Below are 57,671 nucleotides of genomic sequence, written 5' to 3'. Positions count from 1 at the left end.
CGCACGAGCAATACCAACTCGCTGCTGCTGGCCACCAGATAGCTGAAACGGGTAAAGATCCGCTTTGTCCGATAGACCAACCTTCTCCAATAAAACTAAAGCCTGCTCACGGGCTTGTGCTTTACTTTGCCCTTGTACCACCGTCGGCCCAAGCATTAAATTTTCAATCGCTGTCTTATGCGGAAACAAATTATAAGACTGAAACACCATGCCTGATTTACGTTGCAGTGCCAGCAAGGTTTTTTTCTTAGGCTTAGTGCCAAAGTCGACCGTCAAGCTGCCATCATCAAACGCAATGACACCTTGATCAGGAATCTCCAGCGCATTAAGACAACGTAAAAAAGTGGTTTTACCCGATCCTGACGGCCCTAATATCACGACTACTTGGCCTTTGTGAATGGTCAAATCAATGCCTTTGAGCACTTGATTGCTACCAAAGGCTTTGTGAATATTGGTGACTTGAATCATAAAGGTTCCTGTTGTGCGGATAATACTAGCAATATTATACGGCGTATTTATAAATTATTTAGCGATATAGCGATCAAGACGAATCTCAAGCTTGCCTTGAATAAAGGTCAAGAACAGACAAATACCCCAATATATAACCGCCGCTTCAGTATAAACCAGCATAAACTCATAATTACGCGCCGTAATAATCTGAGCTTGTTTAAACAGCTCAGTGACGAGTACCAATGAGGCCAAAGACGTGTCTTTTACCAAGCTGATAAAAGTATTGGATAACGGTGGCACTGAAACCCGTAGCGCTTGTGGCAAAATTACATGGCGAAAGGTTTGTAGGTACGTTAACCCTACGGTTGAGCCTGCTTCCCACTGGCCTTTTGGAATAGATAAAATAGAGGCACGCACCGTCTCAGACGCATACGCACCGATATTCAGTGAAAAGGCAATAATCGCAGAAGGGAATGGATCAAGCTTCAATCCAACACTGGGCAAACCATAGAAGATGATAAATAGCTGCACCAGCATCGGTGTTCCGCGAATGGCAGACACGTAAATACGGGCAAGTCTATAGATAATCTCATGGAACCAGCCAGCACGCGGCACGATACGAATTAGTGCTACCGTCAGCGCAATTGCCATACCAATTGCAAACGAGATCAATGCCAGCGGTATCGAATAATAGATACCGCCTTTCAGCATTGGCCAAAATGAATTGATAACAATTTGCGCCCGATCAGGGTCCATAAATGGCAATAATGCCAGTAGTTCAGCTAGCACTGACGTGATAGAAGCTAGCATTATTTTTGTTGACTTATATCAGCACCAAAGAACTCTTCGCTAAGTTTGGTTAGCGTCCCATCGGCTGCTAATGCTGCCATTGCTTCGTCTAATTTTGCGACGACGGCTTCATCGCCTTTAATCAAGACTAATCCTGAACCAGTTTGCTCACTGGCCGGTGCAACCAATTTAATCTCAAGCGCGCTGTCTGGGAATTTTTTTAGATAGTCTAATATTGCAAGGTTATCGTTCATTGTAAAGTCAGCACGATCTTGTTTAACCAATTGAATCGCTTGTGCCATGCCATCAACAGGAACGACTTCTGCGCCATAGCGTTCTGCTAGCTCACCATAGTTACTGCTGAGCGACTGTGCTGAACGTAGACCTTTTAACGCTTCCCATGAGCTATAGCGATTGTCATCAGTTGGCGCTAAAACCACAGCGCCTGACCAGCTGTAAGCTTGAGATTTGTCATATTTTGCTAAACGCTCAGGGGTAGTTAGACTGACTTGGTTGGCGACCATATCAAAACGTTTTGAGTCCAGACCTGCCAGCATAGCGTCCCACTGAGTTTCTTTAAATTCAACATCAACGCCTAATTTATCAGCGACTGCACGCGTTACTTCGACATCATAACCCGTCAGCTTTCCACTCTCATCATGATAAGTGAATGGTGGGTAGGTGCCTTCGGTACCGACGTTAATAGTGCCGCCATTATTGATACGTTGTAGCAAGTCAGAACCGGCAGTCTCAGCACTGTCGGTTGCATTGGTTTCAGCTTCATTAGTAGTAGACTGACCACAAGCGGCAAGCAATACAGTACTGGCGGCAAGGGCTAAAAGATTACGACGTTTCATAAGGCGTCCTTATAAGATGAATGGATAATGCAAAAATGTATAAGGCAAACAAAGTTAAATAAAACTATATAATATGAATATCACAATAAAACATGTGCACTGCAATATTTGCTTTGGTTGCCCGATTTGAGGATATTGTTTGTGTCTTTCAATACTATTTTATATTATTTTTCTTTTATGGACTTTTAACAAAAGAATTCGATGTAGTAGAATCAAAGTTAATCCATACTATTTAAACGGCGTCTAGCTCATATACTATCGCAATTTGGCAAGAATAACCGTACAAAAACAGTGAGCACGCGTAAGATTGTTAAAGTTTGCCAGAGAATTGATAGCGATCGCCTGCATGCCACATCTTGACAAAGGTCAGTACCTTCCCTGCCGAATAAGTCTGACGACGTAGAACTAACGTCGGTGACTGCGGTGCAATCTGTAGGGCATCAGCGATCTCATCAGGTGCTGCTAAGGCTCGAATGGTATAGTTACCGCGCTCAAGTGGGCTTTCAGCAATGAGATAGTCGCTGGTATTCACCACGCTAAAATCTTGCTCAATGAACTCTGGTACTTTTGTCGCATCCACCCAACGCTCTTCAAACTGTATAGGCTGACCGTCAGCGAAATGAATGATTTTTACTTCATATAAAACAACCGGCTCAGTGCTATTAGTATTGCTATCAGTGTCCTTTGAATCATCACCTTTAGAATTAGAAGATACAACTGCTTCATCAATACCAAATTTACGGCGCATCTCATCATCTAACATACTCGCGGTAATAGCGCGTTTGCTCACCACTTGTGCCTGATAATCGCGATTGGCTGATTTTAAATCTTGAGCGATATTGCGCACTTCTACAAAGGTATGATTGAACTGCTGCTGTGCGACAAATGTCCCCGACCCTTGCCGACGCTCTAATACCCGCTCTTCGCTTAATTCTTTTAAGGCGCGGTTTACTGTCATTCGCGATACGCCAAACTCTTCCGCCAACGCCATTTCGGTAGAGATAGCTTCGCCCGCCTGCCATTTTCCAGAATGGATATTATCCAATATTGCGTTTTTAATCCGCTGATATGCTGGAACTGTTTTTGTCATGTCACTCTTCACCTTTGTCATGCTCATCTTTAACCGTCGACTTCAACTATACAGGTATGCAGCTATAAAAGTGCTGACATAATATCATGACAGTTATCATAATCACCATGAGAACAGCCTATCTAACAAAGCAACTTCATAAATAATTTAACTATTTATAAAAAAATGCTTGCATGAAAAAATAATCTTTGATAATTTGTATATACAACTTATTAACAGCACCAAATAATGTTAATAGTAAATCGTATAGATAATCACAAGGACATGATCATGACTACCGATAATGGAATGAGCAACAACGGAACCAGCAACAATAATGAATTTACGCGTCGTGATGAGAGTCGTAATATTGCTGCGCCGACTGGCAGTACGCTCAATTGCAAAAGCTGGCTGACCGAAGCGCCTTATCGCATGCTGCAAAACAACCTACACCCTGATGTGGCCGAAAACCCAAAAAGCTTGGTTGTGTATGGCGGTATCGGACGTGCAGCCCGTAACTGGGAAAGCTATGATCAAATACTCGCGTCACTCAAAGAATTAGAAGACGATGAGACCTTATTAGTGCAATCAGGCAAACCAGTTGGCGTCTTTCAAACTCATGAAAATGCGCCACGTGTGTTGATTGCCAACTCCAACCTTGTCCCGCGCTGGGCAACGTGGGAGCATTTCAATGAGCTTGATCGCAAAGACCTATTTATGTACGGCCAAATGACTGCCGGTAGCTGGATTTATATCGGCACTCAAGGCATCGTCCAAGGCACTTATGAAACTTTTGTCGAAGCCGGTCGCCAGCATTATGATGGCAGCTGGGAAGGACGTTGGATTTTGACCGCTGGTCTTGGTGGTATGGGCGGCGCACAGCCATTAGCCGCGACCTTTGCCGGCGCAACTTCTTTAAACATCGAATGCCAACAGTCTAGTATTGATTTCCGTTTGCGTACTGGTTACGTCGATAAGCAAGCAGACGATCTTGACCATGCTTATGAGCTGATTAAACAACATACGGACGCGGGTGAAGCCGTCTCAATCGCGCTACTTGGTAATGCGGCGGATATCTTGCCTGAGATGGTTAAGCGTGCCAATGCAGGCGAGATAAAACCTGATTTGGTCACTGACCAAACCTCCGCTCATGACTTAATCAATGGCTATCTGCCAAGTGGCTGGACAGTTGAAGAATGGAAAGCGGCACAAGAAAATCCGGACCAACATGCCGCATTAACCAAAGATGCCGCCGCGTCTTGTGCCGTACACGTGCAGGCCATGCTAGATCTACAAGAAATGGGTATCCCAACGACTGATTATGGTAATAACATTCGTCAAGTTGCCTTTGATGAAGGGGTGAAAAATGCCTTTAATTTCCCGGGTTTTGTCCCTGCTTATATTCGCCCGCTGTTTTGCCAAGGCAAAGGCCCATTCCGCTGGGTAGCATTATCAGGTGATCCAGAAGATATCTACAAAACCGATCAAAAAATTAAAGAGCTGTTCCCTGAAAATCAGCATATTCATCGCTGGCTAGACATGGCAAAAGAACGCATTCAGTTTCAAGGCTTGCCAGCGCGTATCTGCTGGTTAGGTCTTGGTGAACGTGATAAAGCAGGCTTAGCCTTTAATGAGATGGTTAAAAATGGTGAATTAAAAGGTCCTATCGTTATCGGTCGTGACCATTTGGATACTGGCTCTGTTGCCAGCCCAAACCGCGAAACAGAAAGTATGAAAGATGGTTCAGATGCGGTATCTGACTGGGCGTTATTAAACGGCATGCTCAATGTCGCAGGCGGCGCCACTTGGGTGTCATTACATCATGGCGGCGGTGTTGGTATGGGTTACTCGCAGCACTCTGGCATGGTCATCGTCGCTGATGGCACAGATAGCGCCGCCAAGCGCTTGGCGCGAGTACTGGTCAATGATTGCGGCTCAGGTGTGATGCGTCATGCGGATGCAGGCTATGAGCTGGCCATCAAAACAGCAAAAGACTATGGCTTAAATCTGCCGATGATTAAATAGCTTGCCCTTGTCCTTATATGCTCAAATGATATAAGGACATCATCAACACTTTATCAAGGACGATAATATGTCTGAACGTGATATTTTGCCCCCAGGTAGCTCCGTGCCTAGAACGCCTCTAGACAGTCCAGCACCTGCTAGCCCGCCGCCTGAAAAGCTGCTGTCCAAACCTGTAGCGCTAATACAGCTAATCGTATTTAGTGCTATTGGTCTGGTGATGTTCTTTGTGCCCTTCACTATTGGTGAAAAGAGTACCATTTTATTTGATCACGGGGCAACTTATCTAGTCACTCAGCAGCACACCCTTGCGGTATTTTTACTGTTTTTACTGATGATTTATGGTGTTGGCAAGCCCATTTACGATGGTTCATGGCGTAAAAATATCACTAATATGATATTAACCGCCTTTAAGATTATCGGGCTGGTACTCGCCATCATGTATATCACTGATATGGCGCCTGCTATCATCATGGAAAAGGACATGCTGCCGTTTTTGTTTGAAAAACTGGCATTACCAGTCGGTATGATTGTCCCTATTGGTGCATTAATTCTCGCTTTTTTGCTCGGTTTTGGCTTGCTGGAGATGTTTGGAGTACTCATGCAGCCTATTATGAAGCCAATTTGGAAAACACCCGGCTCATCAGCGATTGATGCGGTCGCCTCTTTTGTTGGCAGTTACTCTATTGGGCTGCTCATTACCAATCGGGTCTTTCTGCAAAATCAATATTCAGTTCGTGAAGCTATCATTATTGCTACTGGTTTTTCTACGGTGTCGGCAGCGTTTATGGTCATCGTTGCTAAGACCCTTGGTCTAATGGAATTTTGGAATCTGTTTTTTTGGTCGACACTGATTATTACCTTTATCGTCACCGCCATTAGTGCACGTATTCCACCTATTCGAGGTTTTGATGATAGCGTCGAGCGTCCAGACTTAGAAAACCAACAAGGCAATCGCTTAGCAGCAGCTTATCATTTAGGACTGGCTACTTCGCGCCGTGCGACTGACCTCAAACAAATTATGTGGTCGAACTTTCGCGATGGGGTGACGATGGCGGCAGCGATTGTACCTTCGATTATTGCGGTAGGGTTGACAGGCCTTTTATTAGCCAAATATACGCCAGTGTTTGATGCCTTGGGCTTGCTCTTGTATCCATTCACTTGGGTAACCGGTATGCCCGAGCCACTAGTTGCTGCCAAAGGCATGTCAGCGGGACTGGCTGAAATGTTTTTGCCTGCCCTCTTGCTAACGGAAGCTGAGGTCTTGACCCGCTATGTAGCAGGAGTTGTTTCGATTAGTAGCGTGCTGTTTTTTTCAGCGATGATTCCTTGTGTATTGGCAACTGAAATTCCGCTGTCAGTACCTAAGATGGTCATTATTTGGTTTGAGCGAGTGGTACTTAGCATTCTAATCGCTGCGCCTTTTGGACATTTAGCGATATATTTGGGCTGGATCAGTTAGACCGACTGAAACAAGCAGGATTGGTTAAGAAAATTTAAACAGCATAGCTTTTAACTGTTTATAAACAACAACGCATAAACTAAAATGTATAGACAACAAAAAATACAATTAATATAGCTTATAAAATTAGGATGAATCGCATGACTGATATCAAAAAACTAACCCTACACCCACGCCAATTAAGCTTCGAGATGTTGCGCGATATTTATGAGCGACCTGTCATATTGACACTACCTGAAAGCGCTTATGAAGCGATAGATGCCTCACATGAAGATGTACGCACCATCATTGCGCGTGATAAGAGCGCTTATGGTATCAATACCGGTTTTGGCCTATTAGCAAAAACCCGTATCAGTGATGATCAGCTTGAGCTACTCCAGCGTAACCTTATCGTTTCTCACTCGGTGGGTACGGGTGAAGCGCTGCCAGACAATGTAGTTCGGCTAATTATGGTGATGAAAGTTGCAAGCCTCGCGCAAGGCGTTTCTGGCGTCCGCCGCGTCGTGGTCGATAGCCTACTCGGTTTGATTAACAATCAAATTACGCCAAATATTCCGGCTAAAGGCTCAGTTGGCGCCTCTGGTGACTTAGCACCTTTATCGCATATGACACTGGCTATGATGGGCGAAGGCGATGTCTATGTTGGCGGCAAAAAAGTACCCGCTGCCGATGCGTTAGCGCAGCATGGTCTTGAGCCCATTACCCTTGCGGCAAAAGAAGGGCTTGCCCTGATTAATGGCACCCAAGTATCCACCGCACTGGCATTGCGCGGTTATTTCTTAGCGCGAGATTTACTTGAGACAGCAACCATCGTTGGCTCCATGTCTATTGATGCCGCCAAAGGCTCGGATGCCCCATTTGACGCACGTATTCATGAAGTGCGTGGTCATCATGGTCAAATTGAAATCGCTAAAGCGCATCGTCAGCTCATTAAAGGCAGTGCTATTCGCGCCTCCCATGATGGTGAACAAGACGATAGGGTACAAGACCCTTATTGCTTACGCTGCCAGCCACAAGTCATGGGTGCTTGCCTTGATATCATCAATCAAGCAGGAAAAACCTTATTAATTGAATCTAATGCGGTAACCGATAACCCACTTATTTTTAACAATGATGACGGCCCAGTGGCTATCTCAGGTGGTAACTTCCATGCCGAGCCAGTTGCCTTTGCCGCAGACATTTTAGCCTTGGCAATTGCTGAGATTGGTTCTATGTCTGAGCGCCGTGTGGCTTTATTGATTGATGCAACCTTGTCAGGCGGCTTACCACCATTCTTGGTGGATAATGCGGGAGTGAACTCAGGCTTTATGATTGCCCATGTCACCGCAGCGGCACTCGCCTCAGAGAACAAATCTATCGCCCATCCTGGCAGTGTCGATAGCATTCCAACTTCTGCCAATCAAGAAGATCATGTGTCGATGGCCACTTATTGTGCACGACGCCTATATGAGATGGCGCAAAATACCGCTACTATTATCGGCATTGAGCTATTGGCTGCTGGTCAAGGTATCGACTTCCATCGTGGACTAGATACCTCAGAGGCGTTACAGACAGCGCATCAGAAACTACGCGAGCAAGTGACTTTTTATGATAAAGATCGTTACCTAGCCCCTGATATTGAAGCAGCAAAACAACTTGTATTAGATGGCACGCTCACCAAGTATTGGCAGTCATTGCGCAGCGATTGGTACGAGTCTAAATAGGAAAGTTTTATATATTTAAAATCCACTCTCAATTATCTAATTTTATTGGCGTAGGCCATCCTGAATTGAGAGTCAGGTTTTATATTATGAAAGGAGGTCAACAATGACAATAGCCGTTAGCCATACCGCAGCTGATATGAGTCGGTGGACAGGCCGTGCAGAGCCGTTTGAGTCTGCGCGCGCCCGCTACTGGTATCAAATAGCTCAGCCTTATGCTTTTGATAGCACCAGTCAGCAAAACGGTCAGCGCATTGGACTGGTCGGTTTCGCTTGTGACCAAGGCGTCAGACGTAATCAAGGACGCGTGGGTGCACGAGCTGCGCCGCCCTTGATTCGTCAGGCATTTGCGGCGCTGCCGGTCATCGCTGAGTTACAACAACGCTTTGATGGTCAATTGCCAACCCTGCTGGGTGATGCTGGCGATATCCATTGTCATGATAATGATGATTTTGCCGAGCGTACTCTGGAGCAAGCTCAAGTAAAATATGCCGATAAGATAAGTGATATTATCCGGGGAGGCGGTCTACCTATCGGGCTTGGTGGTGGTCATGCCATCGCTTATGGCAGCTTTTTAGGATTATGGCAGGCGCTGTCATCAAAAACCAATAAGCCTACTAATGACGTTAGCAATGTCGAAAGTAATGTTAAAAATGATGTAAAAAGCCATGCGAGCGCAATACCTACTATCGGGGTGATTAACTTTGATGCGCATCTAGATATTCGCCAATCTGATGTGGCCACGTCTGGTACGCCATTTCGTCAAATTGCCGAGCACCTTGACGCACAAGGTCAACCATTTCACTATTGCTGTATCGGCGTCAGTCGGTTTTCCAACACTGCCGCGCTCTTCGACCGTGCTGAGCAGTTGGGCGTACACATTATCAGTGACGAAGATTGCACCAATAAGAAATGGAAAAAAATTGCTGCTCAAATAGAGGATTTTATCAATGAAGTTGATGTGGTCTATCTAACTATCGATATGGATTGCTTGCCATCGAGCGTCGTTCCTGGTGTCAGTGCACCAGCGGCCTATGGTATCGAGCTACCCTTCGTTGAGCGCGCGGTCAAACTTGTTATGGCATCAAACAAAGTAAGAATAGCTGATATTGCCGAGATTAACCCGACCTTTGATGTTGATGGACGCAGCTGTAAAGTCGCCGCTCGCCTCTTGGCGACTATTATCGAGCAGCATCTACTATTAACATAGACGAAATACAGTCAGTTCATTATAAACAAGTTACAGTGCTACTAGAGTACATTTTTCGCAGCCTCTGTCTGCGTAGGCACAGCAAGCAAGGAAAATTTACTCTAGTAGCACATTATAATAGTTATAACGCTATTATTTGAACTGACTGTAGCTTCTTACTCAAAATTGCTAGCTCTAAACTAAAATAAGCAGGAGCACATCATGACTAATACTACAAATCCTACAGACCAAACGCCTATAAACAATTCCACCCTGACATCATTTGACCACATCATCATTAATGCCAATCTTGCCACCTTTTCAGAGCAATACGGGTTTGATATTTATAGCGACAACCAAGAAAAAAGCACCCCTTACGGTCAGTTAGAAAACGCCGCTATCGGTATCAAAGACGGTAAAATTGCATGGATTGGCACGCATGAGCAAATAAAGCCGCACCTCACTCATTATAAAAGCGATCAAATCAAAGATGTTGATGGCAACTGGGTCACGCCTGGACTCATCGATTGTCATACCCATATCGTTTATGGCGGTAACCGCAGCAACGAGTTCGAAGCGCGATTGCAAGGTGCCAGTTATCAAGATATCGCGGCACAAGGTGGCGGCATTGTCTCAACCGTTAGCGCCACCCGCGCAGCGAATGAGGAAGAATTGTTTGCACAAAGTGAAAAACGTCTGCTCGCGCTCATCAAAGAAGGCGTGACCAGTGTCGAAATCAAATCTGGCTATGGACTGGATTTAGAAACTGAACGTAAAATGCTAAAAGTCGCCCGCGCGCTCGGTGATAAACACAACATTCATGTCAGCACCACTTATCTGGCCGCCCATGCGCTACCTCCGGAGTATAAAGACCGTGCCGATGACTATATTGAGCAAGTTTGTCAGTGGTTGCCAATCTTGCATAGCGAGGGTTTGGTCGATGCGGTCGATGGCTTCTGCGAAAACATCGCCTTTACTGCTGAGCAAATTAAGCGCGTCTTTGAAGTTGCTCGTTCGTTAGGCTTGCCAGTTAAGTTGCATTCTGAGCAGCTCTCAAACATAGGCGCTAGTGCTTTGGTAGCAGAATACCAAGGACTATCAAGCGACCATCTTGAGCACTTAGTAGAAGACGATATTAAAAAAATGGCCGCAAGCAACACGGTAGCGGTGCTACTGCCGGGTGCTTTTTATACGCTACGTGATACCAAACTGCCACCGATTGAAGCATTGCGTAAACACCAAGTTCCGATTGCCGTTTCAACAGATTGTAACCCCGGTACTTCCCCATTAACGTCGCTGTTATTAGCGATGAATATGGGCTGTACACTATTTTATTTAACCCCTGAAGAAGTGTTGGCAGGCGCAACGGTTCATGCGGCACAAGCGTTAGGTCTCGCCAAAAAAGGCAAAATAGAAGTGGGTTACGATGCTGATTTAGCATTATGGGATATCGCGCGCCCTGCTGACCTTGCTTATCAAATGGGGTTAAATCCTATTGCGGGTGTTATGGTTCAAGGTAAATGGCGTGAGACGGTATAGCGAATTTATATAAACATTTACCATTAAAAAAGCCCCAATGATTGATTGGGGCTTTTGATGGGAGCTGCTAAATTGCTATCACATATCAGTCTATTCGTTATTGACTAAAAATGAATAACTAAATTTTATTGTCGAAATTATAACTCTACTGCGGTCATATCTGGCACAGCGTCTATATCTTCGATTGAATTTTCAAATACAGTACCTGTTTCGGCATCGATATTTAGTTCAACAATTTGATCAGCCTTTAGTACTTTGACTTCGTAGTAGGTCTGATGATCAGCATAATCATTATCATTTTCGAATTCAATTTCTAAGACACGACCACTGGTTTGTTTTTCCGCAGTATTGATAGCATCCATAATCTTGATTTTTGCTTGCTGCTGAACTTCATAAATATCGACATCATCTTTATCTAAATTTTCGGTTTCAGACTTTACGACTTTGCCAGTTATAGCATCAACTTTGATTTCATAACCAGTGGTATTAGTACTGAATTCCAGCTCATAGACACCGCCATCACCCTCAGCATCGCTATCATCGTCATCAAACTCTGCGCTAATCAAAGTACCGGAAGCTTCTTTGCTCGCGGTAGTAATCGCCTGCTTTAGGCTAATTTTCGCTGCTTGAGCGGCACTCACTTCGTCAGAATGATTGGCAGCACTAACAGCTGTACTCACTACACCTGTGCTCAATGCTAAAGTTAAACAAGCGCCCAATGTAGTAAGTTGAAATTTTTTAATAATATTACTCATATCTCTTTATCCTTGTAGCTATTATGGAATTGCTTTTATGATACGGATATATAAGGATAAGCATGAGACAAAAAGGTAGCGTAATGTAGCACTAATGTACTGTAAAACATTGTCTAATAATTACCTTTTTTCTATGACTATCATACACTTAGGTAATGCTATTGCAGTAGAAATAAGGTATAATATTATTCCGTTTTTTATAATGTTACTTAACCTTTTTAGGTCATTTAAGCCTCTATGCTAAATACGTCCCACCTAACAGACTCACTATACGATAATACTTATCACTCTTTAACGGGCGTTGATTTTGACATTATTGCTGATTTTGATACTTCTAGTTTTGATACTGAGTCGGCCTTGGCTTTTGCAAGCTTACCGCTTATCATTCAAGAGCAAATGTTGCAGAGTAAACGAATTGTGTTAATAGCAAATAACCCTTCAATAGATACAGCGAGCTTAGAGGCGCTGTTGCAGCCGACAGATATGCTGGTTTTGTTTAACGACTTTATTCATGCTGATTTTTTTGCCCACCATCCTAGCGCTAAAGATCTACCAAAACTATTATTTTTTAGAAAAATCGGCGACAGTTTATTGCATTTTGGCATGCCACCGCGTAGTAATAATTTGACGGCGATGCTCGATATGGCAAAGCATGCACCACTTGGCATCTTGTTTGGGAATACTAACTACCAGTTTCCATTACCAGCTGACGACCCCAGCCCTAATGATGACCCGATAACAGCCAGCCGAGTACTAGAGATTCCAGAACTGCTAAATGATTTATTGCATAGCGATGAGCATTGTCGCGTGTTATCAGAGCAGCATAGCGTGGTGGCAGATTATCCTATTTTTACTGATATCCATTCATCTGCGCCGACCTCAGGGTTTCTGTTATATCGGCTATTATTAGCAGCGCGCTTACATGTGCAGCAGCGACAAAATGCTGCGACTCCGCTATCGATAGTCATGTTGGGCTTTAACAATGATGATAAAACAGCGCACTTTTGGGATGGGCATAATTGGGCGTTTGAGAGACAAGAGCTTGCGATGCCGCCTAATAGTGTCGAGATTATTCGTCAGTATTAATACATCAGCACTAATGAATCAGTGTTAATAAAACAGAGCCTCTACATCATTTGGATATACAGCACACTAAACATAAGGCGCATCCGGATGATGAGCCGCTCTAATCTCAACTTCACTTGGCTGTCGATTAATACTAATCGGTACTGTTTGCTCGTCTTGCCAGCGAATCAACTGCAACTGCGCAAACTCTGCTAACCATCCTGACATCGGCCAATGTTGCCATTTTTCATAAAAGCGATTGGCATTGATAACGATACTATCTAAATGATTAAGCGGCGGTCTATAGACACTATGCTGTTGATGGTAAATAACATCGTTAGTTAAGTAAAAATCGATATTCAACGCACGCGCCATAAAAGCAAAATCCGTATCTTCAGCGCCATAGCCGACATAATCCGTATCAAAGCCACCGATCCGCTCAAATTGACGGCGCATTATCGCAAAACAAAGGCTCCAAAACGCACCGTAATCTTGCGTCTGTTTAATAAACGTACCCTGATGTTGTAACTCAAAGTTATCCCGATAAGGGTTAAATACAGACAGCTTGTCTAAAAAATCGGCTGCTAATTTACCTTGTTGTAGCTGACTACCCTCATCGTCTGTTAAAGGACGCGTCAGATAACGCGGTTGACCCATTAATAAGGCTTTGGAATGTGCTTGGAGTTTATAATGTAGCTGCTCAATAAAGGTTGGGGCGACGATACAATCTACATCCAAGAAAGCCATGGCGTCATACGTGGCGCGCGCGGCTCCAAGGTTACGGTTACGACCAATATCAAATGATGCGCTACTTGCTAATCCATCCTCAGTCGCTGTAGTCGTTGCTATCTTAATAATATTTAAATCGTACTCTGCTAGACGTTCATGCTCAGCATCGTCATTAACGATAATAATTTCTGCTGGTTTGACACTACCCTGCGCCAAACTACTGAGTAGATTGTAGAGGTGTCGATTGCGTCCATAGCAGGTAGTAATTACACTCATGGGAATGGCGTCTTGCGCTTTGGTTATCGTTGTCATAGAAATATTTGCTCTTATTATCTTTCAGGTTTTATACCTAGCTGCGGCAATAGCCATTCCTCAAACCAGGTTTTAACAGAAACATAGTCAGCGACACTATCCATAAATTTTTGCGCTGGCGTATTAGCTTGGTTACCCGTCAAAGCAGTCTTATCAGTGTTGATTGATTCATTGATAATTGATTCGTTGTTAATTGACTTATTGTTAACTGATAAAAAAGACGGTATATCCTGACTACCCAAACTTGAAGTTTGAGCGATAAACTGCGGCCAACTTAAAGCACGGCCTTGCTCAATCAGAGCCTCTGCCATGACTTCTTGCTCACGATGCGGACGCTCATCTGGCAACACGACGAGCGGCGTCGCATAGTCATACGCTTGCGCAATACCGTTCAAACCACAAGCCATCAAAAGCAGATCACTATAGGCAATAAATGGGGTCACATCATCTACGTGAGCAGCAATATCGACATAATCACGTGCCTCATCATTAATAGGCCCAAGCGATATAATCAATGCGTTCGGTAATGCACGGCGTAGCTCTGGCAGCTTGGCATCAATAGCATCATGCCCACCATAGCCCTTGATGACAGTAACAATGTTGCCTTCGTTAGCATTGTCTTCAGCTGATTTATTGACAGCGTCTAAACGCGAGTAAAGTCGCTCATGAATAGTATTATCAGTAGTGAGCGTCATGAGCTTATTTGTAAAGGCGGTAAACGTTAACAGCTCATCCGTCTTATTGGGCATGAAATCAAGATATAGCGTTTTTTGGCGTACCCAGTCCGGCGTTGCTGGCGCTTCAAGCGCCTTTGGATAAGGGGCTAATAATCCCAGCGCGCCAGCAAAGGCATTCAAATGTGGCTCATCATCGCGCTCGCCTGCCAGCCTTACGTATAAGTAAGGCACGCTAGCTGTACGGCATAGCATGGCAACTTCGGCGCTGACATCAATAATCATCAGGTCAATCCGGCGCTGACGAATCTCATTGAGCAGCTGCCAACTGCGCGTCTGCACATGACGATTACCTACTGGCGAGTAATGCAAGCTACTCGGCTGCCAATATTTTCCAGCTCGTCCTGGCAGTACATCTTCTGGCAGCTGATCCTCAGCGCTTAAACGTACGATTTGCTCATCAGCTATCGCGCTAAAGCGATAACCATCATTAGGCAAACTGGTAAACACTGTTATCTGCGAGCGTAATGTAGGCGGCAGTAGAACAACCAATTTATCTGCTTGGCGGCAGTGACCTGAACCATGATGATGGGCATAATAGCCAATACGCATAAAAGATGTCCTAGAACTTACTTGTTGAGAAATGACAATTAAATAGCTGGTCAAGTCAGTCTGTTTTTTTGGAAAATTTTCAGTAGGCTGAGTTTTAATTAAGCCTTGAAGCTTTGCAAAAGCAAAATGCTGGGTTGAAAACCCAGCCTACATCTAGAATTTGAATCATAAGTATCATCTAGAAAGACAAGGCCTGAATCTGAGCACTATTACTATCACCACTTTCCAAAGCCTGCTCGTATAGCCGCAGATAACAATCAACCATCGTAGCAACGGAACAAAACTGCTCAGCACGCAGACGACATGCCGCGCGGGAAATATGTTTGATATCAGCAAAAGCTTGAATAAAAGCGTCTTTATCCATTTTAGGTACGATAATGCCAGTCGATGATGTGACAATCTCAGCGCTCGCACCAACATTAAAACCTATGACTGGCGTGCCGCAAGCCAAGCTCTCAGCCAATGTTAAGCCATAAGGCTCGTCCCATGTACTGGTAAATAGCATAGCAGTCACTTGGCTTAAGCGTTCGTTGATTTGATCTTTACTCAGATGGCCGACGTAATTGAATAAAGACCCATCGTTTTTATCTTCTTCTAGTAGCGGCGCAACATATTCGTCGAAATATTCCTCATTACTCTTAGGCCCTGCAATAATGAGGCGCTTGCCTGCCGCTTTGCAATACTCCATCGCTAGATGTGTGCCTTTTTCCACACAAATGCGCCCATACCAAAAGTAAACCTCATCTTCAATTGGGTTTGTATTGGCATCAAATGACTGTACATCAATACCGTTATAGACCACATGAGAAGGCACGAACTCAGCAAATAACTGCTGCTGATGACCACTAATCGCGGTGAACTGGGTTTGCGTGCCTTGACGTAGTGTCAATAATGCTAAGCGCAGCTGCGGAAAAATCGGCGTATGAAAGGTGGTAAAGAAGCGCGCACCAAACGCCTGACCCATCATCATCGGTATATGATGCAAGCTGTGATTGTGTACGACATCAATCATACCCTGCTCATCACGACTAATGATATCGCGCATGGCTTGCTGATAAACCAAATACTGATACAGCTCTTCGCGACTCATACCTACCGAATCATGCTCATTGTCATAGACCAACGCATCAAACTGCGTACGCGTCATAAAGGGCACGAGTGTCGCATTAGTCTGACTGTCTGCATGCGCATAGAGCAACACTTCATGTCCTTGAGCGACCAATTCATCACAGATAAGCTCGGTAATCATCTCAAGACCACCTGCGTATGGCTGAGCGATTGGATATAGAGAATGCGCAATAATGGCAATGCGCAATACAGGAGTATCTATTACTCTAGCATCACGGTAAGCAGTAATACTTGATATATCGACAGTAGGGCTAGATAGCATAACAAGTCCAATATGAATTGATTAAGTATAAATTAACTAAATATGAGTTGAATGACAGTTATTAGGTACAGATAAAAATTGTAGAGATTAAAATTAATGTTGTTAAAAATTAACAGCATTGTCGTCTTTAAATGAAGACGTCAAAGGTTTGTCTTTTGATTTAGCAATACTAATCATGTGCGGCTGAGACAAGTTTTTAGTAACGAAGCTTTTAGCACTGATAGCACTGAGGTTTTTAGTAATTAAGGTCTCAGCAGCTACCCTTTTATTTGCAACCTTATATTCTTCATAGCTATAATTATCCAGCATCACTTTGGCAGCCCATACTTTTAGAATACAAACCATCACAGCGCAGCCAAATAGTAGCGGTGAATATAACAGTGAAAATGGCGATACGATTATGGCTGTGGTTATATTTAACATTAGCAGTACTTTAGGCATCGCCATTAAATTGGCAACATAAACTGATTTTCGCGTACGTATCAACTCTTGCTTCGGCGTACAGATAAACGGCTTTTCTTGTCCCCATAGTACTGGCCACCATGATAAAGCGCCCAACTCCCAAAAATTCAGATGCACAGCCCAAGCCCGCAACCGACTACCCAAAATTGGCGCAGCTCCATTGCTAGTTTGCTGATTGAGCGGTGCACTATCCTGCATATATGCCCATAAGCGCCTACCCAAGAATATGGCATAGCTCGCATACACGATATACAACGGAGCGAGCAAAGCATGAATATTCAAACTGCTGCCAAACAACAAAGCACCCGTAATGATAAGTAGCGTCAATAGCTGCAATACGATAAAGATACCAGTAAAATTGACCCAAGCACTAAGCTGAGATAAGTGCGCACCCATATAAGCTAGACGCTCACTAAGTTTCTTTTTTGTGGTGGTTAAGTTTGTGACGAGTGAACTTGCGGCGAATAAACTTGTTGAAGGCAAGTTTGATGACGCTGAAAAGTAAGTATTAAGCACTTGCATATTGCCGTAGATCCAGCGTCGGCGCTGACTCATTAGGTCGTGTAAGGTAGTCGGCAGTAGACCTGTTGCGATAACCTCAGGAACGAACTGACTACGCAAGCCGCGACCATGCATCAGCACACCCATCTGCGCATCTTCGGTAATTGATGCGCCTGACCAACCGCCCAAATCTAGTAGAGCGCGACGGCGAATAACCGCATAAGTCCCTGTCGAGAGCGCGCGTTTACGGTTAAACGGACGGTATAAATGATGATTGAAATAATGATTTAACTCGCTATGAATATCGACTCGACCTGCGTCCCGATAAAACTGTGGAAATTGCAATAGCGCATGAGACGGATAGCGTTCGATGGCGTTTGCAATTGACAATCGCGCCTGCGGTAACGCCTGATAGTCACTGTCGACTACCACTATATGGCTGCAATTAGGATCCATGAGTCCTAACGCTAAATTAAGCGCGCCTGCTTTAAAACCTGCTACTGAATCGATATGATAAAAATGTACATTATGACGCGCATCAAGACTGGCGCAGAACTGTGCTAGTGGCTCGTATAAGGTCATTTGAGTATTATTATTATCAACGATTAAAATCTCATCGTCGTCTGCTTTGATAGCCAATAATGATTTAATTGTCTCAATGACTAGCGCTGCTGGCTCAGCACGAGTCATTAGCTGAAAACTTAAACGTATAGGCGTTTCTTTACTAACATAGGCATTCTTTGATACAGCTTTGTACGTCTGGCTGTCTGCTCTATTTAGAATGTTTTTATTGAGAAGAGTTTTGTTCAGGATATTTCTATTGAGATTTTTTTCTTCGAAGTTATTGCTACGATCGCTTCTGCCGTGACTCTCAGTTTGAGCTTTAGAATTCTTTAGATGATAAGCAGGTGAACTATCAGTCTTTGGTGAACTATGAATCTTTAATGTATTATTCTTGGTTAAACTCAAGCTATTTATGTTTTTTGTTTTATTATCTGTGACAACGTATTGGTTTGCATTTACGTCAGCTTCTTTCATACCATCTCTCCTTATGGCACCTTTTGCTATAGCACTCCTTTCTATAGCATTCTGTCTTATGGTTTCCTCACTTATAAATAATGACGTTTTTGTAGAATAATTTACTTTATTGATACTCATGTCTTGTCCCTGTGTTTACCCGTTAACTAAGAAGGAAATTAAAACGAAAAATAGAAACTTGTCGGTTTCTATAATCGTCATAATTTATCTATCAGCGAGAGGGTCAACCCATGTACTTATAGCTGCTTAATTGACACTCAGTTTGTATTAGTCTTAAATTTTATCTGAGTAATATTATTCAAAGTCTTATCGTTATTTGCCTGTATAAAAATCTATGATAGTTGAAAGAAATGATAGTCTTTACCTGTGAAATGTACATAATCACCCCGTAGTGTAACGCCACGTAATTATTGTAAAAACGCTGCTATATTAGTCGCTTAGCGTCCATATAACTCTATCTATCGTCTTTGATACATTAATCATATTGTTTGATAGCTAACGATAAATACTCGAAGATACACGTCATGTTAATAGCTATTTCTTTAATGCTATAAAGGTTGGTTAAGGTGATGCTTGTCTTATGTATAGATTGATTTCTATAGCTTTATTTTGCACAAAAAAATACCGCACCTATAAGATATAGATGCGGTATTTAAGAATGCTCTAGCACTGCTTTCAGACTGCTTTAAGAGAGCTGAGAACAAGCTACCTTACAGTCTTATTAGCTTATGTCACAAGCTAGCTTATGTCACAAGCTAGCTTACATCACAAGTTAGTTTAAAATACCATAAGCACATAATGCATCAGCCACTCGTTTGAAACCGACAATGTTGGCACCTGCTACATAGTCAATATAACCATTGTCAGTCTGATTGTACTTCTCTGACGCTTCAGCCGCGCAATCATGGATATTCTTCATTATAAGTTTTAGACGCTCATCAATTTGATCAAAACTTTTATATTGACGTACTGAATTTTGTGACATCTCAAGCGCAGATACTGCGACCCCTCCAGCATTTGCTGCCTTACCTGGCGCATAATGCACACGATGCAGACAGATATAATCAACTGCTTTGGCAGTCAGAGGCATATTAGCGCCTTCGACTACGTATTTTATGCCGTTTTCAACCATGAGTTTGGCATCATCTTCATCAACTTCGTTTTGAGTGGCTGAAGGGATAGCGATATCGCCCTTAAACTGCCATGGCTTTTGATCGGCAAACCACTCGCCACCATAGACATCGACATAGTCAGCTAACGGCTTACTTTGTTCTTTTTGCTTTTTAAGCCAGTCGATTTTTTCTTGATCGAGACCTGCTTCATCATATAAAGTACCTTTTGAATCAGACACCGTAATTGCAATGCCGCCGAGCATAAAGACCTTTTCAGCAGCATGTAGTGAGACGTTACCCGCCCCTGATATCAACACCCTCTTACCTTTGATATCTTCGTTCTGCGCGGCCAGCATATTCTCTAGGAAGTAAACTGCGCCATACCCTGTGGCCTCCGTACGCACCAAGCTACCACCAAAACCTACGCCTTTACCGGTTAACACACCGCCGTGCTCGTGAGTCAAGTTCTTGTACATGGCAAACATATAGCTGACTTCACGGCTGCCAACACCGATATCGCCTGCTGGTACGTCAACGTCTTTACCAACATAGTGATGCAATTCGCGCATAAAAGCATAGCAAAAACGACGAATATCATTATCAGTTTTGCCTTTAGGGTCAAAATCAGAACCCCCTTTACCGCCGCCCATAGGTAGACCGGTCAATGCGTTTTTGAAGATTTGCTCAAAGCCTAAAAACTTCAAAATAGATTGATTCACCGATGGATGAAAACGTACGCCACCTTTATAAGGTCCCAAAGCGTTGCTGAACTGAACACGCCAGCCGCGATTGACTTGAACTTCGCCTTTATCATTTTCCCAGTTAATACGAAAAGCAATAATACGATCAGGCTCTACTAGACGCTCGAATATTTTGAATTTTTGGTATTCAGGATGAGCATCATATAAAGGGGCAATGGTAAGCGCAACTTCTTTGACTGCTTGAACAAACTCAGGTTGATGTGCATAGCGCGCTTCAACTTTTTCGATGGCCTGACTGATACTCATAGATCTTCCTTAACTATAGAACGTGTGATGGTACTTGATTACATCTCTACAATACCGTACTCAGTAGACTACGGCATTGCAAGTACTGATGCAGGATTGGTTTTTTGCGTTCGGTACACAAAAGGCTAGCGGGATTAAAAACCGATAAGTTAAGCAACCGACAGGCGTCATGACATTTATATGTCTATTGCATATCACTTTGAGACTACTGAGTATGTACAGATGGGATCGGTATGACAAAGACAGTAATTGTGGTGCGCAGCTTATAGGGTCAAAACGGTTGGTTACTTGACATCTCCTATTTAATTTACCCTGCTACTGAAAAAAGTCAATCCCGTATTGCAATATAAATGCTACTAATTATGAACGGCTATGGTTATAGACGAATACATCCTAAGGCATCTCATTGATTCTTATCATATATTGGCCTGAATAAGCATATGAGCGGTATAAAAAGTAAAGCAAATGGCAAAAAACTTAACTTAAATTCGATAATTTCATATCATTATTAATAGTAAGGCATTATAATAATCCACATTGCTAGTAAGGTATTATAATCGTTTACCTGAATACATCCTTTGTTTAAATACAAAGTTATTTTTGAATATTATCAATGAATGGTTTGTGTCCATTTAACAATGAGAGATTGTGAGATATCTATGCGTACAGATTCGTTCCAACAAATACTAGAAGACCTTAATAGCTCATCAGCAGACGTCGAAGCCTCTGCTCTAATCTCAAACGATGGCTTAATGATAGCTTCAGCTTTGCCGACAGGCGTGGATGAAGACCGCGTTGGTGCTATGTCAGCAGCGTTATTATCGTTGGGTGACCGCGCAGGTCGTGAGTTGGCTCGTGGCAGTATTGACCGTATTATGATTCAAGGTGAAAAAGGCTATGTAATTATGACTTCATCGGGCGATGAAGCAGTCCTTACGATTATGGCCAAAACCAATGCCAAACTTGGGTTGATATTTTTGGACATTAAACGCGCCTCAGAAGCACTTGCCAAGCTGATCTAAGTAATAGATCTAGGTAATAAAAATCATTCTTGTCGTCTAGCATAGTCGATCCACAATAATATCGACGCCAAAAAACCAAAGCAAACCAAGAGCAAGCTATAGATTAATATGGCGAGCGAAGTTGAGACCGTAGCGGTTTTATGACTATAGACGACTGAAAATTTATAATGATAAATATAGGAGGTTATTATGGGCTCTCCCCTTCTCGATGCCGCGAAGCCTGATATGCCAGCTGAGAAAGTTGCACTGACTTATCATGACGGTACTTCACGCAGCGTTTATGACTCTGCGATTGAACGTCCCTATCCTGATGGCAAGCTAATCGTCTCGCGTACGGATTTGGACGGTATCATCACCCATGTGAATGATGCGTTCGTCGAAATAAGCGGCTATACGACAGACGAGCTGATCGGTCAGCAGCACTATATATTGCGTCACCCTGATATGCCCAATGCCGCTTATCAAGACTTATGGCAAACGGTGAAAGCAGGACAAAAATGGCATGGCTATGTCAAAAATTTATGCAAAGATGGCAGCCATTATTGGGTATATGCGACTGTCGTGCCTAATGTACGCCGTGGACAAACCGTCGGCTATACGTCCGTGCGCCGTAAGCCCTCGCGTAGCAAAATTGAAGCGGCGACTATGCAATATGCCGAAATGAAACAGAATGAGGAAGGTTAAATCATGAACGAGAAGATGTATAACCTATTAATCGCCCCTGATTTTTCACCTGATCGTTTTGCAGGTTGGCATATGTTTAACACCTTAATCCAAAAGCGTGCGGACATTCACTTGCATCTCAATACACCTACCTCTCATGCTGAACAAGAAGAGATGGTCGATGCCGGTGACATACATATTATCTATGCCAATCCTTTTGATGCTGCCGCTTTGATTCGTGAAAAAGGCTATCGCGCCATCGCACGCCCAATCGGTAAATCTGATGAAATGGTCATTGCAGCGGCCGCCAATAGTGACATTAATCACTTAGAAGATTTGACCAAAGGCGCAACCGTCGCCATGGCAGACAACCGCGATGTGAAGCTTATCGGTCTGCGCTTACTAGAAGCGGTAGACTTAGAAGAAGCAGATTTAAACTGGGAAGTGACCGAAACCTATCAAGCGGCGGCAAGGCAAGTCATTAAAGGTGACGCACAAGCTGCGTTCTTCTTAGCAGAAATCTTTCATAGCTTCTCACGTTTGACCAAAGCACAACTGTCAGTACTGATCGAAAGTGATTTGGCAGATATTAGCCATGTGCTACTGATTAAAGAGGATTTCGTTGAAGCGGATGCATTAAGTCAGGCGATATTGACCTTTCATGAAGATGATAGTGGTAAAGAGGCGCTTGCCGAACTTGGTATGCCGCAAGGCTTTGAGGCGATGAGCGAAGAAGATGGCGAGTTTATGTTGGATTTGATGGAAACCTTACTTGATTAAGTTTTAAAAGGTCGTTCCCTTATAAAATCATGTATCGTCTGTCGCGCTAAAACCTATAATATCCCTTATATTAAGGATACCGTCATGGCTGATTTATTTCCAACTGATGAGTTACTTTTACATAAAAGCGGCGAGATGACTGCACGTCGCACGTTTCGTTATTACTCTCGGAAGATTTTCGCCGCCCCCAATAACCGCTACTATCACGAACAGCGTATCAATGCCGCTTTGCTGCTTAATGAAAAAGAACCACTACAAGGAGCGGTCGCTGACTTTTTCTTTGGCTGTTGGTATGACATTCCTTACGATGTCAAAGATATCTTTGCTCGTATTCAAGGTCGCCTGCATCCGCAGATAGAGCACGCCTTTCATAACTGTATCAACAAGCTTGATTATATAAGGCACAGCAGTGAGTTTGCGACGCGCTGGAGCGTACTGGTAACGCCATCGTTGAACGTGCAAACCCATCGCCTACGTATCAGCAGTGATGATGCCAAAGAGATCGCTCGGAACATTACCAATGAGCTAATGAGCGCACGTGATGCGGCGGACTGGAATACGATTGAGCAAATTGAGCGTGAATTTTTTGCTCATTGCTTGGCTTGTAATGATCGCTTAGCCTTCTCTATCGTTTGGTTTCGCTTAGGTAAAAGCGACTGGCAATTTGATGAACACTGGAGTGATTGCCAACAGCAATTAGAACAAACGGGTTCAACTTCTACAAAAGAAATCTTAGGCTCTAAGCCAGTAAAAAACACGCTAAGCTTAGACAACGAGGCAAGCGCGTAGCTATTGCTGGTTTAACATTGCAACTGATTAACCCCTATTTTATTCCATCCTGTCGATAAGGTAACTTTTATGTCCACTTTTGATGATGCTGACAAAACCTATATTACCTTAACCCCTGCTGGCGTGTTTGAAGCATTTTCCCAAAGTGAACCAACCGCACAGCAGTTGGCATTACAGGCACTGTTGTCACATCGCGAGACGATGCTGGTCGCAGCATGGCTGGAGGAGTATTCAGAACGATGGTTAAATAACTTCGTTGAACAAGGTTTCATTGAAAAGCTATCTACCTTTTTGCCCGCTCCCCACTTACCACTTGATCAGTTTTTGCCGTATGTGGTGGCAAGCTTATCCGGCAAGCGCCGCGCTGCCATCGCCTCAGATGAAGGGTTTTGTTTGGCGCGCATTGGCTACAGCCAAGAAGAAGCCGACATGCTTAGCGTAGCGGCAGCGGACTTCTCTGGATTTATGTTACGTCAAAAACAGCGCGGCTGGGCAGTTGAAAGCCAAGCGATATCTTTCTTCCAACAAGTTGATTTATTGATTCCTGAGACCAGCTTTGTATTTTTGTGGATCGATGGTGGCGGCTATGCACTTATTATCGACGGTGAACCCTTGACCAATAATCGCGCCTTTGTTGAGCTAATCTGGGGCATCAAAACCTCTGGGCTACGATTTGATAACTAAAGCTCCATTATAAAAAAACGTCAATGCAAAATATAACTTCGTCAAGGCATGACTTCGTACTGAAACTCTCCGATATCAAGCAATCGTGCATCTAATATGTCCAAACTAAGTGCACGCTTACAACCCATTCACTTTAAAAGTCAGCCAGTGCTGCTGGAATGAATTTTTGCAGCCTCTGTCACGCTGGCGAACAGCACACAAGAAAAGCTTATGCTAGTAGCACGTCTTATAGAAGACTCCTTTTAATAGCAGACTTCAAAAAGCTAGCAACATCAGTAATGCTAGTAATATTAGTACCTTGCGAAATAACAATAACTCACCGAGCTATCAGGCATAATATTGTCCAGTTAATCTTAAATTAATTACACTCACCTCTTTATATAGGCTGTTACTCAGTCTTTCCCACCTTTTTATTATCCAACTCCTGATAGTGGCAACCTCTGCCAATCCTTGCACTCTTGCTCATTTTTTAGGACAGTTTATGACTTCGCTTACTACTGTGCGCGTGCGTTATCAAACGATTGAAATTGGCAATACCGATATTCACATTTGCACCTTACGCGACAACCAACAATTCAGTGACCCTGACGATGAGGCACTCAATTTAGGTATTTGCTCGGCATCTTGGCCGCTGTTTGGGGTGATATGGCCGTCAAGCTTGGTACTGGCTAACCATATGCTCGATTATAATATCGCGGGTAAGCGTATATTGGAGGTCGGCTGCGGGATGGCACTATCCAGCCTACTACTTAATCATCGGCATGCGGACATCACGGCGACGGACTATCATCCGACGGTCGAGTACTTCCTTGATCGCAATACCACGTTAAATAATAATAAAGAAATTAACTTTGAGCGCTTAGACTGGGCCGAAGACAACAGTCAACTTGGACGCTTTGATATGATCATCGGTAGCGACCTACTCTACGAAGATCAGCATATCGATATATTGGCCGCATTCATTGATCGCCATGCCAGCTCCAACTGTGAAGTCATCATCGTTGACCCCGGTCGCGGACGCAAAAACAAGCTGACGACAAAAATGATTGAATCAGGCTTTAGTAGTCAACACATAAAACCTGAAGATACTACTTATTTGGATCTACCGTTTAAGGGGCATATCTTGACGTTTTCTCGAAATAGTTAAGATTTTTGAGAGATTTTAAAAAATCTGACTTAAAACTATAATGGCAATTTATTAAATTTCTAACAAAAATGTTTCTGATTTGTAAGAAAAAATCCTACTAACCACTATGGTTTGTATTTTTGCCTTTAGAGTTTATTAATCAACTATTAACAATAGATTCCTGCCACTGCTGTTGAGTAACCTTATACAAGACATGCTCAGCAAGTGGATGGCTGGGATTAAGCATTGGATGATAAAAGTTTTCTTGTGTATCAGTCATACCAATACGCTGCATAATCAATTGCGAGTGCTTGTTAATAACGGCAGTAAAGGCGACGACTTCATCAAGCTCTAATGTTTCAAATGCGAACCTTAACGAGGCTCTTGCTGCCTCAGTTGCATAACCTTGTCCCCAATAGTATTTGTGTAGTCGCCAACCAATTTCCACATTGGGCGCAAAAGGCATATCAGCATGTGCTTCATTCAAGCCAACCATACCGATAAAGGTATCCTTCTTTTGTAAACTGCCTTTTAGACTCACCGCCCAAAACCCCCAACCTTTATCTTCAATAAGCTGCTGGCACTTACTGGCTATCACATCGCTCAATGTTGGCGATAATAGCTTGGGAAAGTATTTCATTACCTCGGAATCAGCATTCATCTCTGCAAACACAGCAAAGTCGCTTGGTTGCCATTGCCTGAGGTAAAGCCGTTCTGTTGTTAGCACTCTTTGCGTCATGATATTTTGCCTGCTTCGTCCAATGCCTAACTCTCCTAACATTTACTACATTCTGCCGCTATACATTCACTTTATACTTCAAATTACGTGCCTCATCACCCATCAGCCCACGAAACCCCCGACAATGCGCTGGTTGCTCTTTTATCGTAATCTCGATATCTATCAGTGCGATTCCTACCTCTGATTCAATACGTTGAAACAATGCTTTGATCAGCGCCTTCTGAGTAGCGATAGTACGACCAGCCATCATATTAATCTCAATGACAGTATAAGCTGCAGACCTATCAGCAGGATAGTAAAAATCCTCAGAGTCTAGCGGTATGAAGCGCTGTGCCCTTTTATCCTCTGGTAGTCCAAGCACCGACTGCTTGCAGCTATGAATGACAGTAGACAGCGCTGCTTAAATAGGATTGAGATTCTCTTTAACACCATAGATAACGATCATAAGTAAGCCTATATACTTTAGAGAAAATTATTTTATTTAATTTAATTTAATTTAATTATAAATTATATTTCTTAGGAATAATAAAAAATATTTTATTATAGTTAAATTTATATAAATTAAAAAAACAATCCTTAGCTTATTATTTATTTACATATTTAAAAATATCATTATTTTTTAATTAATTTCTAATATAATATAAAACTATAATTTTATTTAAAATCCTACATCTTAATATTTTAATATTAAAAATTAATAAATAAAATTTAATATATTTTATTATTTGTTAAATCATATTTGTTTTTTATATTATCGAGAATCCATATATCAATAATGCTCATATAGTCTAATCGATACTTCGTACACTATACCTTACAAGGCATTGATAACACCTGCTTAATAATCTTAAAACAATCTCAAAACAATGACTTTTAAAGCTATTTTTTTAGTTATATAAAACTTACAACTCATCTATAAAAAAATAAAAACCTCTTATTTATATTCGTTTAAATGAATATAAAAATATTTATATAAAATACTTATATTCTTTAAATCGAATATTAATTCTCGGTTAAAATAAAAATTTAATTATGGTTTATACAAATTAATTAACTTCACTTTGTATTACTTTTGTATTACCATTAATTATAAATTATTCTTTAATTAAAAGTATTAGTTATTTCTTCTCTACTAATGTCAATTTATTATCAGCAGATCTTACTGTTATCAGGCAGGGTTTTGACCACTACAGGATGTTACCTTATGAATCGCAATTATAAAGTTATTTGGAATCAGTCATTAAACTGTTTTATGGCAGTAGCAGAATATGCGAAAAGTCGCGGCAAATCATCAAGTGCCGTCGTAAGCTCTAACGCTGCAAGTGCTTCCAATGACACGCTAACGGGAGGCGCGCAACTCTTGCGCCTTAGTGCATTGTGCGTGGGGCTAGCTAGTGCTGGATTTAGTATGCAAGCAGTAGCTGTTGTAGGAGCTAGTTCAATAGATACTAACGAATGTCTTATTTCTGCTCTTGGCACAGATACCATGGCAGATAAGTCTACTGGTGATATCGCTATAGGCTGTGAGAGCGATGCTAGTGGCACTAATAGTATTGCTATAGGTAATAACGCGACTACTAATGCAAGTGATTCAGTAAGCTTAGGCGCGAATGCTCAAGTAACAGGCTCTAGATCTGTAGGCATAGGCGTTAATGCTCAAGTAACAGGCTCTGGATCTGTAGGAATGGGCGTTAATGCCCGTGCTGATGGTAATAATACGGTAGCCATTGGTGAAAATGCTCAAGCAACAGGTGGTCAGTCAATAGCAATCGGGGGAGTAGGTGGTGGACAATTCACTACAGCGAGTGGTGATCAGTCTACTGCTATCGGTGCGAACACAGTGTCGTCAGGTAGCTCGTCAATTGCCATCGGTGGTGATGATCTAAACAAAGCCTCTGGAACTACTGTAAACCCAGATGGTACAGAGACTGTTGGCGCAGTCAACAGTGGTGAAGTCAATACGACTTTTAAAAAGTACTCTGGTGGTCGAGATTTGGTGAATACCGCTGCAGGTATGCAATATCCAAATACTGCATCAAGCGGTGCCGCTTCTGTTGCCATTGGTGTACAAGCAGTATCATCTGGAGCACTGTCGACTGCGTTTGGTACGCAGGCCAATGCTGGAGGTACTGCATCCGCCGCATTTGGTGTCTCTGCTAGTGCGTCCAAAGAAGGCTCGGTTGCTATCGGTGCAGGCAGTAAAACGGATGGTAGCGCAACAAAGGTCGAAAGCCAGACAGTTAACGGCATCACCTTTACAGGGTTTGACGGTGCGTCAGGTTTTGCTGGTAATGTAGGCGATGCTGGGCGTCAAGTATCTGTAGGTCTCATAGGTAATGAGCGCCAGATCAAAAACGTGGCGCCAGGTGAGATCTCTGCATCCTCTACCGATGCGATTAATGGCAGTCAGGTTTTTTCAGTCACGAATAAGTTGGTTGATGATATCAGAGGTGCTCAGGCAACGGCTGATGCTGCCGCTAGTGGCACATCCGGTATCGTCCGTCAAGATGCCGGTACAGGCGCGATTACGGTTGGCGCTCAGACTGGCGGTACAAGCGTTAACTTTACTGGTACTGATGGCGTGCGTACCTTAAGTGGTCTTAAAAATGGTAACGTTGCTGCGGGTTCAACCGAGGCGGTGACTGGTGATCAGTTAAATACTACTAATAGCAATGTCACTACTGCTCAAACAACAGCAAACACGGCAAACACTACGGCAAATAGTGCCCTCGCCCAAGCTAATCAAGGCTTTAACATCAGCGCGGCTGGTGGTGCTAACGATAACGTCCAACTTGGTGAAAATGTCAACTTCACAAATACTGATAGCAATCTAGTTGTAACCAATACTGTTGATAATGGCATTAATTACGACTTAGCGGACAATATCAGTGTCAATACCGTATTGTTGGTGATGCCACCAACAATACGGTATTGACCAGTACGGCTAATGGTTTAAATGTCGGTGGTGATAAAATTACTAATGTTGCAGATGGTAGCTTGAATACTACAAGCACTGATGCGGTTAATGGCAGTCAACTTAACGCGACAAATACTAATGTCACAACCAATACAGGTAATATTACAACCAATACTGGCAACATCGCTGACCTCGCTTCTGGTAAAACAGGTCTTGTCCGTCAAGACGCCGGTACAGGCGCGATTACCGTGGGTGCTGCCACAGGTGGTACAAGCGTTAACTTTATTGGTACTGATGGCGTGCGTACTTTAAGTGGTCTTGCCAATGGCAACGTTGCCACAGGTTCAACCGAAGCTGTCACAGGTGATCAGTTAAACACTACTAATACCAACATCACCGACAACAGCAATCGCTCTGTTGGCAATATAGCTGCCTTGGGCGATGGTGCAGCTTATAATGCAGCAACTGACACTTATACCGCTCCAAGCTACCTCTTAGATGATGGGACTAACAGCAGCACGACCTCCACCTTCCGCAATGTCGGTGATGCGCTAGGCAACCTTGATACTCGTACTACTACTAATACCACTGATATTGCGAAAGGCATCAACGTTGGCGATGGCACGACAGACAACAACTTTGCGTTAGGCGATACCATTAACGTCACTGGTGACAGCAATCTAACCAGCAGCACCACCGCTGATGGCGTACAAGTAAGCCTCAATGAGCAGGTTGACCTTGGGGTAAATGGTAGTGTTAGAACTGGTAATACTACAGTTAATAGATCTGGCATTACTTTAACCGGTGGTACGAACCAAACAGTGACTCTAAGCAATGATGGTCTTAACAACGGTGGTAATCGTATTACTAAAGTTGCTGACGGTATTGTGTCTGACGACGCTGTCAATAAAGGTCAATTAGATGCAGCAGCAGGGGCTGGTAACACTAAAACTGATGCTTTAGGCAACAGCACGGCAAGCAACTTAGGAGGCAATGCAGCTTATGATTCAGATACTGGCATTGTCAGCGCACCTACTTATACCCTGAACAACGGTAACAATGATGCGATAACAACCGACTTTAATGATGTTGGGAGTGCTTTAGGTAACTTAGACACTCGTACTACGGTCAATACTGGTGACATTGCCAACGTTCAAGCACAAGCAGATCTTGGCTTTAACATCAGCGCGGCTGGTGGTACTAACGATAACGTTCAATTAGGTGAAAATGTCAACTTCACAAATACTGATAGCAATTTAGTTGTGACCAACACTGTTGATAACGGTATCAATTACAACTTAGCGGACAATATCAGTGTGACCCAAGCAACCATCGGTGACACGACTAACAATACGGTGTTGACCAGTACGGCTACTGGCTTAGACGTCGGTGGTGATAAAATTACTAATGTCGCAGATGGCACTATTGCAGCTGGTTCAACAGATGCAGTGACTGGTAATCAGCTGAATGCTACCAATGCTGACGTTACTGTTAATACAGGTAATATCACTACCAACACTGGCAATATCGCTGACCTCGCCTCTGGTAAAACAGGTCTTGTGCGCCAAGATGCCGGTACTGGTGCGATTACAGTTGGTGCTCAGACTGGTGGTACAAGCGTTAACTTTTCTGGTACTGCTGGCGTGCGTACGCTAAGTGGTCTTGCTAATGGCAACGTTGTCGCAGGTTCAACCGAAGCGGTGACGGGTGATCAATTAAACACTACCAATACCAATGTCACCGATAACAGCAATCGCTCTACTGGCAACTTAGCGGCATTAGGCGGCAATGCTGCTTATGATGCGGCAAACAATACTTATACCGCTCCAAGTTATACCTTAGATGATGGGACGAACACAGGCACTAATGCCCCAGCCTTTAACAACGTTGGTGACGCGCTAGGTAACTTAGATACACGCACCACCACCAATACAGCTGACATCAATAAAGGTATTAGCTTTGGGAATGGTACGACAGATAATAACTTTGCGCTAGGTAATACTATTAATGTCACTGGTGACAGCAACCTAACCAGCAGCACCACCGCCGATGGCGTACAAGTTAGTTTAAATGAGAGCGTTGATCTTGGTGCAAATGGTAGCTTCACCACAGGTAACAGCGTCTTGAGCAACACCGGTCTGACTATTACTGGTGGACCGAACGTCACCAGTGCTGGCATCAATGCCGCTGGTAACAAAATCACCAACGTCGATGACGGTACGGACGCGGGTGACGCGGTGAATTTCGGTCAGCTAGAAGCATCAAGCAATGCTGCTGATACTAAGGCAGATGCTTTGGGCAACAGTACCGCCAGTAACTTAGGTGGCGGCGCGACCTATAACGCAACCACTGGCGCAGTCAGCGCTCCAAGCTATACCTTAGATAATGGCGCTAATGCTGGTGTCAACACTACGGTCAATAACGTGGGCGCTGCCCTCACCAATCTTGATGGCCGTACCACCACCAATACCGGCGATATCGACGATATCAACGCTGGTCGTACCGGTATTGTCCGCCAAGATGCCGGTACTGGTGCGATTACAGTTGGTGCTCAGACTGGTGGCACTAGTGTCAGCTTTGCCAATGTAGATGGCGATGCTCGTCAACTCACCGGCGTGGCAAGTGCAGGTGACATAAGCTTACCTGCCAATGCTAATACTGCAGTGAATGCTGGTGATGTAAACACTGTGGTAACTGGTCTCACCAATACAGGTTTACAGTTCTCAGGTGACAGCACTACCCCATTCACTCGTAAGCTTGGTGAAGAGCTAAAAGTACGTGGCGGTGCGACTGAAGCAGATCTGACCGATAACAACATCGGTGTGGTTGCCAGTAACGGCGATACTTTAACCGTCAAGCTCAACAAAGATATTAACTTGGGTGCAACTGGTAGTGTCACCACGGGCAACACCACAACCAACACTACTGGTGTGAGAGTTGATGACGGTACTGTTGATGGTAATGCCACCACTATTACTGCCATAGGCACTAACGTCACAGATGGTACTAATACAAGCAACTACGGTGCAAATGGCTTCACAGCGACCGACGGTATTACCAGTACGGTCTTTAACCAAAGTGGGATCAGATTTTTAGACAATAACAATGATGCTATCGGTCCTAGCATCACTGCTAGTGGTATCGATGCTGGTGGTACCGTCATTACTGGTGTGGCAGATGGTACTATTGCAACTAATAGCACAGATGCTATTAACGGTGGTCAATTGGCAGCAACAAATGCAACCTTAGAAGCTCAAAAAACCAAATACTTCAGCGTCAACTCAACTGGTGGTACTAACGAAAACAATGAGGGGGCGACAGGTGAAGATGCAATTGCTATCGGTAAAGACACTTCAGCTACTGGCTTCAAGGCGACTGCTGTGGGTTCTGAAAATCAGGCTTCAGCTAGTGGTAGCTCGGCCTTCGGTACATTTAATGATGTATCAGGTGAGGTTGGCTCAGCCTTTGGTGTATTTAATAACGTAACAGGTCCAGCCAGTTCTGCTATAGGTGCATTTAATAACATATCAGGTGAAGCTAGCTCAGCTGTAGGTATTGAGAACACCATTGATGCTGACAACGCCTTTGTCATAGGTAACAACGTCACTATCGCTACCGGCTTAAATGGCGCAGTAGGTATCGGCAGCGATACCACGGTGACAGCCTCTACCCTCGCAAGTTTTGCCCCTACTGGTACAACCGTTGTAGGAACAGCAATAGGTAGCAATGTAGTCAGTATCGGTAATGCAGGTAGTGAACGTCGATTGACTAACGTCGCCGCCGGCGGTGCAGATACCGACGCTGTCAACGTCAGTCAGCTAAAAGGCTTAAGTACTACAGTTGATGATAACTCAGCTTTATCTCAAGGCAACCTTACCGCTTTAGGTGGCAATGCAGCATACGATGCGTCAACTGGTGTTTACACTGCACCTGTTTTCTCTGTCGTGAGCAATCCATCAAACGCAGCTACTAATGTCCGTACCGTTGGTGATGCAATCACTGCACTAAATTCAGCTGTACAAACACCGCTTAGCTTCACTGGCGACAATACAACAGTTACAGTGACTCGTAAACTCGGTCAGGCACTCGTCGTAAAAGGTGGTGCACCGTCTACAGCTGCTCTGACGGACAATAATATTGGTGTGGTCGCTAATGGTGTTGATAACTCATTAACTGTGAAATTGGCTGAGAATATTAATCTCGGTACGAATGGTAGTGTTACCACTGGCAACAGCGTCTTAGACACCAATGGATTAGTGGTCAATGATGGTATAGGCGACGACGTCACCAACTTAAGTGCCACTGGCACCAACGTCACCGACAGTACCAACACTAGTAATTATGGTGCGACAGGCTTTACGGCTACTGACGCTGCGGGTCACAATGGCACAATCGTTAATCAGACAGGCATAAGCTTTACTGACAACGTAGGTGCTCCTACTGGACCGAATATCACGGCAGCAGGTATCGATGCCAATAATACGCTTATCAGTAATGTTGCAACTGGCGTCGCTGACGGTGATGCTGTCAACAAAGGCCAGTTAGACGCAACAGCGACCGCTGGTAACATAAAGACCGCTGCCTTAGGCAACAGCACCGCCAGCAACTTAGGCGGCAATGCAACTTATAATGCAACAACTGGCGCGATAAGTGCCCCAAGCTATCTCTTAGATGATGGGACTAATCAAGGCTCTAATGCCCCAGCCTTTAATAACATCGGTGATGCGCTAGGCAACCTTGATGGCCGTACCACCACCAACACCAGCGATATCGACGACATCAACGCCGGTCGCACCGGTATCGTCCGTCAAGACGCCGGTACAGGCGCAATTACGGTTGGCGCTCAGACTGGTGGTACAAGCGTCAGCTTTACTGGTACTGATGGCGTGCGTACTTTAAGTGGTCTTGCCAATGGCAACATTGCCGCAGGTTCAACCGAAGCGGTGACTGGTGATCAGCTAAATAGTAGTGCGGCTTCTCTTGCAACTGTCATTGGTGGCAATGCAACGAACGCTGACGGTATTGTTACCGCAACCAACATTGGCGGCACTGGTGTTAATACGATTGACGGTGCCATCTCTTCTGTTAAAGATGCGGCTACGAAAGCGAAAAGTACCGTCACTGCAGGTAAGAACATTACCGTCTCCGAAACGGTCAACACTGATGGTTCTACTGACTATGAAGTCAAAACCAAGGATGACTTAGCACTTACTAGCGTGACGACCGGCAATACCGTAACCAACACTGCTGGTGTAAGCATTGATGATGGTGCAGACAACATCACGACCATGACTAGTGCAGGCACCGACGTCACTGACGGTACTAATACCAGCAACTATGGCGCAGAAGGCTTTAGTGCCACAGACAATGCTGGTAACAATGGCGTCACTGTCAACCAAGGCGGCATAAGCTTCATTAATGGCACAGGCGACACAACAGGGCCAATCATCACGGCACAAGGCATCAATGCAAATGATACTAAAATTACTAACCTAACCGATGGTTCAGTAGCTAGCGATGCAGCAACCTTTGGTCAATTAACCGCTGTTGCTGGTGGAATAACTGCAGGTGGGGTTCAGTATGATCGTAATACTGACAGCACAGTCAGCACAGTGAACTACGATAAAGTCAGCTTTGCTGGTACACCGGCGGTGATTGGTAAAGACGACAACGATAATAATATCGTAGTCAACGGTGGTACTACTCTTACCAATATTGCTAATGGTATCAATGCTGCTGATGCAGTTAATAAAGGTCAGCTTGATAGCGCTACTAAAGTCAAAATCTTCGATAAAAATGGTGATGAAGTTACCATTAATATCGCTGAGCAAGTCGCTAATACGTCTGTAGATAACAGTAATTTGGATTCGTTGTTCTTAACCTACGATGTCGAAGGTCAAGAAGTTACCGATCGTTTAAGTATCGGTCAAACCGTGCAAAAAATGAATACCGAAGGGGTAAAATTTGCTCATACCAATGCCGTTAGTGCTGACGGTGATTTGGGTATTACCAATGACTCAAGTGCTGGTGGTGCTAACTCAACAGCTATTGGTGTCAATGCTATTGTAGAGTCTGGTGCAGATAGTACGATTGCCTTAGGATTTGATACCAAAGCGACGACAGAAGCTACAAACTCTGTAGTCATAGGTAAAGGCTCTCAAGTCAATGGTGCCTCTTCTGTTGCCATCGGTGATGGCGCTCAAGCCAACGGCACTCAGTCTATTAGTGTAGGTACAGGCAACATCGTCAATGGCAATAACTCTGGTGCCTTTGGTGACCCAAGCATTATCGATGGTAATAACAGTTACTCAGTAGGTAATAACAATACTATTGATAGTGATGACACCTTTGTTTTCGGCAACAATGTCACCCAAACCGTTGAAGGCTCAGTGGTATTGGGTACTGGCTCTGCGGCTATAACAGGTGGTGGTATTGCAGGGTTTGGCGCCAATAGTAATGCCGCTATTGCTGCCACAACCAGCACTACAGGCGCAGTTGCTGTAGGTAATGCTGATAATGGCATATATCGCCAAATCACAGGTGTTGCTGCTGGTACCGCCGACTCTGACGCCGTCAACGTCTCGCAATTAAAAGCAGTCAGTGACGCACTTGGTGATAGCAATGCATCCCTCAATAATGCAGCAGTCCAATATGATAAAAACCCAGATGATACTGTCAATAAAGGTAGCATCACGTTAGGTGGCGGCACTGGAGGCACTACTATTACTAACGTGGCTAATGGGGTTGGAGCAACAGACGCAGTTAATAAAGGTCAGTTAGATAACCTTGGTAGCGGTGTCGCTGGGATTATCGGTGGCGATGCCACCTATGATGCTGATGGCAACCTTACTGCCAATAACATTGGTGGTACTGGTCAAGGTAATATCAGTGATGCGATTGCCTCTGTTAACCAAGGCAATGCTCAGGCCAATGAAGATATCCAAGCCAATAACGAGAAGATCACAGACAATACTGGTCGTCTTGACGCAGGTATCAGCTTTGGCGCTGATAATGGCGATAACATCAGTCAGAGCGTCGGCGGTAATAGTGGCAGTATTCAGTTTGAAGGCGGTAATAACATTACGACCAGCACTGCTAATGGCGGTATTCAAATTGGCCTAGATGGCAACATCGAAGTCGATAGTATCACCACAGGCAATACGGTGGTTGATAACACAGGCGTCACCATCAAAGATGGTCCTAGCATGACAACTGAAGGCTTTAATGCTGCCAATACCGTCATCACTGGAGTTGAAGCTGGTACCAATGAAAAAGATGCGGTCAACTTCGGTCAACTCACTGCTCTTGATAAAAAACTGGGTGATAGCGTCAATGCCCTAGGCTACAGAATTGGTGAAGTCGAAGACAATGCAAACGCTGGTATCTCAGCAGCGATGGCAATGTCTTCATTACCGCAAGCTTATATTCCAGGTAAGTCAATGGTCGGCGGCGGTATCGCGTCATACAATGGCGAAAGTGCAGTGGCTGTTGGTGTATCTAAAGTGTCTGATAACGGTCGTTGGGTAATTAAAGTGAATGGTACGGCAGATACGCAAGGGAATGCTGGCGGTGCAATTGGTGCAGGCTTCCATTTCTAGTATAACAACGTTACTTCACGACAGCGTTTGTCTGCCAGTAGGTTTGGTTATAAATAGATAGGCGCTGTCAAATTACTCATAAAATATATTAAGGAATGGATAATGAAAAAATCTGCATATCATTACGGCTTGCTGGCAACGACTGCTTTACTATTCACAGTGACTGGCTGTACCAAAAAAAATATAACGCCGACTTGGCATTTGTCTCCTGGTGCCCAGCATGGATCTGTTGATGCCAATGACTTGGTATTCCCTGATCCAAACAAAGCGTGGCAAAAAGGAGGTAGTATTGTCAATCATGAAGATGTTGCTAATATCAAAGTAGGTACTACCAAAGATCAAATCTACCAGTTGATTGGCACACCTCACTTTAGTGAAGGATTTAACGCTCGCGAATGGGACTATATTCTCAAATTCTACGATGCTGATAAAAAAGTCGAGACTTGCCAATACAAAATAATCTTTGATGATAGCTATGAAGGCAGAATACGTAACGACGAATTCTTTGCCACTGAGTTTTATTGGCAACCAGCATCCTGTGCTAAGTATGCGCGCTAATCTATTTAACTCATAAGCCATATAATTAAACTGAAAAGCCATACAATTGAACTAAGAAGCAAAACATTGAAAGCAAGGCATCTAATGCCTTGCTTTTAATGCCGAAAATGCCTTACTCAAAATAAATGACTGCCTAATATACTAGCCAAAATCAATTTCATCATTCGGTTTTACTATTGGCATGTCAGCTTCAGTCCATGCCTCAAAACCACCTGCAATAGATACTACTTGCTTATAGCCAAGCGCTTCTAATGACTGCGCTGCCAACGCTGCACGTCCGCCGGTCTTACAATAAAGCACAATATTGGTATCAGCACCAGTAGTGGCTGTTAGGTCGTCAATTTTAAACTCTAATAACCCGCGAGGTATCAGTACTGCCTTTTCAATATGACCAGTAGCGTATTCCTCAGGTTCTCTTACATCGATAACGATATCGGCTTTATCACAAGCAGCAGCTGCTTGCGCCAGTGCAACTTCAGTGATTTGTGCTTTAGCAGCGCTTACTAAATCCTGTGGGGTTTTCATAGTTATACCTCAAAATATGGTAGACAAATCAGAACAGCTTGATAGGTATTGTTATGATAAAAACACCTAAGACAGCCAACTTAAACATCAAAAAGTATAGGGCATGTTGAACATTTAAAATTACTATCAAAGACCATTCACTATTAAAAATAGTATATTATTTTGTATATTATATCTACAGATTTCAACTTATTTCAATATATTCATTTATATAATAATACATTACTCTGTCGCTGCTTCCACTCTGATATCTAACGTCAGATTTCTCGTCATTCCCAGTAAGGCGTATTTATTAATCTTCCATTTAGTGCGATCAATCGTAGTGGTAAAACCTCCCCCACAAACTGAATTTTTACGTGAGGGGCTAACATAGCAATCAAAATTGGTAGCCGTTAGCGTGACCGGATGAGTCTCCCCATGTAGCGTTAGTTTGCCATCGACTCGGATAACCTCTGAGCGTGTTTTGTCAGTCATAAAATACCACTTAGTAGACTCAAAGTAAGCCAAGGGAAATTGTGCCACATCAAAGAAATCACGACTCGCCAGCTTTTGATTGAATGATCGACTACCTGTACTTAAGGATTTTATTGGAATGATAAGCGAGATGTTGCCCGTGTGTGCATTTGGATCATATTGTAGCTGCCCCGTCACATTGTAAAAGCCACCCGTATGGGTGGAGTTTTTATTAAAATAGTCGATGGCGAAACGTACATTGGTGCGGGCTGGGTCAATATTATAGGTCGCAGCATGACTACTGGCACAAGACACTATTAACAACGACGCCATTAGTGGCTTGCGATAGTGGGATAGCTTTCGATCGGGTAAAAGACAACTCATAGTGGCATTCCTTTGCGCAGTTGTTTCAACGATACAATTTCAACGATAAAATAGTCATTAAACCACTGCTTATGATCGTAAACTTAAGCTAAAAATTTAGACGATAAAGAAGCTGCCATTACTTAGATTCACTTACTTAACACTTATTATTAAACTTTGGCGCAGCAGACTCATGCCTGTTTTTTAGTTAATCAATACCTTGATAATACTCCAATTATTCATGGTTAAATTTGCAAATACATGAGACACCCGATAAAAAATTACGTTACAAAACGTATTGATTGCATTCCGCATTGTAGTATTTCACGATATATTCGGCTAGAATAATATATTACCTTTTCCGAATATACTAAAATATACAAGTAGAATGTTATGATAAATACTGGTGATAAACTACTGTGTACGGCTGGCAATACTTTTTATGCAGCAGGAAATACCTACGTTGTAGGTGACTTTGTGAATGAAAAGTACTTTCAAGTGCTCACAGGCTATAACGATGAGCATTGGTATGCGACATTGAATAATGAAAAAATATACGTGCACTTTGATTCTGCTGCTACCGTATATGACGATGCATGGTTCGATTGTATGAACAACAAAAGAAGCGCCTAATAAGCTCGTACACCCTTTATTATATTTGTAGATGTTGCCACGCAAATATCAAAACAGCAGCAGCGATCAACCAGCCTGCCACACCTAGTAATAATGCTTTGTACAAGCCAATATGGCTAAAGCTAAAAAATACAATCAGCGTATAAATGAGATGCGGTATTACACCTAGCATACTAAATATCAATGCAATTTTAAAATCTGCAGCACTACGCTGAGTGCCAACTAAAAAATGGCTAATTAAAGTAAAGGTCGGAAAAAGTGGCGCAAGTGCTGCCAAATAAAAGAACCTGCTTTGAGCGAATAGTTGAATCAACAGTACCACCAACGCGCCAACAAGCATTTTTAGCCAAATCATGATGAGATTATCTCCTGTTAGGCACTGATTGATTGTACATTGATTGGCTTACTATATAGCAGTTACGAGTCTTAATGCTAAATCCAGTATTATTTATCATAGAAAAACCTCATAAATATATCTCATTTATGAGGTTAGTTATCACTGATGGTTGATAATTTTTTTGCTTGCTGTGCCTACGTAGACAGAGGCTGCAAAAAATTCATTCCAGTTCCACCGTATTCTTTTTATATTGAACTAACTATAGCTTAGTAAAACCTATATCTTGATAAAACTTATAGCTTGCTAAAAACAACCTCTTCACTCAAGCGCGATTTCGGTAATTCTACATTGTAACCATCACCACTACGATAACCAAGACTGACAACGCCTACAGCGGTTAAGCCTTTACTATTCAAATCAAGCTCTTCGTCGAGCACCTCAAAATCAACACCTTCCATCGGTGTTGCATCGATACCGAGCGTTGCCGCCCCAAGCAATAAAGCACCCATCGTAATATAAACCTGCTTAGCCAACCAAAACGGCTCATCTTTTTCTGTAAAACGGTGCTTATTAACTGATTTCTTACGTTTTTCATCCATTTGTATTTTGCGTTTCGGTTCAGTAAAACGACCATCAGCGTCTTCTTTTTCGAGTAATTCACTCAAATACTCATTATCTGCATAAGCACGACTACAAAAAACGATAACGTGTGAGGCATTCTTTATTTTTGATGAATTAGCCTCGTGATGCCCATCAGTCCCTTTAGCAACTCTAGCTCTACCAGCATCATCATCGGCAATCACATAGTGCCAAGGTTGAATATTGGTCGCTGAAGGACTCAAGCGCAACACATCTTTTAGACTCTGAAAGTCATCAGCTGACAGCTTTTTGGTAGGGTCATAGTCTTTAACGCTATAGCGCCAATTCATCGCATCAGTGATATCTTTCATACATTATTCCTGTTCGTACATTTTCAAATGTTTTAAGTTTAAAGTGGAATCGTTATCTATCTTATTATTAATGATAGATAAATGCACAGGTGAAATTTACGAAATAGCGGTCATTTCAGTTATGACAAATTCATCGACCATGCCATCTGTTACCTTTACATAGTTCTGAAAATGCTGGCTTTGTACATGCTGCTGCAAAAGCTCATTGTTTTCCCAAATCTCATAAACGATAAAACCATTAAGATTTGCATTATCTTGATGTAAGTCATATTGGATACAACCTTGATCAGCTTGTGATGCTGCTGTTAGTTTAAGTAATTCAGATTTGACTCGCTCAACGTGCTCAGGTTTGGCTTTGATAGTAGCAACGATGGTGAGTGGCTTGTTTGCTTGCGTGTTCATAAATTCTTCCTATGTTTTAATATTATAATTATTTCAAATAAATTCATTTAAGCAGGTTCAATATATTTGCTCAAAGCGTTAAATTAGACTTGTAAAGCTAAACGATAATTTAACGCTTTATACAGGCCAGCCTTCTAATACGATTTTGCCATGTGCTTGACGATTCTCTAGCATTTGGTGCGCACTGCGTAAATGCTCGGCTGTGATAGTGCCAAGATTGTGAGCAACCGTGGTTTTAATCTCGCCAGCATCAATTAATGTTGCCACTGCATTTAATAAATGGTGCTGTTCAATCATGTCTGGCGTATTAAACATTGAGCGCGCAAACATAAACTCCCAATGTAGGCTTAAGCTTTTAGTCTTAAGCGGTAGGACGTCTAGTGCTGCTGGGTCATCAATCAGTCCAAGCTTACCTTGAGGTTTTAAGCATTTAATAATTTCTTCATAATGGTCTTCAGTGTTATTGAGACTCACGACATAGTCTACTTCAGCAATACCCGTTTTTTGCAGCTCATCAGACAATGCATTACGGTGATTGATAACGTAGTCAGCGCCCAAATCTTTGAGCCACTGTATACTCTCATCCCTTGAAGCGGTACCAATAATGGTGGCTGTTGTTTGAGATTTTAATAGTTGGGTTAATATTGATCCTACCCCGCCCGCTGCGCCAATCACTAATACTGAAACGTCATTAGTATTCTCATCATTACCATTTTTTCCCATTGAGGTATCAGACACAGGTACTTGTAAACGGTCAAATAACATCTCCCATGCAGTAATAGTAGTGAGTGGTAGTGCAGCGGCCTCAGCGAAAGATAAGGATGTCGGCATGTGACCAACGATACGCTCATCGACCAGCTGATATTCAGCATTGCTGCCTGAGCGGGTCAAATCTCCAGCGTAATAAACGTTATCTCCTACTGAGAACAGACTGACTTCTTCACCGATAGCCGTTACGATACCAGCAGCATCCCAACCAATAACAGCATACTCACCCTCTGGTGCAGGACGCGATGCACGGATTTTATAATCTACCGGATTGACGGATATGGCTTTAACTTCTACCAAAATATCATGGCCTGAAGCAGTCGGTTTATCAAGGATAATATCTTGTAGCGCTTGTTCATCATGGATAGGTAGGTTATTTTGATAACCAATGGCTTTGACAGTTTGCATAAGGGTATGTCCCAGTTTTTGATGATAAGTTTAATGAGATACTTTGTAATGGTTTAATTTCTAACCATTAATTGATGCGGCTAGATATAAATATCATGTAGAAAGCGACTGCAATACTGTCTGAGTCTGGCGTTCAAGCTCTGCAATGGCTTCTTTATTTAGAGCGTCTGCATGCGGTTGTCCGAACTCTCCTCTTGCGTCACCATGTACGCCATCTTTAATATCATTATCAAAATATTTACCGCTATCGTCAGCGAACTCATCTGAGATGGCAAGTTCAGTTAGGATATTTGCCCCTTTATCTGCTGATGACCAATGTTGACCATAAGCTTCATCGACCATTTTTGTATTCAATAGCGAGCCTGGATTCACAGCGATTACATTGATGTCATCTGCTGCGACTGTGTCAGCTAAATCCATAGTCCACATCGTTAATGCTAGCTTACTTTGAGCATAGGCATCTTTATCAGCGAGACGGTCCTGTCCTGCAAATGCCTTATAGGATATCGGAGCTTGAGCCGCTGAGCTTAGATTTACGATACGAGCTTTACTAGACTTTTTGAGTAGTGGTAATAAGGCGTTGGTTAACTCGTAAGGCGCTAAGTAATTGACCACGAAGCGTACGTCCAACTCATCTTTAGTCGTTGCCGATGCGGTTGTATAAATCCCTGCATTGTTTATGAGTACATCAAGCTTTGGCAGCTTTTCGCTCACTTCTGCTGCCATCTTGAGTACAGCGGTTAAATCGGAGAAATCAGCCACAAACCCGTCAATATTATCTACTGCTGCGCCTGTCGCTACCGCTTTGACCTCTGCAATGACACTGGCAAGTTTGTCGGCATTTCTGCCATGCACATACACTTGATGTCCCGCTTCTGCCAGTTTTAAAGCTGCAAGTTTGCCAATGCCATCAGTACTACCAGTGATTAAAATAGTCTTAGTCATGAGACGTCCTTATTGTTTGAGTTGTTATTTAAATTATTATTCAAGTTTTGGATGTGTGTACTATTTTATCCATCGTAATAGCGCCCATTGTAATGAAAGTGTTGTGCTTCAAAAAGTAGCTATAGCCGGAAACACTTTCAATATCTTTCTAAAATGAGCTAACTTGCTAAGTGTAAAACCACCTTTTTAAGCTACTTCATTAAATTATTTTGTCAAATTAGCGTTGCTATCAATGAGATAACAATTAAGTAGCTATGTTTATAAGCTAATTGATTCGTCACTTAATTGATTTGTAACTTGATTGAGCAATCACTCAATCAAGGTTGAACGTTCGCTCAAAATCATTTATAGTGGCTTTAGTTGATTTACTTAGGCAAGCATCACCTATCAATTTGAGCAATCACTCAAATATAATATTACGTCTATTGTTGATTGAGCTACCGTACTTTAATAATCATTAAATAATTAACAACCACAATAAGGGTTTTTACATGACTGAATTTACTTTACACGACAAACAGAGCGCACCAGCAGATAGCAAAGAGCTGCTTGATGTTTCTATCAATGCTTTTGGCATGGTTCCAAATTTACACGCGGTAATGGCCGAAGCGCCAGGACTACTCGAAGGTTATCAACGTCTACATCAATTGTTTTTAGACAGTAGTTTTGATGATGAAGAAGTTACTGTTGTATGGCAAACCATCAACGTTGAGCACGCTTGTCATTACTGCGTTCCTGCGCATACTGGTATTGCTAAAAGTATGAAAGTAGATGACACGATTACCGAAGCATTACGTAATGAAACCCCATTACCGACTGATAAGTTAGAAGCGCTACGTAACTTTACGCTCTCTGTCGTCCGTGATCGTGGTAACGTTAATGATGACGCCGTACAAGCATTTTTGGATGCAGGCTTCACTAAGCGCCAGATTTTAGAAGTCGTCCTTGCTGCAGCGCAAAAAGTGATGAGCAACTATACTAACCATTTAGCCAACACGCCAATCGATAAGCCTTTCCAAAAGTTTGAATGGCACAAAGCTGACTAATGACGCCGACTAACGAAGTTGAATAACGATGCAACCAATCTAGGGTTGTAATAACCCTTTTGGTGTTTTTATACTGTTGTTTAAAAGTCTGCTGTTTGCGAGATTATTGTTCAAGAAGCTGTTGTTCGGAAAATGTTCGAGCAGCAGTTTTCTCAGTTAAAATCCTACGTATCAGTTAGAATCATAAATAGTAGCTAACGAGAGGTCATATGGAAAATTCAAAGCAGTTATCATCAGAGCAGCCACTGCGCATAGACATCGTATCGGACGTGGTTTGTCCTTGGTGTGTCATCGGCTATCGCCAGCTGGCAGAAGCGCTTGAGCAAACCAATACCGAGCATGAGATACATTGGCATCCGTTTGAGTTAAATCCTAATATGCCAGCCGAAGGTCAGAACTTGCGCGAGCATATCACTGAGAAGTACGGCTCAAGTAGAGAAGAATCTGATGCTAGCCGTGCAAGAATGACTGAGGCTGGTAGCGAGGTTGGCTTTGATTTTAATTTCACCGAAGAGACTCGCACTTATAATACCTTTGATTTGCATCAACTGTTGCACTGGGCAGATCAGCAAGGACGCATGCACGACTTAAAGCAAGCGTTATTCACTGCTCACTTTACCAATGGTCGTAATATCTCTGATAAAGGAGTGCTGGCAGATATTGCAGCGGAGATTGGGCTAGATCGTAGCGAAGCGGTAGCAGTATTAAAGGATCAGCGCTTTGCAGAAGAAGTACGCCAAGCTCAACAACAGTGGCGTCAGCAAGGTATTCAAAGCGTACCCTCTGTTATCTTTAATCAAAAACACTTGGTTAGCGGTGCACAAGGGGTTGAGAACTTCAAAAATATCTTACAGCAATTGGCAGATCTGCCAGAATAAACGACACTTTTGATAAATATTAAAAATTGGCAATTGAAAATTGGCCATTAAAATTTAGATATAAAAAAGGCTACTTGAAACTTCAAGTAGCCTTTTTTATGGTTTCATCAATTTATAAGGGTGATTTACACTGTTAATTAGTTCTCAGTTTGACCTTTGATTAACTTAGCAAGCACACTTAGCTAGACCTATTATTCAGCGCCAGTTAGCGAACTAGCCAGCAAACGTGTTATTACGCAATGCTTCTATCGATTGCGCCATATCTTCGGCAAGCTCATGTACGGCAGCACTGTCTACATCGCGCTGTGCAAAAGCGCGCAGCCCCATTATTTCAGCCTGTAAACGCCGAGCCAGCCTAACAGGGTCAAGCTCACTATCAAGCTCCCCTATTCGCTGAGCTTCCGTAAAGCAGTCAATAAATCGCGCTTCCATACCAGCCAGCATGGCCTCAACCTTTTGTAAGGCTGATTGCTCACGGGCGCCAAGCTCCAACAAGCTTTTTACTAGCATACAAGCGCGACTTGGCAGCCCCTTATCGAGAATTCCGCCAAGCTGTCGCAAGTAGGCAGCTAGCCCCATCAATGGCGAACTACGAGTCTTCAAAGTATATTCTAGCTCAGCCAATGTCAGACGAGCATAGTATTCTAGTACTTCTTGGAACAGCCCATCCTTGCTACCAAAAGCTGCATAAATACTCCCCGGCCGCATATCGAGTGCTTTTTCTAAATCTTTTAAGGATGTCGCATGAAAACCCTTTTGCCAGAACAGCTGTAAAGCTCGTTCTAAAGATTCTTGTCGGCTATAAAGTGCGGTGCGTGACATAATATATTCCGTTTTCTCACAGCCTTAGCGTCATATAATAAAATGAGCATGACTGTACAACTTGAGTGACTGCTCAATTTTATCTTGACTAGCTATTACAGTCCAGTTAAAGTTTATTAACAAGGCTCAGACTATTGATTGTCGAGAACGACTAGCCACAATAATACTGAATAAATAAGCAAAGGAGAAAGGAGGATTGTCGTTACTGTATCAGCACATCATCAGCACCTTCGATTTGCATCTTGTCTGATTCAATTTTGGCAGACTAGGTTGTCCGCATAAGCTGTACGTATAATAGAGGTATTAACTGCTTTTAAAATCCGAGTTAAAAGTGTCTTGAATAGCTTTCCTGCATAGCTATAATACAGTAGGTAAAGAACGTAGGCTTCACAGTAGTCCAAACACTTTGGGGTAGCTTGAATGCGTATAAATATATCTACTTTCTGTGACAATCAGCTTCAGAGATTTCCAAATAAGGAAATTTCGTCTCGATTATGCTCCGCATTCTTCCTATTAGCCATTACTCTTATATCCAGCTTGTTGACGGGTTGTACGAAACGAATCTGGAACAAGCCAATAACGGATAAGACCACCACAAGTCGCTACGATTTTCGCAATAACTTACCTAAAAACTCAGATGACGTCTTTGTTGTGCTCGCATTTTCTGGTGGCGGTACACGAGCGGCAGCGCTTAGCTACGGTGTGCTAGAAAAGCTCCGCGACACACCAGTGACTATAAACGGCGTGGAGCGTCGACTGTTAGATGAGGTGGATGTTATTTCTTCGGTATCGGGCGGTAGCTACACAGCAGCCTACTACGGCTTATTTGGCGATGATATATTTAAGCAGTTTGCGCCAGATTTTTTGTATGAGGACTGGCAGTCTCGACTGATAAAGCTCGCGATACGTCCGCAAAGCCTTATAGCGATGAGCAGCTCTGAATACAATCGTGGCGATCTGGTAGCGAATAACTTAAATCATAGTCTGTTTCAGCAAAAAACTTTTGCCGATATGGGGCGTGGAAAGTTACCTTACGTTATCCTGAATGCCAGTGACTTAAATAATTCAACGACATTTTCCTTTACCCAGCAGCATTTTGATTTTTTGTGTTCAGATTTGTCGAGTTATCCGGTGGCAAATGCTGTGATGGCATCTTCCTCAGTACCTGGCATCTTTGCACCTATAGCGCTGCGCAATTTTTCCGACTGCCCTCAGCGTTACCAGTCGTGGGTCGAGGATGCCTTAAATCAAGACAGTCATCTGCCGCGCAATTATGCGGTAGCCCGGGCGTTAAAGCGTTATTCTTATCCAGAGCGTATGCCCGTCCTACGCTTAGTAGATGGCGGGGTAACCGATAACTTGGGTGTGCGTGGATCTATGATGAGTCCAGTGACTCAGTATGGTGATGTGCCCAATATGGCTGGTGCGTTTAGCCCTGAAAAATTCCGCCAAGTTAAACAAGTGCTGGTCGTAGTCGCCAATGCTCAAACCTACTCTGAGCATAAATGGTCATTGGAAGGTAAAGACCCAGGGTTCTTCGAGACAGTTTCAGCTTCTAGCGAAGTGGCATTAGGTATTTTAAATAACGAGACCGTCTCATTAGCTAAAAAAGAATTTTTGCAATGGGGTGAGCACGTGAATGCACAGCGCAGCTCTGACTCGCCTCAAGTTGAGGTGCATTTTTCCATATTAACTTTCGATCAAGTTGAAAGTAAAAAAGAGCGCGCAAAGTTCGATGCCATGCCAACTACTTTTCATCTGCAACCTAAACAAGTTGATGAGTTGCGGGAGTTAGGCAGCAGCTTACTTGATCAATCTGAGGAATTTCAAAATTTTCGTAAAGCGTTACAGTGACGAATAACAAAGTTGTGGTCTGGACTAAACATGCTATTTGAAGTCAAACAAGACACTCAATTACATCCTAACTCTAATGTATTGACACTTCAGTGCCGACCCTCCAAAGATTTCGATTCAGTAGATCCTAACAAGGGTGAAGCGTCACCTACCCTGTCAACAATCCAATTTTTCTGTGTCTTAAAATCGTAACATTTACATATGATAACAAAGCATAACAATATAATTTGAGTGATTACTCAAATTAATCTTGAATGACTGCTCAAGCTAGTTTAAAGTGAAATTAACCAGTTTTATAATTATAACTGTAGTTATCAGCCTACTTTTTTCACAGACGCAATTTACCATTATTAAAAAAGGATTTTTTATGTCCTCTAACCAATCGCCCTCGATTATCGTATTTGATGTCAATGAGACTCTACTAGATATTGATACCCTTACGCCTTTATTCGCTCGCCTGTTCGGTGACAAGCACATGTTAAGGGAGTGGTTTGCTCAATTAGTTCTTTACTCGCAGACCATGACTTTGTCAGGACTTTATACGCCTTTTGGTGAGCTTGGCGTCGGTGCGTTACAGATGACAGCTGATATCCATGAAGTAATACTGACAGATGACGATATTAATGAGTTAAAAGAGCGCATGAGCAAAATGCCTGCTCATCCTGATGCAATACCAGCCTTAACCAAACTACGTGACGCAGGATTTCGACTAGTGACGTTGACGAATTCAGCCAGTAGTGCTTCTCCTACACCACTTGAAAAGGCAGGATTGAGTGAGTTCTTTGAGCAGTCTTTTAGCGTTGAGAAGGTTGGCAAGTTTAAGCCTGCGCCTGAGACTTATCAAATGGTCGCTAAAGAGCTGGCTGTTGAAATGTCAGATTTATGCCTAGTGGCTTGTCATCTTTGGGATACGATTGGCGCTCAAGCGGCTGGCTGCCAAGGGGCGTTTCTCAAACGTCCTTATAACGCCATGTTGCCTGCCTCCAATGTGCCAACACCGAACTTTATGGCCTCAGATCTTGTCACGCTTGCTGAACAGATTGTTAATGGACAACATGAGTAACCTTAAAACCTGAACAAGTAAAACCTGAACAAGGAATGTTTACCATGAATAAATATATGTCAGGAATTATTGCAGGCTTCATTGCCACCGTCGTTATGACTATTTTACTAATGCTAAAAAGCATGATGGGTCTGATGCCTGATTTAGACATCATAGCTATGCTCGCATCAATGATGGGTGACAGTCTAGTATTGGCATGGCTCGCTCACTTTATGATTGGTTCTATCGGCTATGGTCTAGCAATGGCAGTAGTGGCTGGTGCGGATAGGAGTAAGAATTTTACGCTGATTGGTGCGGTTATAGGTGCTGCTGGTTGGCTTATGATGATGATTGCTCTTATGCCGATGATGGGTAATCGCCTATTTGGTCTAGCTATGCCAAGCGGTATCATGATTCCTATCGCAACCTTAGTGCTCCATTTAATCTTTGGTGTGGTATTAGGTAAGGCTTATGCCAAGCTCGTTTTTAAACATTGAAGCTTATTAAAAATAGCCAACTTATTGTAGAAGGTTTAATTTACCTACCAAGCCTTCTATGTCTCAACACGAATTACTCACATTCATGCAAACCATTAAATAAAGGATAAATCATGCAATCAAATTACGCACAAAAACTTCAAGCTGGTGTCAAATTTCCCAATATAGATGTACAAATGCTAAATGGTGATATGAAGTCGCTTGGCACGCCTGAAAACGGTCACGATTGGAAATTAGTCGTTGTTTACCGAGGTCAACATTGTCCAATTTGTACGAAATACCTTAACCAGTTAGAAACCGTAAAAGCATCATTTGCTGAGGCAGGTGTCGATATCATTGCGATATCAGGTGACAGTAAAGAGCAATTAGAGAGTCATTTAGAAAAATTAGATATCAATTTTCCTATTGCTTATGGTTTAACTATTGAGCAAATGAATACGCTAGGGCTCTACATTTCTGACCCACGTTCAGAGAAAGAGACTGATCATCCCTTTGCAGAGCCTGGTTTGTTTGTCGTTAATGCTGATGGAGAGATTCAAATCGTCGATATCTCCAACGCGCCTTTTGCTAGACCTGAACTTGAAACCCTTGCGAATGGTTTATCCTTTGTTCGAAAAAACGATTACCCTATTCGTGGTACGCATCGTTAGATATAATTTTATCTAATCTAAAATTCTTATCGATAGAAGTAGTTAGATTGACTCATTTATTCATAATATTATTATGAATAAATGGGATTTCCAGCAGCTGTGTGAGAATGCGCGCTCAATTACCTAACTCAAGGACGACACATGAAAACGCTCAGAACCCCCGATTCGTGTTTTGCGAATCTGCCCGATTATGATTTTGCCCCGCACTACCTAATGGTTGACGATAGCGAAGGGGGTGAGTTGCGCGTGCATTACCTCGACGAGGGCCCAAGGGACGCCAATCCGGTGTTACTGCTCCATGGGGAGCCTTCATGGTGTTATCTGTATCGTAAAATTATCCCGATACTGACTGCAGCAGGACACCGCGTGATTGCACCAGACCTCCCCGGTTTTGGACGCTCAGACAAACCCGCATCCCGTACTGACTACACCTACCAGCGTCATGTCGACTGGCTACAATCATTACTCGACCAGTTAGATCTAAAGGACATCACCTTGTTTTGTCAGGACTGGGGTGGCCTGATCGGTCTGCGCTTGGTTGCCGCACATCCAGATCGGTTTGCTCGGGTAGCGGCTGGTAATACCATGCTCCCCACTGGCGACCACGATCCAGGTGAAGGTTTTCGAAAATGGCAGAAATCCTCACAGGAAACACCAGAATTTAATGTGGGAGGCGCTATAAAGAGTGGTACTACTACACCGCTATCACAGGCGGTAATCGACGCTTATAATGCACCTTTTCCTGATGAGTCTTATAAGGAGGGTGCTAGGCAGTTTCCATTACTAGTACCTATAACTCCGGATGACCCTGCCTCTGAGAATAACCGCACTGCTTGGATTGAGCTGAGCAAATGGACTAAGCCCTTTATTACTCTATTTAGCGATTCTGATCCGATTACTGCTGGCGGTGATCGAGTAATGCAAAAACTTATTCCCGGAACCAAAGGCCAAAATCATACGACTATTGCCAACGCTGGACATTTTCTTCAGGAAGATCAAGGCGAGAAATTGGCCGAGCTTTTGGTCAAGTTCATTAAGGATAACTAGGGCGTAGTGAAACCATAAGTTATAAATAAAGTCCCATATTGTCGCGATAATGGAGCCAGCCACAGTGATGAATCCCATTAGCTGGAAATCAAAATCGAATACCTTAAAACCAATGTCTCAACATGCAAAATGCTGCCCCTATATAGGAGCAGCATTTTTATAATTTTATTTTATAGCGCTGATTTTATCATTGCTATCGTTAACCATTACTTTTAGAAAGCATCTCTTAAAAGTGAATAACCGTACGAATACTCTCACCTTTATGCATCAAGTCAAAGGCTTCGTTAATGTCTTCTAATGGCATCGTATGAGTGATAAAGTCATTTAATGGGATGTCACCTTGCATATAACGATCGACGTAGCCTGGCAATTCGCTGCGTCCTTTGACCCCGCCAAATGCTGAACCCTTCCAGACGCGACCAGTCACTAGCTGGAATGGACGGGTTGAGATTTCTTTGCCTGCACCAGCGACACCGATGATGACCGACTCGCCCCAGCCTTTGTGGCAACACTCAAGCGCTGAACGCATGACATCGACATTACCAATACACTCAAACGAATAGTCTACGCCGCCATCAGTCATCTCGACGATGACCTCTTGGATAGGCTTGTCATAGTCTTTAGAATTGATGCAATCAGTCGCGCCAAGCTTCTTAGCCAACTCAAATTTATCTTCGTTGATATCAATGCCGATAATACGACTGGCTTTTGCCATTTTTGCACCAATGATAGCGGCGAGGCCAATACCACCAAGACCGAAAACAGCAACGGTAGCCCCTTCTTCAACCTTAGCGGTATTCATAACCGCGCCCATGCCGGTGGTCACGCCACAACCTAGCAAACAAACTTTTTCTAATGGTGCGTCTTTATCCACTTTGGCCAATGAAATCTCTGGTAGGACAGTATATTCAGAAAAGGTTGAGCAACCCATATAATGATAAATTGGCTGACCGTCTTTATAAAAACGAGTGGTGCCGTCTGGCATTAAGCCTTTACCTTGAGTCTCACGTACGGCAGAGCAAAGGTTTGTTTTGCCTGATAAGCAGAATTTACAGACGCCACACTCTGCGGTGTATAAAGGAATAACGTGATCGCCGACTTGGACGCTGGTCACGCCTTCGCCGATCTGTTCAACGATACCGCCACCTTCATGACCTAAGATAGCTGGGAATACGCCTTCTGGATCTTCACCAGATAAGGTAAACGCATCGGTGTGGCAGACGCCACTGGCGATGATTTTTACCAATACTTCGCCTTTGCGCGGTAGCATGACATCCACTTCTTCAATAGATAGTGGTTGGTTCGGGCCCCAAGCAATAGCGGCTTTAGATTTAATAAATTTATCTGACATAACATTCTCTCTTCTAATTAATTTTATTGTTGATTAAACGCAGACCAATTTAGCTTATAGCGCTTAATGTATAGAGGCAAGCCACAGTTGTCACAGTCTGTAAAAGGTTTGATTTTATACTTACCATTATAGTCGTTTCTGAAATGATAACAATGTGTTATATTTGAAAATATCTTTTACACAGTGGTAATAATCATGCGCTGGGATGGTATTAGCGAGTTCGTCTATGTGGCAGAGCACGAGAGCTTCACGCATGCCGCAAAAGAGTTGGGCATCTCAACCGCGCAAGTCAGCCGGCAGATAAGCGCCTTAGAGAAGCGCCTCAGCATTAAGTTACTGTATCGCACAACGCGTATGGTATCGCTGACTGAAGAAGGCCGCGTGTTTTATCAGCATTGCCGCAGTGTACTCGATGGCTTGGATGCTGCTGAGCAAGCGGTGAGTAACTTACAATCAAAGCCGCAAGGTAGGATTAAACTGACCGCCCCTGTCACTTATGGCGAGCAGCAATTATTGCCACTGATCAATGACTTCATGGTGCAGTATAGCGATATCGAAGTGACGGCATTTTTGAGTAATCAAAAAATCGACTTAGTTGATGGCGGCTATGACTTGGCAATTCGTATTGGCAAATTAAGCGACTCGACGATGATGGCAAAAAAACTTAGCCGTCGTACCAACTTCGTCTGTGCCGCACCCGCTTATCTTGAAAAATACGGCACGCCTCATGCTCTGTCCGAGCTGAGCCAACATAACTGCTTACTTGGCACTCGTGACTATTGGCATTTTATAGATTTTAAAAAAACAGGTTCTAAAAAAACAGATTCTGGAAAAGATGCTGATAAAGAAAAAAACCTGCGCGTGTCTGGCACTGTGCAATATAACAGTGGTCATAGCCTAGTTGATGCCGCTTTAAAAGGTCTGGGTATCGTGCAGCTACCTGATTATTATGTGCAAAAACACTTAGCATCAGGTGCGCTGGTCAGCTTACTGGATAACTATAGAGAGCCTGAAGAAAGTATCTGGGCCGTCTATCCGCACAACCGTCATTTATCACCAAAGATTAGGTTGCTCGTAGATTATCTAGCAGAGCGTTTGGCTGTGTAATTAGTTTTGGCTTAGTCATTCTTTAAGAGGTGTTGTAATGCGACCCTTTACTATACGCAGTTTATTACGCACAATGTTATGGTTCACAATGTTATGGTTCACAATGTTATAGTTCACAATGAATATTCAATATTACCAGCCATCACTCACTTAATAAACAAACACAATAAAAAAGGACTTTTTATGATTAAAATTATCTCTATTACTGCTCTAGCTTTGGCCGTTTCCTCTTGCGCCAGTGTTGAAAGCATTTTAAACGCGCCGGATAAGGTGCAGTCAACGCCAGAAACAATGACTGCTATCAATGCTGAAAAGGGTCTGGTTACGATGCAAAGTAATCACTCTGTTCAAGATACCGCTGATAAGCTGGCGGCGATTATTAAAAGCAAAGGCATGAAAGTATTTGCGCGCGTCGATCATCAAAAAAATGCGCAAGGTGTCGATTTAACATTAAGACCGACGCAAGTGATTATGTTTGGTAATCCGAAAGCGGGTACGCCATTGATGAATTGCGAGCAAAGCGTCGCTATTGATTTGCCGCAAAAAATCCTAATCAGTGAAGATGCTGGTAAAAAAGTTTGGTTGTCGTACAACAATCCTGAATATCTCAAAGACCGTCATAATATAAAAGGTTGTGATGCCCAGTTAGCGAATATCGCAAAAGCCCTTGATGGTGTCAGTAAAGCAGCTATTGCAAAGTAAAATATAAATGAAAATCTGAACAAACGAAAAGGTGGGATGCAAAAGCACTCCCACCTTTTTTATGTTTTTAGAAAATTAACTTATTAGGAGTTCTCAGATTGTGATATTTGCTCATGTAACTCTACTTTCAACTTCTTTGCACATTCGATAATCTTTTTTCGACCAGCAGGAATAGCGCCATATTCAATCGCTGTCTCTCGCATTTGTACCGTGACATCATAGTGCGGATAACTGGCATTACGGTGGAATAAACGCTTATCCACTTCAATCATTGCGGCAAAATCATGCAACTCTTGCAGGGTATCTGCCAGCATGTGGCACCATTTATAGCCTTTAAATTCTATCTGCATAAAATCTACGTATATCGCCATAGAGCTGTACCTTTGAAATTCTTAAATAATCTGATTTCATTTTAATATAAAACTAACTTAACTTTACGTTTTGATTATTAACCTACTTTCAGAATCGGCTTAATGGTAATGCCACTTGCCGAATCTTCAAACGCTTGGTTAATGTCCTCAAAATCGTAAAATTTAACCAGCTTATCAAATGGGAATTGACCCGCCTTGAAGTAAGCAATCAATTGCGGGATAAATACGCGCGGAATAGAGTCGCCTTCGATGACGCCAATCATGCTCTTACCTTCGGCCATCAAGTCATTATGGACATCAATATTCATCTCTGGTGTAATACCGACAATTGCGACTGTACCCAAAGATCGCAAGGCATTCAATGATTGCTTAACAACCGTAGGCACGCCTGTGGTTTCAACGGCATAGTGGCTGCCACCGTCAGTTATTTTTTTGACTTCTATTACGACATCGACATTTTTACCGTTGAGAGTATGGGTCGCGCCAAGCTCTTTTGCCAGCTCAAGACGACTATCATGTACATCAACGGCAATGATATGCTGACAGCCAACAATCTTGGCTGCCATCACTGCACTGAGGCCAACTGCACCAGCACCATAAATCACGATACTAGAACCAAACTCTGGCTTTAGACGATTTAACACCGTTCCAGCGCCAGTCTGAATACCACATCCTAACGGTCCAAGTAGCGCTAAATCGACATCCGGATCGACTTTCACGGCATTTCTAGACTTAGCAATCGCATAAGTGGCAAATGAGGACTGTCCAAAAAAAGTCGCCAGCGTCTCACCATCTTGCGCAAGTCTACGGGTGCCATCGTCCATCGCACCACCGAAGTTCAGCTCATTAAAAGTGTCGCAAACGGTTGGATGACCCGTCAGGCAATGCCCACAATTACCGCAGTGCGCAAATGATAACACTACATGATCACCGACTTGCAAATCAGTTACCCCTGCGCCGACAGCATCCACTACCCCAGACCCTTCATGACCCAGTACGATAGGAAATGGCGCGATGCCCATATCACGCGCGACCACATCGGTATGACAGACACCAGCTGCAACGATTTTAACCCGTATCTCGTCAATCTCAGGCGTTGCAAGCTGTACAGGCTCTAATTCGAACGCCGCGCCTTGGTTATGAGTTACTGCTGCTTTAATATCCATTAGTATTACCTCTTCAATTAGTTACTTCAGCCAGTTTCTCTCAGGAGCCATATGCTTATAATTTAGCTACGCCTCAACAATGACAATCTGATTTCAATATAGATTACTACTCAGTATATTACTGCTCAGTCGTTTAAGCTCAAAAAGAGACACAAAAGCTAGTCTGCCTCTACATCTCTCTTGAGATATCAATTCTCTTTAAAGTTGTTCTTTAAGCTTATTCTCAAAATGATTTCTATCTACCAAGAACCCAGCCACCATCCATAAATACGTTAGAACCATGCATGTAGTTAGAGTCGTCAGAGGCTAGGAATACAGCAAGGGCAGCAATCTCCTCTAACTTTTCCGCGCGCTATGTCAGGCATTGATTCGGCAGGCAGTTACAGTAGTCATTGTAGATCTAACTACCATATTAACCCTTCAACCTCGCCTAGCTAACTTCCAATAATTTCAACGTCTGACATGTCTTAGCGCACCAAAATCACCGGTGTCAGTGTGCTGGCGATGATTTCTGTAGTAGTACTGCCAAGAAACAAGCGCTGCAATTTAGAGTGGCCATAAGCACCAACCACAATAATATCGACATCATTATCTATCTGAAACGACAACAGTCCATCAACAGCATCAAGCTCAGGCAAATGATGAGCCTCTACCTTAAAACCCGCTGACGTTATATGTTCAACGGCATCAGCAAGACTTTTTTTGGCGGCGTCTTTGTCATTACCTACCATCACGATATAACCTTGCAACCCTTTTAATAGCTCACTTCTTGCCACCATCTGTGTAGCTTTGATAGCGGTTTTACTAGCATCAAATGCGACCATGTATGACTTGGGCTCTTCAAATTTCTCTGAGCAAATCAAGACAGGTATGCTTGATGCCCGTGCGACAGTTTCGATTTGGCTGCCGATATTGATGCGGCTATTTTTATGATCTTCGCCGCGACGCCCCATAATGATGGAACGATTTTCTTCTTTAAAATGTTCAATGGCAGGTAACAATTTGCCGCGACGTTGATAGATATTGACTTTTATACCATCGAAGCTATTTTGCAGATAACTTTTTGCATCTTGTACCAAGGCATTACTATAACTGTTCACAACCTTTGCTCTTTTTTCATCCAGTTCCGTTAATTCTTCTAATAAATATTCACGACTATTGAATCCTATTGCTCCCGATAAGTCACGTCTAGTCGACGCCGGAACATCGCTAACATGCAATAACGCAACCGGTAGACCTAACCTGCTGGCATACCATGCCGCATAATCACAAACCGATTCAGTAACCGCTGAGCCGTCAATACAGGCTAAAACGTGCTGTTCTGTTTTCATGATTCATCCTTAAATTTTTAATTATTGAATGGATAGAGTTATCAATGCGTGTCAATAACGCTATTGCGCCTGTCGCTACAGAAATCATTACTAGCTAACTACTAAGCAAGCCAATCACTGCTTTAGTCACTGCTGCAATGACAGACGTACAATTCGACTTATAGATTCACACCTATCATCATTAAAATACAATAACTTAGGAATTAAAGACTTAGGCGATGACCATACTATTCAGCATATCATCTCTATCATTTGATAACCATTTCAAGATGTACCTTTACCATCTGCTCAAATCAACGCCCATTCAACCTATTCACACTGGCTATTAAAGCCACTATAATCATGCCTATAATGATAAGAATACCTGACATCAGGTGTGCCGCTTCGTAGTTGAGTGCTTCGACTTGCTCATA

The 57,671-nt window shown here is 43.0% G+C and carries 49 protein-coding genes and 1 pseudogene (1 of these 50 running past the window's edge); 25 read left to right on the top strand and 25 right to left on the bottom strand.

The features are described 5' to 3' along the window. The 4 genes from AAEY87_RS07670 to AAEY87_RS07655 all read right to left on the bottom strand — a co-directional run. Nucleotides 1-468, bottom strand: the 5' portion of a protein-coding gene (locus AAEY87_RS07670; protein ID WP_068036988.1) for an amino acid ABC transporter ATP-binding protein. 276 nt of this gene lie to the left of the window's left edge; 468 of the gene's 744 nt are visible here — the first part of the coding sequence; its start codon is at nucleotides 466-468; its stop codon lies beyond the left edge, outside the window. Between the two features lie 54 nt (nucleotides 469-522). After that, on the bottom strand, nucleotides 523-1,260 hold the full coding sequence (locus AAEY87_RS07665; RefSeq protein WP_068036991.1) for an amino acid ABC transporter permease: 738 nt from the start codon (nucleotides 1,258-1,260) through the stop codon (nucleotides 523-525). Beyond that, the gene (locus tag AAEY87_RS07660; RefSeq protein WP_068036993.1) at nucleotides 1,260-2,096 is read right to left on the bottom strand and encodes an amino acid ABC transporter substrate-binding protein; all 837 of its coding nucleotides are present in this window, start codon (nucleotides 2,094-2,096) and stop codon (nucleotides 1,260-1,262) included. Before AAEY87_RS07660 ends, AAEY87_RS07665 begins: the two co-directional genes overlap by 1 nt. Nucleotides 2,097-2,406: 310 nt before the next feature. Further along, nucleotides 2,407-3,186: a UTRA domain-containing protein gene (locus AAEY87_RS07655; protein ID WP_350656642.1), complete on the bottom strand. Its 780-nt coding sequence runs from the start codon at nucleotides 3,184-3,186 to the stop codon at nucleotides 2,407-2,409. A 288-nt stretch (nucleotides 3,187-3,474) separates the two neighbouring features. Here AAEY87_RS07655 and hutU point away from each other — a divergent pair, with 288 nt between their 5' ends. The 5 genes from hutU to hutI all read left to right on the top strand — a co-directional run bounded on the left by hutU (nucleotide 3,475) and on the right by hutI (nucleotide 11,077). Further along, complete coding sequence (gene hutU, locus AAEY87_RS07650) at nucleotides 3,475-5,190, top strand: urocanate hydratase (protein WP_350656777.1); 1,716 nt, start codon at nucleotides 3,475-3,477, stop codon at nucleotides 5,188-5,190. A 67-nt stretch (nucleotides 5,191-5,257) separates the two neighbouring features. Beyond that, nucleotides 5,258-6,649: a YjiH family protein gene (locus AAEY87_RS07645; protein ID WP_350656641.1), complete on the top strand. Its 1,392-nt coding sequence runs from the start codon at nucleotides 5,258-5,260 to the stop codon at nucleotides 6,647-6,649. A 140-nt stretch (nucleotides 6,650-6,789) separates the two neighbouring features. Beyond that, complete coding sequence (hutH, locus tag AAEY87_RS07640; protein ID WP_350656640.1) at nucleotides 6,790-8,352, top strand: histidine ammonia-lyase; 1,563 nt, start codon at nucleotides 6,790-6,792, stop codon at nucleotides 8,350-8,352. Nucleotides 8,353-8,455: 103 nt separating this feature from the next. Continuing rightward, complete coding sequence (hutG, locus tag AAEY87_RS07635) at nucleotides 8,456-9,559, top strand: formimidoylglutamase (RefSeq protein ID WP_350656639.1); 1,104 nt, start codon at nucleotides 8,456-8,458, stop codon at nucleotides 9,557-9,559. Between the two features lie 201 nt (nucleotides 9,560-9,760). Further along, on the top strand, nucleotides 9,761-11,077 hold the full coding sequence (gene hutI, locus AAEY87_RS07630) for an imidazolonepropionase (protein WP_502945458.1): 1,317 nt from the start codon (nucleotides 9,761-9,763) through the stop codon (nucleotides 11,075-11,077). Between the two features lie 137 nt (nucleotides 11,078-11,214). Here the strand turns inward: hutI and AAEY87_RS07625 are convergent, their stop codons facing one another. Further along, entirely contained in the window at nucleotides 11,215-11,832 is a 618-nt protein-coding gene (locus AAEY87_RS07625; RefSeq protein ID WP_350656638.1) for a PepSY domain-containing protein, read from the bottom strand. 237 nt (nucleotides 11,833-12,069) lie between these two features. Between AAEY87_RS07625 and AAEY87_RS07620 the strand changes: the two genes are divergently transcribed. Then, nucleotides 12,070-12,918 (top strand): hypothetical protein, encoded by an 849-nt coding sequence (locus tag AAEY87_RS07620; RefSeq protein WP_350656637.1) that lies wholly within the window; start codon nucleotides 12,070-12,072, stop codon nucleotides 12,916-12,918. Between the two features lie 66 nt (nucleotides 12,919-12,984). Here AAEY87_RS07620 and AAEY87_RS07615 read toward each other — a convergent pair whose 3' ends face one another. The 5 genes from AAEY87_RS07615 to gdhA form a co-directional block, all read right to left on the bottom strand. Beyond that, the gene (locus AAEY87_RS07615) at nucleotides 12,985-13,938 is read right to left on the bottom strand and encodes a glycosyltransferase family 2 protein (protein ID WP_350656636.1); all 954 of its coding nucleotides are present in this window, start codon (nucleotides 13,936-13,938) and stop codon (nucleotides 12,985-12,987) included. Between the two features lie 17 nt (nucleotides 13,939-13,955). Then, nucleotides 13,956-15,224 carry a hypothetical protein gene (locus AAEY87_RS07610; protein WP_350656634.1) on the bottom strand — a complete coding sequence of 423 codons (1,269 nt, stop codon included), beginning with the start codon at nucleotides 15,222-15,224 and terminating at the stop codon, nucleotides 13,956-13,958. Nucleotides 15,225-15,402: 178 nt separating this feature from the next. Beyond that, on the bottom strand, nucleotides 15,403-16,614 hold the full coding sequence (locus tag AAEY87_RS07605) for a glycosyltransferase (protein ID WP_350656633.1): 1,212 nt from the start codon (nucleotides 16,612-16,614) through the stop codon (nucleotides 15,403-15,405). A gap of 102 nt (nucleotides 16,615-16,716) precedes the next feature. Continuing rightward, on the bottom strand, nucleotides 16,717-18,615 hold the full coding sequence (locus AAEY87_RS07600) for a glycosyltransferase family 2 protein (RefSeq protein ID WP_350656631.1): 1,899 nt from the start codon (nucleotides 18,613-18,615) through the stop codon (nucleotides 16,717-16,719). Nucleotides 18,616-19,387: 772 nt separating this feature from the next. Beyond that, a complete protein-coding gene (gdhA, locus tag AAEY87_RS07595; RefSeq protein WP_350656630.1) occupies nucleotides 19,388-20,734 on the bottom strand; it encodes an NADP-specific glutamate dehydrogenase in 1,347 nt (448 codons plus the stop codon). Nucleotides 20,735-21,393: 659 nt separating this feature from the next. Here gdhA and AAEY87_RS07590 point away from each other — a divergent pair. The 6 genes from AAEY87_RS07590 to AAEY87_RS07565 all read left to right on the top strand — a co-directional run bounded on the left by AAEY87_RS07590 (nucleotide 21,394) and on the right by AAEY87_RS07565 (nucleotide 25,819). After that, nucleotides 21,394-21,756, top strand: coding sequence for a roadblock/LC7 domain-containing protein (locus AAEY87_RS07590; RefSeq protein ID WP_068037029.1), 363 nt, complete (start codon nucleotides 21,394-21,396; stop codon nucleotides 21,754-21,756). Nucleotides 21,757-21,945: 189 nt separating this feature from the next. After that, entirely contained in the window at nucleotides 21,946-22,440 is a 495-nt protein-coding gene (locus AAEY87_RS07585) for a PAS domain-containing protein (protein ID WP_068037032.1), read from the top strand. 3 nt (nucleotides 22,441-22,443) lie between these two features. Continuing rightward, nucleotides 22,444-23,199: a phosphate/phosphite/phosphonate ABC transporter substrate-binding protein gene (locus AAEY87_RS07580; RefSeq protein WP_227514057.1), complete on the top strand. Its 756-nt coding sequence runs from the start codon at nucleotides 22,444-22,446 to the stop codon at nucleotides 23,197-23,199. An 84-nt stretch (nucleotides 23,200-23,283) separates the two neighbouring features. Beyond that, nucleotides 23,284-23,988 carry a hypothetical protein gene (locus AAEY87_RS07575; protein ID WP_350656629.1) on the top strand — a complete coding sequence of 235 codons (705 nt, stop codon included), beginning with the start codon at nucleotides 23,284-23,286 and terminating at the stop codon, nucleotides 23,986-23,988. Nucleotides 23,989-24,057: 69 nt separating this feature from the next. Continuing rightward, nucleotides 24,058-24,672 carry a hypothetical protein gene (locus AAEY87_RS07570; protein ID WP_350656628.1) on the top strand — a complete coding sequence of 205 codons (615 nt, stop codon included), beginning with the start codon at nucleotides 24,058-24,060 and terminating at the stop codon, nucleotides 24,670-24,672. Nucleotides 24,673-25,153: 481 nt separating this feature from the next. Beyond that, the gene (locus tag AAEY87_RS07565; RefSeq protein WP_068328801.1) at nucleotides 25,154-25,819 is read left to right on the top strand and encodes a class I SAM-dependent methyltransferase; all 666 of its coding nucleotides are present in this window, start codon (nucleotides 25,154-25,156) and stop codon (nucleotides 25,817-25,819) included. Between the two features lie 139 nt (nucleotides 25,820-25,958). Here AAEY87_RS07565 and AAEY87_RS07560 read toward each other — a convergent pair whose 3' ends face one another. Continuing rightward, nucleotides 25,959-26,537 carry a GNAT family N-acetyltransferase gene (locus AAEY87_RS07560; protein WP_350656627.1) on the bottom strand — a complete coding sequence of 193 codons (579 nt, stop codon included), beginning with the start codon at nucleotides 26,535-26,537 and terminating at the stop codon, nucleotides 25,959-25,961. Nucleotides 26,538-26,595: 58 nt separating this feature from the next. Then, nucleotides 26,596-26,898: a tautomerase family protein gene (locus tag AAEY87_RS07555; protein WP_350656626.1), complete on the bottom strand. Its 303-nt coding sequence runs from the start codon at nucleotides 26,896-26,898 to the stop codon at nucleotides 26,596-26,598. Between the two features lie 843 nt (nucleotides 26,899-27,741). On the opposite strand from AAEY87_RS07555, the gene AAEY87_RS07550 reads away from it, so the two are divergent. The 3 genes and pseudogenes from AAEY87_RS07550 (at nucleotide 27,742) to AAEY87_RS07540 (ending at nucleotide 37,610) form a co-directional block, all read left to right on the top strand. After that, nucleotides 27,742-29,472: an ESPR-type extended signal peptide-containing protein gene (locus AAEY87_RS07550; RefSeq protein WP_350656625.1), complete on the top strand. Its 1,731-nt coding sequence runs from the start codon at nucleotides 27,742-27,744 to the stop codon at nucleotides 29,470-29,472. A 47-nt stretch (nucleotides 29,473-29,519) separates the two neighbouring features. Then, nucleotides 29,520-37,052: pseudogene (locus AAEY87_RS07545) on the top strand (YadA-like family protein); the annotation flags it as partial. 102 nt (nucleotides 37,053-37,154) lie between these two features. Beyond that, the gene (locus tag AAEY87_RS07540) at nucleotides 37,155-37,610 is read left to right on the top strand and encodes an outer membrane protein assembly factor BamE (protein WP_350656622.1); all 456 of its coding nucleotides are present in this window, start codon (nucleotides 37,155-37,157) and stop codon (nucleotides 37,608-37,610) included. Nucleotides 37,611-37,751: 141 nt separating this feature from the next. On the opposite strand, the gene AAEY87_RS07535 is transcribed toward AAEY87_RS07540, so the two are convergent. Both AAEY87_RS07535 and AAEY87_RS07530 read right to left on the bottom strand, forming a co-directional pair. Continuing rightward, nucleotides 37,752-38,135 carry a rhodanese-like domain-containing protein gene (locus AAEY87_RS07535; protein WP_350656621.1) on the bottom strand — a complete coding sequence of 128 codons (384 nt, stop codon included), beginning with the start codon at nucleotides 38,133-38,135 and terminating at the stop codon, nucleotides 37,752-37,754. Between the two features lie 222 nt (nucleotides 38,136-38,357). Beyond that, nucleotides 38,358-38,972, bottom strand: coding sequence for a YceI family protein (locus AAEY87_RS07530; RefSeq protein ID WP_350656620.1), 615 nt, complete (start codon nucleotides 38,970-38,972; stop codon nucleotides 38,358-38,360). A 372-nt stretch (nucleotides 38,973-39,344) separates the two neighbouring features. Here AAEY87_RS07530 and AAEY87_RS07525 point away from each other — a divergent pair, with 372 nt between their 5' ends. Continuing rightward, complete coding sequence (locus AAEY87_RS07525; protein ID WP_068037056.1) at nucleotides 39,345-39,584, top strand: hypothetical protein; 240 nt, start codon at nucleotides 39,345-39,347, stop codon at nucleotides 39,582-39,584. Between the two features lie 19 nt (nucleotides 39,585-39,603). On the opposite strand, the gene AAEY87_RS07520 is transcribed toward AAEY87_RS07525, so the two are convergent. The 5 genes from AAEY87_RS07520 to AAEY87_RS07500 form a co-directional block, all read right to left on the bottom strand. Next, nucleotides 39,604-39,939, bottom strand: a complete 336-nt coding sequence (locus tag AAEY87_RS07520) for a GlpM family protein (RefSeq protein ID WP_068328832.1) — start codon at nucleotides 39,937-39,939, stop codon at nucleotides 39,604-39,606. Nucleotides 39,940-40,214: 275 nt separating this feature from the next. Then, on the bottom strand, nucleotides 40,215-40,871 hold the full coding sequence (gene nfsB, locus AAEY87_RS07515; protein ID WP_350656619.1) for an oxygen-insensitive NAD(P)H nitroreductase: 657 nt from the start codon (nucleotides 40,869-40,871) through the stop codon (nucleotides 40,215-40,217). A gap of 96 nt (nucleotides 40,872-40,967) precedes the next feature. Beyond that, complete coding sequence (locus AAEY87_RS07510; protein ID WP_068328838.1) at nucleotides 40,968-41,273, bottom strand: putative quinol monooxygenase; 306 nt, start codon at nucleotides 41,271-41,273, stop codon at nucleotides 40,968-40,970. Between the two features lie 117 nt (nucleotides 41,274-41,390). Beyond that, entirely contained in the window at nucleotides 41,391-42,449 is a 1,059-nt protein-coding gene (locus AAEY87_RS07505; RefSeq protein ID WP_350656617.1) for a zinc-binding alcohol dehydrogenase family protein, read from the bottom strand. A gap of 93 nt (nucleotides 42,450-42,542) precedes the next feature. Beyond that, nucleotides 42,543-43,394: an SDR family NAD(P)-dependent oxidoreductase gene (locus tag AAEY87_RS07500; RefSeq protein ID WP_350656616.1), complete on the bottom strand. Its 852-nt coding sequence runs from the start codon at nucleotides 43,392-43,394 to the stop codon at nucleotides 42,543-42,545. Nucleotides 43,395-43,885: 491 nt separating this feature from the next. On the opposite strand from AAEY87_RS07500, the gene AAEY87_RS07495 reads away from it, so the two are divergent. Beyond that, nucleotides 43,886-44,440 (top strand): carboxymuconolactone decarboxylase family protein, encoded by a 555-nt coding sequence (locus AAEY87_RS07495; protein WP_350656615.1) that lies wholly within the window; start codon nucleotides 43,886-43,888, stop codon nucleotides 44,438-44,440. Nucleotides 44,441-44,649: 209 nt separating this feature from the next. After that, a complete protein-coding gene (locus AAEY87_RS07490) occupies nucleotides 44,650-45,318 on the top strand; it encodes a DsbA family oxidoreductase (RefSeq protein WP_350656614.1) in 669 nt (222 codons plus the stop codon). Nucleotides 45,319-45,531: 213 nt separating this feature from the next. Here the strand turns inward: AAEY87_RS07490 and AAEY87_RS07485 are convergent, their stop codons facing one another. Continuing rightward, on the bottom strand, nucleotides 45,532-46,140 hold the full coding sequence (locus tag AAEY87_RS07485) for a TetR/AcrR family transcriptional regulator (protein ID WP_350656613.1): 609 nt from the start codon (nucleotides 46,138-46,140) through the stop codon (nucleotides 45,532-45,534). A 651-nt stretch (nucleotides 46,141-46,791) separates the two neighbouring features. Between AAEY87_RS07485 and AAEY87_RS07480 the strand changes: the two genes are divergently transcribed. From AAEY87_RS07480 to AAEY87_RS07460, 5 genes are all read left to right on the top strand, one after another. Continuing rightward, entirely contained in the window at nucleotides 46,792-47,994 is a 1,203-nt protein-coding gene (locus AAEY87_RS07480; protein ID WP_350656612.1) for a patatin-like phospholipase family protein, read from the top strand. Between the two features lie 367 nt (nucleotides 47,995-48,361). Further along, on the top strand, nucleotides 48,362-49,057 hold the full coding sequence (locus AAEY87_RS07475; RefSeq protein ID WP_350656611.1) for a haloacid dehalogenase type II: 696 nt from the start codon (nucleotides 48,362-48,364) through the stop codon (nucleotides 49,055-49,057). Between the two features lie 44 nt (nucleotides 49,058-49,101). Then, nucleotides 49,102-49,533, top strand: coding sequence for a DUF6789 family protein (locus AAEY87_RS07470; RefSeq protein ID WP_149031859.1), 432 nt, complete (start codon nucleotides 49,102-49,104; stop codon nucleotides 49,531-49,533). A 113-nt stretch (nucleotides 49,534-49,646) separates the two neighbouring features. After that, on the top strand, nucleotides 49,647-50,183 hold the full coding sequence (locus tag AAEY87_RS07465; RefSeq protein WP_350656609.1) for a peroxiredoxin-like family protein: 537 nt from the start codon (nucleotides 49,647-49,649) through the stop codon (nucleotides 50,181-50,183). 141 nt (nucleotides 50,184-50,324) lie between these two features. Continuing rightward, nucleotides 50,325-51,230 (top strand): haloalkane dehalogenase, encoded by a 906-nt coding sequence (locus tag AAEY87_RS07460; protein ID WP_350656608.1) that lies wholly within the window; start codon nucleotides 50,325-50,327, stop codon nucleotides 51,228-51,230. Nucleotides 51,231-51,456: 226 nt separating this feature from the next. On the opposite strand, the gene AAEY87_RS07455 is transcribed toward AAEY87_RS07460, so the two are convergent. Next, nucleotides 51,457-52,566, bottom strand: coding sequence for an S-(hydroxymethyl)glutathione dehydrogenase/class III alcohol dehydrogenase (locus AAEY87_RS07455; protein ID WP_502945461.1), 1,110 nt, complete (start codon nucleotides 52,564-52,566; stop codon nucleotides 51,457-51,459). 210 nt (nucleotides 52,567-52,776) lie between these two features. Between AAEY87_RS07455 and AAEY87_RS07450 the strand changes: the two genes are divergently transcribed. Beyond that, on the top strand, nucleotides 52,777-53,688 hold the full coding sequence (locus AAEY87_RS07450) for a LysR family transcriptional regulator (RefSeq protein WP_350656606.1): 912 nt from the start codon (nucleotides 52,777-52,779) through the stop codon (nucleotides 53,686-53,688). A 183-nt stretch (nucleotides 53,689-53,871) separates the two neighbouring features. Further along, nucleotides 53,872-54,390: a DUF302 domain-containing protein gene (locus tag AAEY87_RS07445; protein ID WP_350656605.1), complete on the top strand. Its 519-nt coding sequence runs from the start codon at nucleotides 53,872-53,874 to the stop codon at nucleotides 54,388-54,390. An 83-nt stretch (nucleotides 54,391-54,473) separates the two neighbouring features. On the opposite strand, the gene AAEY87_RS07440 is transcribed toward AAEY87_RS07445, so the two are convergent. From AAEY87_RS07440 to AAEY87_RS07425, 4 genes are all read right to left on the bottom strand, one after another. Then, nucleotides 54,474-54,761: a DUF4031 domain-containing protein gene (locus AAEY87_RS07440; protein ID WP_350656604.1), complete on the bottom strand. Its 288-nt coding sequence runs from the start codon at nucleotides 54,759-54,761 to the stop codon at nucleotides 54,474-54,476. A gap of 77 nt (nucleotides 54,762-54,838) precedes the next feature. Then, nucleotides 54,839-55,927 carry an NAD(P)-dependent alcohol dehydrogenase gene (locus tag AAEY87_RS07435; protein WP_350656602.1) on the bottom strand — a complete coding sequence of 363 codons (1,089 nt, stop codon included), beginning with the start codon at nucleotides 55,925-55,927 and terminating at the stop codon, nucleotides 54,839-54,841. A gap of 235 nt (nucleotides 55,928-56,162) precedes the next feature. Beyond that, on the bottom strand, nucleotides 56,163-56,258 hold the full coding sequence (locus AAEY87_RS07430) for a hypothetical protein (RefSeq protein WP_350656773.1): 96 nt from the start codon (nucleotides 56,256-56,258) through the stop codon (nucleotides 56,163-56,165). Nucleotides 56,259-56,394: 136 nt separating this feature from the next. Next, a complete protein-coding gene (locus AAEY87_RS07425) occupies nucleotides 56,395-57,258 on the bottom strand; it encodes a universal stress protein (protein ID WP_350656601.1) in 864 nt (287 codons plus the stop codon). Between the last annotated feature and the right edge of the window lie 413 nt (nucleotides 57,259-57,671).

Source organism: Psychrobacter sp. S1-30-MNA-CIBAN-0213, assembly GCF_040309845.1.
Classification (GTDB): Bacteria; Pseudomonadota; Gammaproteobacteria; order Pseudomonadales; family Moraxellaceae; genus Psychrobacter.
This window is presented reverse-complemented; position numbering and strand designations above follow the sequence as displayed.

What these genes read in the sequence shown, in the direction of transcription:
- AAEY87_RS07535 (WP_350656621.1), bottom strand. Translation starts at nt 38,135, where the DNA reads ATGAAAACCCCACAGGATTTAGTAAGCGCTGCTAAAGCACAAATCACT.
- AAEY87_RS07445 (WP_350656605.1), top strand. Translation starts at nt 53,872, where the DNA reads ATGATTAAAATTATCTCTATTACTGCTCTAGCTTTGGCCGTTTCCTCT.
- AAEY87_RS07645 (WP_350656641.1), top strand. Translation starts at nt 5,258, where the DNA reads ATGTCTGAACGTGATATTTTGCCCCCAGGTAGCTCCGTGCCTAGAACG.
- AAEY87_RS07505 (WP_350656617.1), bottom strand. Translation starts at nt 42,449, where the DNA reads ATGCAAACTGTCAAAGCCATTGGTTATCAAAATAACCTACCTATCCAT.
- AAEY87_RS07465 (WP_350656609.1), top strand. Translation starts at nt 49,647, where the DNA reads ATGCAATCAAATTACGCACAAAAACTTCAAGCTGGTGTCAAATTTCCC.
- AAEY87_RS07560 (WP_350656627.1), bottom strand. Translation starts at nt 26,537, where the DNA reads ATGACGCAAAGAGTGCTAACAACAGAACGGCTTTACCTCAGGCAATGG.
- AAEY87_RS07450 (WP_350656606.1), top strand. Translation starts at nt 52,777, where the DNA reads ATGCGCTGGGATGGTATTAGCGAGTTCGTCTATGTGGCAGAGCACGAG.
- AAEY87_RS07605 (WP_350656633.1), bottom strand. Translation starts at nt 16,614, where the DNA reads ATGCTATCTAGCCCTACTGTCGATATATCAAGTATTACTGCTTACCGT.
- AAEY87_RS07590 (WP_068037029.1), top strand. Translation starts at nt 21,394, where the DNA reads ATGCGTACAGATTCGTTCCAACAAATACTAGAAGACCTTAATAGCTCA.
- AAEY87_RS07615 (WP_350656636.1), bottom strand. Translation starts at nt 13,938, where the DNA reads ATGACAACGATAACCAAAGCGCAAGACGCCATTCCCATGAGTGTAATT.
- AAEY87_RS07565 (WP_068328801.1), top strand. Translation starts at nt 25,154, where the DNA reads ATGACTTCGCTTACTACTGTGCGCGTGCGTTATCAAACGATTGAAATT.
- AAEY87_RS07550 (WP_350656625.1), top strand. Translation starts at nt 27,742, where the DNA reads ATGAATCGCAATTATAAAGTTATTTGGAATCAGTCATTAAACTGTTTT.
- hutU (WP_350656777.1), top strand. Translation starts at nt 3,475, where the DNA reads ATGAGCAACAACGGAACCAGCAACAATAATGAATTTACGCGTCGTGAT.
- AAEY87_RS07485 (WP_350656613.1), bottom strand. Translation starts at nt 46,140, where the DNA reads ATGTCACGCACCGCACTTTATAGCCGACAAGAATCTTTAGAACGAGCT.
- AAEY87_RS07665 (WP_068036991.1), bottom strand. Translation starts at nt 1,260, where the DNA reads ATGCTAGCTTCTATCACGTCAGTGCTAGCTGAACTACTGGCATTATTG.
- AAEY87_RS07470 (WP_149031859.1), top strand. Translation starts at nt 49,102, where the DNA reads ATGAATAAATATATGTCAGGAATTATTGCAGGCTTCATTGCCACCGTC.
- AAEY87_RS07440 (WP_350656604.1), bottom strand. Translation starts at nt 54,761, where the DNA reads ATGGCGATATACGTAGATTTTATGCAGATAGAATTTAAAGGCTATAAA.
- gdhA (WP_350656630.1), bottom strand. Translation starts at nt 20,734, where the DNA reads ATGAGTATCAGTCAGGCCATCGAAAAAGTTGAAGCGCGCTATGCACAT.
- AAEY87_RS07475 (WP_350656611.1), top strand. Translation starts at nt 48,362, where the DNA reads ATGTCCTCTAACCAATCGCCCTCGATTATCGTATTTGATGTCAATGAG.
- hutH (WP_350656640.1), top strand. Translation starts at nt 6,790, where the DNA reads ATGACTGATATCAAAAAACTAACCCTACACCCACGCCAATTAAGCTTC.
- AAEY87_RS07540 (WP_350656622.1), top strand. Translation starts at nt 37,155, where the DNA reads ATGAAAAAATCTGCATATCATTACGGCTTGCTGGCAACGACTGCTTTA.
- AAEY87_RS07625 (WP_350656638.1), bottom strand. Translation starts at nt 11,832, where the DNA reads ATGAGTAATATTATTAAAAAATTTCAACTTACTACATTGGGCGCTTGT.
- AAEY87_RS07500 (WP_350656616.1), bottom strand. Translation starts at nt 43,394, where the DNA reads ATGACTAAGACTATTTTAATCACTGGTAGTACTGATGGCATTGGCAAA.
- AAEY87_RS07435 (WP_350656602.1), bottom strand. Translation starts at nt 55,927, where the DNA reads ATGGATATTAAAGCAGCAGTAACTCATAACCAAGGCGCGGCGTTCGAA.
- hutG (WP_350656639.1), top strand. Translation starts at nt 8,456, where the DNA reads ATGACAATAGCCGTTAGCCATACCGCAGCTGATATGAGTCGGTGGACA.
- AAEY87_RS07520 (WP_068328832.1), bottom strand. Translation starts at nt 39,939, where the DNA reads ATGATTTGGCTAAAAATGCTTGTTGGCGCGTTGGTGGTACTGTTGATT.
- AAEY87_RS07530 (WP_350656620.1), bottom strand. Translation starts at nt 38,972, where the DNA reads ATGAGTTGTCTTTTACCCGATCGAAAGCTATCCCACTATCGCAAGCCA.
- AAEY87_RS07585 (WP_068037032.1), top strand. Translation starts at nt 21,946, where the DNA reads ATGGGCTCTCCCCTTCTCGATGCCGCGAAGCCTGATATGCCAGCTGAG.
- AAEY87_RS07495 (WP_350656615.1), top strand. Translation starts at nt 43,886, where the DNA reads ATGACTGAATTTACTTTACACGACAAACAGAGCGCACCAGCAGATAGC.
- AAEY87_RS07490 (WP_350656614.1), top strand. Translation starts at nt 44,650, where the DNA reads ATGGAAAATTCAAAGCAGTTATCATCAGAGCAGCCACTGCGCATAGAC.
- AAEY87_RS07655 (WP_350656642.1), bottom strand. Translation starts at nt 3,186, where the DNA reads ATGACAAAAACAGTTCCAGCATATCAGCGGATTAAAAACGCAATATTG.
- AAEY87_RS07620 (WP_350656637.1), top strand. Translation starts at nt 12,070, where the DNA reads ATGCTAAATACGTCCCACCTAACAGACTCACTATACGATAATACTTAT.
- AAEY87_RS07575 (WP_350656629.1), top strand. Translation starts at nt 23,284, where the DNA reads ATGGCTGATTTATTTCCAACTGATGAGTTACTTTTACATAAAAGCGGC.
- AAEY87_RS07525 (WP_068037056.1), top strand. Translation starts at nt 39,345, where the DNA reads ATGATAAATACTGGTGATAAACTACTGTGTACGGCTGGCAATACTTTT.
- AAEY87_RS07425 (WP_350656601.1), bottom strand. Translation starts at nt 57,258, where the DNA reads ATGAAAACAGAACAGCACGTTTTAGCCTGTATTGACGGCTCAGCGGTT.
- AAEY87_RS07460 (WP_350656608.1), top strand. Translation starts at nt 50,325, where the DNA reads ATGAAAACGCTCAGAACCCCCGATTCGTGTTTTGCGAATCTGCCCGAT.
- AAEY87_RS07510 (WP_068328838.1), bottom strand. Translation starts at nt 41,273, where the DNA reads ATGAACACGCAAGCAAACAAGCCACTCACCATCGTTGCTACTATCAAA.
- hutI (WP_502945458.1), top strand. Translation starts at nt 9,761, where the DNA reads ATGACTAATACTACAAATCCTACAGACCAAACGCCTATAAACAATTCC.
- AAEY87_RS07610 (WP_350656634.1), bottom strand. Translation starts at nt 15,224, where the DNA reads ATGCGTATTGGCTATTATGCCCATCATCATGGTTCAGGTCACTGCCGC.
- AAEY87_RS07580 (WP_227514057.1), top strand. Translation starts at nt 22,444, where the DNA reads ATGAACGAGAAGATGTATAACCTATTAATCGCCCCTGATTTTTCACCT.
- AAEY87_RS07600 (WP_350656631.1), bottom strand. Translation starts at nt 18,615, where the DNA reads ATGAAAGAAGCTGACGTAAATGCAAACCAATACGTTGTCACAGATAAT.
- AAEY87_RS07660 (WP_068036993.1), bottom strand. Translation starts at nt 2,096, where the DNA reads ATGAAACGTCGTAATCTTTTAGCCCTTGCCGCCAGTACTGTATTGCTT.
- nfsB (WP_350656619.1), bottom strand. Translation starts at nt 40,871, where the DNA reads ATGAAAGATATCACTGATGCGATGAATTGGCGCTATAGCGTTAAAGAC.
- AAEY87_RS07570 (WP_350656628.1), top strand. Translation starts at nt 24,058, where the DNA reads ATGTCCACTTTTGATGATGCTGACAAAACCTATATTACCTTAACCCCT.